Below are 57,671 nucleotides of genomic sequence, written 5' to 3' on the forward strand. Positions count from 1 at the left end.
ACTGACCGCCCGCCCACCGCATTCACCGAGAAGACAAGGAGGCCCCATGGCCCAGAGAATCAGCCTGACCCGCTACCTGGTCGAGAAACAACGCACCGACGGCCACATTCCGGCGCAGCTGCGACTGCTGCTGGAAGTGGTGGCCCGCGCCTGCAAGGGCATCAGCCAGGCCGTCAGCAAGGGCGCGCTCGGCGACGTGCTGGGCACCGCCGGCAGCGAGAACGTGCAAGGCGAGGTGCAGAAGAAGCTCGACATCATCAGCAACGAGGTGCTGATCGAGGCCAACGAGTGGGGCGGCCATCTGGCCGCGATGGCCAGCGAGGAGATGGACAGCATCCACCTGATCCCCAGCCGCTACCCGCAGGGCGAATACCTGCTGCTGTTCGACCCGCTCGACGGCTCCAGCAACATCGACGTGAACGTCAGCATCGGCACCATCTTCAGCGTGCTGAAGAAGCCCGACGACCATCCGGGCGTGCAGGAATCCGACTTCCTGCAGCCCGGCACCCGGCAGGTCGCCGCCGGCTACTGCCTCTACGGACCGCAGACCACGCTGGTGCTGACGCTGGGCAACGGAGTCGCGATGTTCACGCTCGACCGCGAGCAGGGCTCCTTCGTGCTGACGCAGGAAGACGTGCGCATTCCCGCCGACACCAAGGAATTCGCGATCAACATGAGCAACATGCGGCACTGGGACGCGCCGGTGAAGCGCTACATAGACGAATGCCTGCAGGGCAAGGAAGGCCCGCGCGAGAAGGACTTCAACATGCGCTGGATCGCCAGCATGGTCTCGGACGTGCACCGCATCCTCACCCGCGGCGGCATCTTCCTGTATCCCTGGGACAAGCGCGAGCCCGACAAGCCCGGCAAGCTGCGCCTGATGTACGAGGCCAACCCGATGTCGTGGCTGGTCGAGCAGGCCGGCGGCGCCGCCACCGACGGCCGCGAGCGCATCCTGGACATCCAGCCGACCAAGTTGCACCAGCGCGTCGCGGTGATGCTCGGATCGAAAAATGAGGTCGAACGCGTCACGTCCTACCACCGCACGCTATAATCGCGGGCTTCAGCCGGTGTAGCTCAGTCGGTAGAGCAGCTCATTCGTAATGAGAAGGTCGGGTGTTCGATTCATCTCTCCGGCACCACATAAAAAAATCCCGCTGCCTCTCGGCAGCGGGATTTTTTCGTTATAGGCCACCGACCGGGGCCGACTGCCCCGGCCGGCGGCGACCCCGGTCAGCGTGTGCCGGTGCCGGTGCCTGTCGTGGAGCCATCCATCGAACCGGAGCCCGTGGTGCCCGAACTGCTCGGCGTGGTGCGGTGGCTGCCGGCCGGGGCATGTTTCGACATGCCGCCCGGAGCCATCTTGTCGGCGCGGGTGGTACCCATCGTCGAATCGGCGGGGTTGGTACCGCTCGGCGTGGTGGCGGCACCGGGCGCAGTACTCGAAACGGCCGGGCTGCTCATCGCACCTGCGCCGGTGGCACTGCCGGTGCTGCCCGAACCGCCTGCACCGCCGCCGCCTGCACCGCCGGCTCCACCAGCACCGCCCGCGCCTTGCGCGAAGGCAGTCGGGATGCCGGCACCGAATGCGGCCATGGCGACGGCGCAGGCGATCTTGTTGCGGAATTTCATGTGTATCTCCAAAAGGGTGGGGGCAAAACGCCCAGGTCACTCAACTTAATGCCCATCTGCGCGGAGCGTGCCCGCCCATGTCGTCCAGCCGGGTAGGACGACGCCTGCGCTGCGTCAGCGGGTGCCGGCCGTACCGCCCGAATCGCCCTTCGGCTTCGGGGACGGAGCGCCGGCATCGGACGCGTCGTGGCGGCGGCCTCCGGTGCCGAAGGGCGCACGGCCCAGGTCGCCTTCGCGCTTGGGCGCAGCCGCCTTGCGCGGCCTGCCGTCGTGGCCGGCACCGGCGTGCGGGGTGCCCCCGGCGACGGCTGCGGGATGGTCGTGCGCGGACGGCGCCGTCGCGCCCTGCGGGCTGCCGTCGCCGGACGTGCCCTGTGCGGCGGCGCCGGCTGCGAGGAACACCAGGGTCGTCACGGCGACATGCGCTGCGCGGATGCGGATCGTCGGCAGATGGATCATCGTGTCTCCGTCGAGGAATGAATTCCGACTGTGGCACGGCTCGGCATCGAGCGGGTGTTCCCAGGCACGAAACCGGGTGCGGCCAGGGTAAGCACCGACAGGGGCATTACCGATACGACCCGCAATGTGCGGATGGCGACGCACGCCAACGACACGCACTGCCAGCACCCTCCTGCCGCCCGCGGACCGACACTCGACGCTCGACGCTCGACGCTCGACGCTCGACGCTCGACGCTCGACGCTCGACGCTCGACCGGAGAATCTACCCCGGCGAATGCGGATCGTTGTCGTCGATCAGGTCGCGCGCGGCGTAGTGCGCCTTGAGCCACTCCTCCAGCTGCGGGACCGCCATCGGGCGGGCGAAATGGAAGCCCTGCAGTTCGTCGCAGCCCAGCACCTTGAGACGCTGCGCGGCCGCGGCCGACTCGACGCCCTCGGCCACCACGCCCAGGCCCAGGTTATGGCCCAGCGCGATGATGGCGCGCACGATGGCCAGGTCGGTGGCGTCGGACAGCAGGTCCTGTACGAAGGATTTGTCGATTTTCAGCTTGTCGATAGGGAAGCGTTTGAGGTAGGCCAGGCTCGAGTAGCCGGTGCCGAAATCGTCGATCGAAAAGCGCAGGCCCAGCGCCCGCAGCGACGAGAGCGCGGCACCCGAGGCATCGGCGTTCTCCATCAGCTGCGTCTCGGTGATCTCCAGCTCCAGCAGCCGCGGCTCAATGCCGGTGCGAGCGAAGAATTCGCGCAAAAACTCCAGCACGTCCGGATCGCCCAGCTGCACGGTGGAGATGTTGACCGACAGCGCGATCGGCTCGCGCCCCGAGCGTCCCCAGCTCTCCAGCTGGGTGCAGGCCTGCCGCAGCGCCCAGAGGCCGAAGGGGCGGATCAACCCGGTCTCTTCGGCCACCGGAATGAAAACCGCGGGCGACACGCTGCCCAGAACGGGATGACGCCAGCGCATCAGCGCCTCCATCCCCACCACCTGCAGCGTGATCGCATCGACCCGCGGCTGGTAGTGCAGACTCAGCTCGTCGTGCTCCAGCGCGACGCGCAGGTACTGCTCGATGGTGCGTCGCTCGCGTGCCAGCAGGTCCAGCTCCGAAGAGAAGAAACGCACCTGGTCGCGGCCGGCGGCCTTGGCCTCGTACATCGCCGCATCGGCCCGGCGCATCAGCTCGTCGAGGTTGGAGCCGTCCTCGGGGTACACCGCGATGCCGATGCTGCACGACACCCGCAGCTCGTTGCCGTCGCCGTCGTGCGGCGCGCGGATCAGCGGGATCAGCCGCTGCTCGACGATGTCGCGGATCTCCTGCACCGTGTCGACGTTGCGTAGCACCACCACGAACTCGTCGCCGCCGAGCCGGCTGACCGTGTCGTCGCCGCGCACCGCCTGGGCCAACCGGCTGGCGACCGAACGCAGCAGCGCGTCGCCGACATGGTGGCCGAGGGTGTCGTTGACCACCTTGAAGCGGTCGAGGTCGATGAACAGCACCGCCACCCGTTCGCCTGCCACCTCGGCACCGGCCAGGGCATCGGCCAGCCGGGTGAGGCAGAGCGCGCGATTGGGAAGCTCGGTGAGCACGTCGTGCTCGGCCAGGAAGCGCACCCGCGCCTCGGTGCGCTTGCGCTCGGTGATGTCGACCGATATGCCGATGTAGTGCGATATCGGGCCCAGCTGCGCGTTATCGCGCACCGCCGACACGATCAGCCAGGCCGGATAGCTCTCGTTGCCCATGCGGCGGAAGGCGACCTCGCCCTGCCATGCGCCCCGCTCGGCCAGTATCTCGGCCATGCGGCCCACCGCCGCGCCCTGCTGGGGTTCCTCCAGCAGAGTGGAGAAGGTCTGGCCGATGACCTCGTAGGCATCGTACGAGGTGCTGCGGCAGAAGGCTTTGTTGACGCTCAGCACCCGCTGGTGCTCGTCCATGATCACGATGCTTTCGGACGAGGCCTCGAACACCTTGGCCCAGAGTTCCAGCCGGCGCTCCATCTGCTTCTGGATGTTGATCGGCGTAATCGAGGTGAGCACCGCGTCCTGGCCCTGGAACTGCAGCCGGCGCGCCGAGAGCAGCGCCCACGACACCTCGTCACCGTCACGCCAGCACACTTCGAACTCGTCCACCGCGCCCCGGTCTGCCAGTTGCTGGAAGAATCTGGCGCGCACCGCCGGCTCCAGGCTTCGGCCCCACGGGTCTTCCACCATGCCGCCGAGCCATTGCACAGCCGGTGTATTGGCATGCAGCACCGTGTGCCGCGGCACCGAGGTGACGACCATCGCGATCGGCGTCGCCTCGACGATCTCCTGCTGGGCGTGGGCCGCGCGCTCGCGCAGCGCCAGCTCCTGCTGCGTCTCCCGCTCCCGGTCCAGTTGCGCCAGCATGCCGTTGAAGGCCTCTACCAGCTGGCCGATCTCGTCGCGGCTGTTCCAGACGGCGCGGTGGCGGTAATCACCGGTGCGGCGCACCTCGTCGGCCACCCGTGCCAGATGCCGCAGCGGCCGGGCGATCTGCTGCGCGACGGCGTAGACCAGCGTCAGGATGCAGCCGAGCAGCAGCAGTGCCGTACCCAGATGCAGCCACATGCGGGTGAAGAGCGCATGAACCCGCGCATCGAGCATCCGGTCGAGCTCGACGGCGGCGCGCGACCAGGCCTTGTTCAGTTCCTGGAGGGTATCGGCCTGGGCCTGCTGCAGCAAGCCGATGTCGCCGGCCGACGGGCCGTCGGCCATGCGCTGCACCACCGCCAGGAAACGACCCAGGCTCGCGCCGACACCGACCTGCCCCGGCTCCAGGGCGGACCGCAGCGCGGGCGAACCGGCGGCGAACGCCTGCAGGTAGTCGGAGCGGATGCCGAGGCTGGTCGCGTCGATCCGGCCGGCGAGGATCAACAGCTCGGCCCGCCGCTCGCCGCGCTGCATCGACCCGAGCCCCGGCCCGTCCAGTGCCCGCATCGTGTCGTTCACCACGTCGATCAGTTCGGGAAAGCGCAGCACGACCAGCGACATCGCGTAGTAGCTGTCGAGATCCGGGTCCAGGATCAGGTTGGACTGGTTGCCGACAGTGGTGAGCAGCTCGCGCGAGGCCCGCACCAATTCGCGCAGCTCCGACGCGTGCGGCGGCGCACTGTCGTCTTTCGACCGCATCTGTCGGACCTTGTCCCAGGCCTGCATGAACGAAGCGCTCGCCTCGGCCGACCGCAGGGCCGGATCGTGCCGCACCCGCAGGTATTCGAGCCGCTGCCGTGCCTCGGCCGGCGGCACCGCCTGCGGATCGCGCGAAGGCAGGAACGGGATCAGCAGCATGTCGCGCACCGCGGCGCTGTAGACGCTGCCCACGCTTTCCTTGCGGGTGAAGTCGATCGCGAGGAACTTCTCGTGGATCAGGATGCCCGAGACGAAGATCACCGCGCTCAGGTCGAGCAGGTAGATCAGCGTCAGCTTCTTGCCGACCGAAAGGCGGCGCAGCCAACGCGTCAGTACGTGCAGGACCGCAAGCTTGGTGCCGGGGTGTGCGGATACGCCGGACGCTGGACTGGAAATTTGGGTGCTCCTGGATAGACGCGTGCCGCCGTGTTCCTGCATGCCGCGCCGCTCAAGCGGTCGTCGGCACCAGGAATTCTCGGCTGATGTGTGCACCCAGTTCGTTCACGCGGTCCAGGAACTGGGTCAGAAAGGCGTGCAGGCCGGTCGCCAGGATTTCGTCGATCTGGCCGAACTGCAGGTCGGCGCGCAACTTGCCCGCCTTACGCTGGCTCACGCTCACCGAGCCGGGATCGTTCACCACGAAACCCAGGTTGGCGACCACCTCGTTCAGGCTGGAGTGCAGCGAGCGCGGCATGTCGGCCCGCAGGATCAGCAGGTCGGCGACGCGCTCCGGGCGGATCACGTCGCGGTAGACGCGGCGGTAGATCTCGAAGCCCGAGACGCTGCGCAGGATCGCGCTCCAATGGTAGAAGTCGTACTCCTGGCCGCGCTCGCTGGCCGAGCCGTAGAAGTCGTTCTGGATGGCGTGGAACTTGGTGTCGACCAGGCGGGCGGTGTTGTCGGCCCGTTCCAGGAAGGTGCCGATGCGCATGAAGTGCAGGGCCTCGTCCATCAGCATGGTGCCGACCGTCACACCGCGCGAGAGGTGCGAGCGGAACTTGACCCATTCGAAGAACTGGGCCGGGTCGCGCTCGAACTCGCCCTTGCGCAGCATGCGGTTGACCTCCAGCCAGGTCTGGTTCTGGGTTTCCCAGGCCTCGGTGGTCAGCGTGCCGCGCACCGCTCGGGCGTTCTCGCGGGCCGCCTTGAGGCAGGAGACGATCGAGGACGGATTGGCCTCGTCCTTCACCATGAACTCCATCACCTCGCGGGCGGTGATGGTGCCGTGCAGAGCGGTGTAGTGCGGCAGCAGCTCGCTGATGGTGAGCAAACCCTCCCAGCCGGTCGCCGCGGCTTCGGCGGATTGAGGCAACAAGGCGGTCTGGTAGTTCACATCCAGCATGCGGGCGGTGTTCTCGGCCCGCTCCGTGTAGCGGGACATCCAGAACAAATGGTCGGCGGTGCGGCTCAGCATGTCAAACTTCCAGAATCCAGGTGTCCTTGGTGCCACCACCCTGGGACGAATTGACGACCAGCGAGCCTTCCTTCAGCGCCACGCGCGTCAGCCCGCCCGGCACCATCTGCACGTCCTTGCCCGACAGCACGAACGGCCGCAGGTCGATATGGCGCGGCGCGATGCCGCTCTCGACGAAGGTCGGGCAGCTCGACAGGCTCAGCGTGGGCTGGGCGATGTAGCCGTCGGGCCGGGCGATCAGGGCGCGGCGGAAATCCTCGATCTCGGCCTGGGTCGACGCGGGGCCGACCAGCATGCCGTAGCCGCCGGCGCCGTGCACTTCCTTGATGACCAGGTCCTTCATGTTGTCCAGCACGTAGGCCAGGTCGTCCGGGTTGCGGCACATCCGGGTGGGGACGTTCTTGAGGATCGGCTGCTCGCCCAGGTAGAACTCGATCATCTTGGGCACGTAGGGGTAGATCGACTTGTCGTCGGCCACGCCGGTGCCCACCGCATTGCAGATCGCCACGTTGCCGGCGCGGTAGGCCCGCAGCAGCCCGGCACAGCCGAGCGTCGAGCCGGGGCGGAACGCCAGCGGGTCGAGGAAGTCGTCGTCCACCCGGCGGTAGATAACGTCGACCCGCTTCGGGCCGCGGGTGGTGCGCATCCAGACGAAGTCGTCCTTCACGAACAGGTCCTGGCCCTCGACCAGTTCGACGCCCATCTGCTGCGCGAGGAAGGCGTGCTCGAAGTAGGCGCTGTTGTACATGCCGGGCGTGAGCACCACCACCGTCGGCTGCGCGGTGGCCGGCGGGGCCGAGGCGCGCAGGGTTTCCAGCAGCAGATCGGGATAGTGCGCGACCGGGGCCACGCGATGGCGGCTGAACAGGTCGGGGAACAGCCGCATCATCATCTTGCGGTCTTCGAGCATGTAGCTCACGCCGCTGGGCACGCGGAGGTTGTCTTCCAGCACGTAGTACTCGCCGTTGCCCTGGGCATCGGGCGCCCGCACGATGTCGATGCCGGCGATGTGCGAGTAGATGTGGTTGGGTACGTCGACGCCCATCATCTCGGGGCGGAACTGCGCGTTCTGAAGGATCTGCTCGGCCGGGATCACACCGGCGCGGATGATCTCCTGGTCGTGGTAGACATCGTGCAGGAAGCGGTTGAGCGCGGTGACGCGCTGCACCAGGCCCCGCTCCATCGTCGCCCACTCGTGCGCCGGGATGATCCGCGGGATCAGGTCGAACGGGATCAGGCGCTCGGTTCCGGAGCCATCCTCGTCCTTGGCGCCGTAGACGGCGAAGGTAATGCCCACTCTCCGAAAGATCATCTCCGCCTCTTCGCGGCGGACCCGCATGGCATCGACCGATTGGCCGTCGAGCCACTCACCGTACGTGCGGTAGTGGTCTCGCACGTTGCCGGTCTCGGGCGGCAACGCGGTGTACATCTCGTCGAATAGCTGCATAAAGGGGCGATCTCCTGTGGGTGAGGATAGCAATTTCCACGCCCCGTTACGGTGGACCCGGCGGAAGATTTAGCGTCGGATAAAGCCGCGTGCCGCAGCGCCGGGATTGTGTCAGGGCGATGAATTCGCCTGCGGCGCGTGCTGCCAGTAGTGTGGCGCACGCCGGCGCTCGCATTTCATCCGGCCCGGCACGGCACTGTCCCACCGCGCGGCGCCGCAATCCGCGCTGGCGACGACCGGCACTCCGCGGGCGGCATAGCGGGCCATCACATCGGGTGCCGGATGGCCGAAGCGGTTGTGGTAGCCGGCCTGCACGATCGCCCAGCGCGGCGCGACCGCGTCGATGAAAGCGGCGGTGGAAGAGGTGCGGCTGCCGTGGTGCGGCACCAGCAGCACGTCGGCCGGGAGCGGTGCGCCGGCACTGCGCAGCGCGTCCTCCTGCGCCGCCTCGATGTCGCCCACCAGCAGCGCGGTGGCGGAACCGGTCGAGACGCGCAGCACGCAGCTGAGCGCGTTGCTCTTCGCCGAGCCGATGTAGCCGGCCGCCGCGGGATGCAGGAATTCGAAGCGCACGCCGTCCCAGTCCCAGTGCTGGCCCGCGGTGCAGCGGTCTACCGGGCGCAGCGCCCGCAGCGGATGGCCGACCTCGATCGAACTGCGCAGCGTGGCCTGCGGCTGCCGGGCCAGGACCGCCGCAGCGCCGCCGGCGTGGTCGGTGTCGCGGTGGCTGACGACCACCGTGTCGAGCCGCTCGCCCAGCGCCTGCAGCAGCGGCACCCGGTGGCCGGCATCGCTGTCGGCCGAGTAGCGCGGGCCGGTGTCGTAGAGCAGGCTGTGCCCGGCGGTGCGGACCAGTACCGCGTTGCCCTGGCCGATGTCGGCGGCCAGCAGTTCGAACTGGCCCGGCGCCGGGCGCGGCGGCTGCCAGAACAGGGCCGGCAGCAGCGGTGCCAGGCCCAGCAGCCGCAGCGGCACCGGCAGCCGCATGCAGAGCACCACGCCGCCCAGCACCGCGGCCGCGGCGGCCCACGCCGGTGCCGCCGGCCGGGCCACGGTGGCCCACGGCCAGGCGGCCATCGTCGCCAGCACGCCGCCCATCGCCTGCACCGCCCAGGCCGCCGCGTCCCACAGCACCGGCAGCACCACCCCGCCCATCGCCAGCGGCGTGACCAGCAGCGTCATCCACGGGATCGCCCCCAAGTTGGCGACCAGGCCGACGGCCGAGGCCTGGCCGAAAAGCAGCAGGGTCAGCGGCGTCAGCGCCAGCGTCACCACCGCCTGCTCCCGCAGCAGCCGGCCGGCCCAGCGGCCGACATTCGAATGAAAAGTGCCCGCAGCCGGCGCGATACGCCGACCACCCGCTATAGGATCTGTAGCAAACAAAACGCCGACCGCCACGAAGCTCAGCCAGAAGCCCGCCTGCAGCAGCGCCCACGGATCGAGCGCCACCACCGCCGCGCAGGCCGCCAACCACACCTGCGGCCACGGCCAGCGGCGGCCCGACAGCCGCAGCAGCGCCACCACCGCCAGCATGCAGACGGTGCGCTGGGCCGGCAGGCCGCCGCCGCTGAAGAGCGCGTAGCCTGCAGCCAATGCCACGCCGCCCAGCAGCGCCGCATGCTGGGCCGGCACCGCGCGGCAGAGCCTGCCCGACCGGCGCCACAGCCGCCCGATCACCGCGGCCGCCAGCCAGGCGAACATGGTCACGTGCAGGCCCGAGATCGACACCAGGTGGGCGACGCCGGTCGCGCGGAACACATCCCAGTCGGCCCGGTCGATGGCGCGCTGGTCGCCGGTCACCAGGGCCGCCACCACCCCGGCGGCCCGGCGGCGGGCATCGGCCGCTTCGGGCGCGGCACCGCCGGGCGGCGCCAGCCGGGCGTAGATCGCGTCGCGCACCGCCTGCCGGGCCCGCTCGACCGGGTGGTGCCAGGTCGGCCCGATCAGCCGGGGCCGCGGGGCGGAGGCGGCGACCCGCACCGCGCCGGTGGCCTGCACGCCCTGCTCCCAGGCCCACAGCTCGTAGTCGAAGCCGTGCGGGTTGCGGGTGCCGTGCGGCGCCTTCAGCCGCACCGTCCACTGCCAGCGGTCGCCTGCCCGCACGTCGGGCAGCGATGCCTGCACCGCCAGCGGATCGGCACCGGCGAAGGCGCCGGCCCCGTACCAGCCCAGGTCGATCGACGGCGGCACGACGACCGGCGCGCCGTCGAGCATTGCCGTGTCGGGGGCGAACCGCAGGCGCAGGCCGGCCTCGGCGCGCTGGGGCATCGCGACGACGGTGCCGGTCATCGCCAGGTCGCGGCCCTCGAGGGCCGGGTCCAGCGCGTCGGCGGCGAACCACGAGGCCCGCAACCCGGTAGCACCCCAGCCCGCCGCCAGCGTGGCCAGCAGCAGCACGATGCCGCTGGCCCGGAACCCGCCGAACGAGAGCCGCGCCCGCCGCGTACCGCGCAGCAGCAGGACCAGGAGGCCGGCGACCGCCACCGCCGCGTACACGGCGACGGGCGACAGCGCCGATTGCAGCAACTGCAGCCCGGTGCCGCCGATGGCCCCGGCCAGGGCCCAGGCCATATCGGGTCGCTCCGCCGCGGCGGGGCGGGGCATGGGAGGAGCGGCGTGGACGGTCGGCACGGCGGGCATCGGAGGGCGGGGGGGCGAAAACGCAGGGTCGGGGAACCGGCGGCGTCGCCGTCGTAAGCGGTAACGGCGACGGGCTTGTCTCTTGCTAGTATGGTCTGCCCGTTGTCCGCCAGGCCGCGCCCGACCCCGCCTGCCCCCGAAAGCTCCCGCATGTCCATCCACGCCGCCCTGCACCACGTCACGCACTACCGCTACGACCGCCCGATCCTGCTCGGGCCGCAAGTGGTGCGGCTGCGGCCGGCGCCCCACTGCCGCAGCAACGTCATTTCGTACTCGCTGCGGGTGGAGCCGGCCCACCATTTCGAGAACTGGCAGCAGGACCCGTTCGCCAACTACCTCGCCCGGCTGGTGGTGCCCGACCGGACCGCCGAATTCAAGGTGACGGTCGACCTCGTCGTCGAGATGGCGGTCTACAACCCCTTCGATTTCTTCCTGGAGCCCGAGGCGGAAGAGTTCCCCTTCGCCTACCGGCCGCAGCAGCTGCAGGAGCTGGCGCCCTACCTGGCGGTGGAAGCACCGGAGCCGCTGCTGGCCGCCTACCTGCAGAAGATCGACCGCACCGCCAGGCCGACGATCAACTTCCTGGTCGGCATCAACCAGCAGGTGCAGGGCGACGTGCGCTACCTGATCCGCATGGAGCCCGGCGTGCAGACGCCCGAGGAAACGCTGGCCCTGGCCTGCGGTTCCTGCCGCGACTCGACCTGGCTGCTGGTCAACCTGCTGCGCCACTGCGGGCTGGCGGCGCGCTTCGTCTCCGGCTACCTGATCCAGCTGGCGCCCGACGTGAAGGCGCTCGACGGCCCGAGCGGCACCGAGGTCGATTTCACCGACCTGCACGCCTGGTGCGAGGTCTACCTGCCCGGCGCCGGCTGGATCGGGCTCGACCCGACCTCCGGCCTGCTGGCGGGCGAAGGCCACATCCCGCTGGCCGCCACGCCCACCCCCAACAGCGCCGCGCCGATCGAAGGCACGCTGATGGAGCGGGCCGAGGTCGCGTTCAGCCACGAGATGCGCGTCACCCGCATCCACGAATCGTCCCGCGTCACCCACCCCTACACCGACAGCCAGTGGCGGAAGGTGCTGGCCCTGGGCGCCGCGGTCGATGCCGAGCTGGTCGCCGGCGACGTGCGCCTGACGATGGGCGGCGAGCCGACCTTCGTCGCCACCGAGAACCGCGACGCCGCCGAATGGAACACCGCCGCCCTCGGTCCCACCAAGCGCGGCTGCGCGGTGGCGCTGGTCGAACGCCTGCGGGCCGAGTACGCGCCCCGGGGCTTCCTGCACGTGGGCCAGGGCAAGTGGTACCCCGGCGAGCAGCTGCCGCGCTGGGCGATGGGCATCTACTGGCGCACCGACGGCAAGCCCGTCTGGGACAACCAGGCCCTGCTGGCCGACGAGCGCTCGCCCACCCACTACACCACCGCCGACGCGGAGCGCTTCGTGCGCCGACTGGCCGCCGAGCTGGGCGTGGCCGACAGCTTCGTCGAGCCGGGCTACGAGGACACGCTCTACTACCTCTGGCGCGAGCGCAAGCTGCCGGTCAACGTCGACGTGTTCGATTCGAAGCTGGGCGACGTGCAGGAGCGGGCCCGGCTGCGCCGCAGCTTCGACCGCGGCCTGGACGCGGTCACCGGCTACCTGCTGCCGCTGCAGGCCGCGCCGCGCGGCGATTCGCCCCTGCCCGAGGCCGGCACGCCGCCGGTGCCCTCTTCGCTCGACTCCGCCTGGGCCACCGGCCCCTGGTTCCTGCGCGACGACCGGCTGCACCTGATCCCGGGCGATTCGCCGATGGGCTACCGCCTGCCGCTCGATTCGCTGCCGTGGATGCGCGACGAGGACATCCCCTACCTGATCGAGCTGGACCCGACCGCGCCGCGCAACCCGCTGGCCGACAAGCCGCGGAAGACGCCGCTGGCCGCGCTCGCCGCGCCGGTGGCGATCGCCGCGAAGCCAGAGCGCTTCGAAGCCGCCAAGTGGAACAGCCGCACCGCGCTGTGCGTCGAGGTGCGCGACCCGGCGCTGGCCAACGGCCCCGAGGCCGAGATCGAGGCGCTGAAGAAGGCTGCCGCCGAGGGCCGCAAGACCGGCCTGCTGTATGTATTCATGCCGCCGACCGCCTACCTGGAAGACTACCTGTCGCTGGTGGCCGCGGTGGAGCGCACCGCCCAGGGCCTGGGCGTGCAGGTGGTCCTGGAAGGCTATCCGCCGCCGCGCGATCCGCGCCTGCAGCTGCTGCAGGTCACCCCCGATCCGGGCGTGATCGAGGTCAACGTCCAGCCCGCCCGCAACTGGGACGAGCTGGTGCACAGCACCGAGTTCCTGTACGAGGCCGCCTTCCGGTCGCGGCTGTCGGCCGAGAAGTTCATGACCGACGGCCGCCACACCGGCACCGGCGGCGGCAACCACTTCGTGATGGGCGGCGCCACGCCCGACGACAGCCCGTTCCTGCGCAAGCCCGAGCTGCTGGCCAGCCTGGTGCACTACTGGCACAACCACCCGTCGCTCAGCTACGTGTTCAGCGGCATGTTCATCGGCCCGACCAGCCAGGCGCCGCGGGTGGACGAGGCCCGCAACGACCAGGTCTACGAGCTGGAGATCGCGCTGCGGCAGATCGCCCAGGCGCGCGAAGAACATGGTGAGTCGATGCCGCCGTGGATGGTCGACCGCACCCTGCGCAACATCCTGATCGACATCACCGGCAACACCCACCGGGCCGAGTTCTGCATCGACAAGCTGTACTCGCCGGATTCCTCCACCGGCCGTCTGGGCCTGCTGGAGCTGCGCGCCTTCGAAATGCCGCCGCATCCCCGGATGAGCATCGTGCAGCAGCTGCTGCTGCGCGCCCTGGTCGCCCGCTTCTGGAAGAAGCCGTACAAGGCACCGGTCGCCCGCTGGGGCACCACGCTGCACGACCGCTTCATGCTGCCGCGCTACCTGCAGGAAGACTTCGAGGACGTGATCGGCGAGATGGTCGAGGCCGGCTATGCGTTCGACGCCGGCTGGTTCGCGCCGCACTTCGAGTTCCGCTTCCCCCGGGTCGGCAGCGTGCAGGCGATGGGGGTCGAGCTGTCGCTTCGCGCCGCGCTGGAGCCGTGGCACGTCATGGGCGAGGAGACCGCAGGCGGCGGCACGGTGCGCTTCGTCGATTCGTCGATCGAGCGGCTGGAGGTCAAGGTCAACGGCGTCGATGCCGCGCGCCATGCGGTCACCGTCAACGGCCGGCCCCTGCCGCTGCACTCCACCGGCGTCGAGGGCGAGTTCGTCGCCGGCGTGCGCTTCAAGGCCTGGAACCCGTATTCGGCCCTGCACCCGACCATCGGCGTGCATGCGCCGCTGACCTTCGACATCGTCGACACCTCGAGCGGCCGGGCCCTCGGCGGCTGCCGCTACCACGTGGCGCATCCGGGCGGCCGCAACTACACCAGCCTGCCGGTCAATGCCTACGAGGCCGAGAGCCGGCGCCTGGCACGCTTCTTCCAGACCGGGCACACGCCGGGCGAGATCGAACTGCCCGAAGCGCCGATCAGCGGCACCGCCGCGAGCCGCGAGTTCCCGCACACGCTGGACCTGCGCCGCTGATGCCCCGCCGCGGCGCCGCCGGCCTGCCCCCAGGCGCGGCCGGCGGCCCGCGGCGGCCTTTCGTCGTCAATTAGCTACGGGTTGTGCATCCCGCAGTGGGACAATCCGCCGCTCCGTGAACGATCCCCGCCCTGCCCTTTTCCCCGACCCCGAAGACCTGTCCGACGCGTCGCTCGACCGCATGGCCGAGCTACTGGCCGCGCCGGCGGCCGCCGGCCATTTCGACGAGCTGCGCGGCAAGGTGGGCGCGGGCGAAGGCCTTGCGCCGCACTGGCGGCAGTTCTTCGCGCGGCTCGGCCCCGGCGGCTTCCACGACCTGCAGCGGCGCATGGCCAGCCTGCGCCGCCAGCTGCACGACAACGGCGTCACCTACAACGTCTACGCCGACACCGACGCCGGCCTGCAGCGGCCCTGGGCGCTCGACCTGTTCCCCCTGGTGCTGCCGCCGGCCGCCTGGCAGCAGATCGAGACCGGCGTGCTGCAGCGGGTGCGGGTGCTCGACCGGGTGCTGGCCGACGTCTACGGCCCGCAGAAACTGCTGGCCAGCGGCCTGCTACCGGCCGCGCTGGTCCACGGCCACCCCGGCTACCTGCGCGAGATGCACGGCACCGTGCCGGTGGGCGGCACCTTCCTGCACATCGCCGCCTTCGACCTGGCCCGCGGTCCCGACGGCCACTGGTGGGTGGTCTCGCAGCGCACCCAGGCGCCCTCCGGCCTGGGCTACCTGCTGGAGAACCGGCTGGCCATCTCGCGCCAGTTTCCGGAAGCCTTCGAGGCGCTGCAGGTGCAGCGGCTGGCCGCGACCTACGGCGCCTTGGTCGAGGGCCTGAAGCAGATGAGCCCGGCCGGCCCCGACGCGCTGATCGCGCTGCTGACGCCCGGTCCCTACAACGAAACCTACTTCGAGCACGCCTACCTGGCCCGCTACCTGGGCCTGACCCTGGTAGAGGGCAGCGACCTGACGGTGCGCGACGAATGCGTCTACCTCAAGACGCTGCAGGGCCTGAAACGGGTGCACGGCCTGCTCAAGCGGATGGACGACGAATTCCTCGACCCGCTGGAACTGCGGTCGGATTCCACCCTGGGTGTCTCCGGACTGCTGCAGGCGGTGCGGGCCGGCAACGTGCTGGTCGCCAACGCGCCCGGCTCGGCCTTCCTGGAGTCGCCCGCGCTGCTGGGCTTCCTGCCGGCGCTGGCGCGTCACCTGCTGGGCGAGGAACTGGCGCTGCCGGCCCTGCCCACCTGGTGGTGCGGCGAGCGGACGGCGATGGAGTACGTGCTGCCGCAGATGGCCGACTGCGTGATCAAGCCGACCTACGCCGGCTCGACCTACCACGAAGGCTTCGACGCGGTTCTGGGCGATACGCTGTCGCAGCACGGCCGCGACGAATGGACCCGCCGCATCCTGCGCCGCGGAGAAGAGCACACCCTGCAGTCGCAGTTGCCGCTGTCGCAGATGCCCACCTGGCGGCAGGCCCCGCTGTCGGACCTGGGCCGGATCGCACCCAGCTCGGTGATGCTGCGGGTGTTCGCGGTGACCGACGGCCCGGGCAGCTGGCGGGTGTTGCCGGGCGGCATGGCCCGGGTGGCCGGCCCGGGCGCGGCCACCGGCATCGCCTCGATGCAGCGCGGCGGCAGCAGCGCCGACGTCTGGGTGCTCGCCCCCGGCGCGGTCGATCCCACCACGCTGCTGCCGTCCACGCTGTCGGCCACGGCGTTCGCCCAGCGCCGCCATCTGGTCACCAGCCGCGCGGCCGAGGGCCTGTTCTGGCTGGGCCGCTACACCGAGCGGGCCGAGAACACGGTGCGCCTGGCGCGACTGGCGCTGCAGTCGCTCAACGGCGACGACCAGTCCTCGGTGCCGCTGCTGTCGTGGATTTCGGCGGTGGTCGAGGACAACGGCCTGGTGCTGCCGACGGTGCCCGCCGCCACTCAGGCGCGCCGTGTCTTCGAGCGGGCGCTGATCGACGGCCTGGGCCATCTCGAGCGCGGCAGCGTCGGCTTCAACCTGCGGGCGCTGCGCCTGGCCGCGGCCGGCGTGCGCGAGCGCCTGTCGCAGGAGCACTGGGCGACCATCGTGCGGGCCGAGGACGAGTTCCTGCGCCGCAGCGCCGAGTTCGCGGCAGAAGACAAGTACCAGACCTCCGACGCGCTGCGGCTGCTGGAATCGGCCAGCAGCCACCTGGCCGCGATCACCGGCGGCCAGACCGATCGGATGACGCGCGACGACGGCTGGAGGCTGCTCTCGGTCGGCCGGCACATCGAGCGGCTGGCCTTCCACGCCCAGGCGCTCGGCATGGGCTTCCAGACCGGCGCGGTACTCGACGGCGCCGGCTTCGAGGGCGTGCTGGCCCTCTTCGACAGCACCATCACCTTCCACGCCCAGTACCAGCAGACCCGCGACGTGGCCGCCCTGCTCGACCTGCTGGTGACCGACCGCGACAACCCCCGCTCGCTCGGCTGGGTGGCGCAGACGCTGCGTGGCCGGCTGGCCCGGCTGGCCGGGAGCCGGCCGGGCGAGCTGTCGTTCGGGATCCCCGATCCGGCCGAGTGGAGCCTGTCTGAGCTGTGCCCGGTGTCGTACGAGGGCGCGATGCCCGCCTCCCTCGACACGCTGCTGCGCAACTGCGCCGAGGCCTCCTTCGCCTTGTCGGACGCGATCGGGGCGCTGTATTTCACCCATTCCACCAACACCCGCACCAGCTTCGGCGTCTGAGCCCCCGCCCTCGCGATGAAACTCCACGTCGTCCACGACACGCACTACGCGTACACGCCGGCCGTCGAGACGGCTCAGCACATCGTGCACCTGAAGCCGCGCGACACGCCGTCGCAGCGCCTGCTGCGGCACGCGCTGGTGGTCACGCCGGCGGAAGCACACCGCGGCGAGCGGATCGACGTCTACGGCAACACCCGCACCTTCTTCGCGCTGCAGTCGGCCCATGAGGAGCTGCGGGTGGTGGCCGACAGCGTGGTGCTCACCGCGGTGCCGGCGCCCGCGCCGCTCGGCCCCGGCGCCAGCCCGGCCTGGGAGGCGGTGCGCGAGCAGTTCCGCTTCCGGGCCGGCGGCGGGTGGGACGCGGCGACCGAGTTCGTCTTCGCCTCCGAGTACGTGCCGCGGCACGACGACTTCGTCGCCTATGCGCGGCCCAGCTGCCCGCCGGGCCGCACAGTGCTGGACGCGGCGCACGACCTGATGCGCCGCATCCACGCCGAATTCCGCTACGAGAGCGACGCCACCGAGGTCGACACGCCGACGCTGCAGGCCCTGGCACTGCGGCGTGGCGTCTGCCAGGACTTCGCCCACATCATGGTCGCCTGCATGCGCTCGATCGGCATCCCGGCCCGCTACGTGAGCGGCTACCTGCTCACCACCCCGCCGCCGGGCCGGCCCCGGCTGGTGGGCAGCGACGCCTCCCACGCGTGGGTGGAGGTCTATGCGCCGGCGCCGGGCGGCGGCCCCGGCGCCTGGTACGGTTTCGACCCGACCAACGACCGGGCGCCTGGCGAGGACTACATCGTGCTGGCCGTCGGCCGCGATTTCGGCGACGTGTCGCCGATGCGCGGCCTGCTGTTCGGCGGCGGCGAGCACCATCTGGAGGTCGGTGTGACGGTGGAGCCGGTCGCCTGACCGCCCGCCCGTCGTTTTGCTACACAATTCATAGCATATGGCCGGCGTCCGACGCCGGCTGCAGCCCTGTTTTACTTGAAAGGAGTATCCATGAGCGTTTACGACACCCTGCGCGAACTCGACATCGCCCTGCCCCCGGTGGCGGTGCCGGCCGCGGCCTACGTACCCTTCGTGCGCGCCGGCAACCTGGTCTTCCTGTCGGGCCATATCGCCCGCAAGAACGGCAAGCCGTGGGTCGGCCGGCTGGGCGCCGACCTGAGCACCGCCGACGGCAATGCCGCCGCCCGCGCGATCGGGGTCGATCTGCTCGGCACGCTGCAGGCGGCCGTCGGCGACCTCGACCAGATCACCCGCGTCGTGAAGCTGCTCTGCCTCGTCAACTCGGTGCCCACCTACACCGAGCAGCATCTGGTCGCCAACGGTGCCAGCGAGCTGTTCGCCAAGGTCTTCGGCGACAAGGGCGCCCATGCCCGAAGCGCTTTCGGCGTGTCGCAGATCCCGATGGGCGCCTGCGTAGAAATCGAACTGATCGCCGAAATCCGCTGAAAACCGCCCCGCGATGCGCCCGTCGGGCGCACCGCTCCGCGGCCACCCTGCGCACCGGCCGAATACCCCCGGAGACGCAATGTTTCATGAAATGCGACGAATTCGTATTTATACTCGGCCGATTGTTCCACAGCACGCCACTCTGCCTGTTGCCATGATCGTCTGCGTCTGTCACCGTGTCTCCGACCGTGAAATTGCCCGTTCTGCGCGCGCGGGCCTCGATTTCGACGGGATCCAGTTCGAGCTGGGCGTCGCCACCCAGTGCGGCCAGTGCGAGGGCTGTGCCCGCGACATCGTCGCCCAGTGCAGTGCGTCGCACAAGGTGGCCGCGTTGCACCGCGACACGCCGGCCCAGGTGGTCCAGATCGCCAGCGCGATCCAGGACAGCAAGGCGTGGAAGGGCTCCCGGACGCTGGCTCCGGCCTGATTCCGGTCGGGCCGGCCTGCCGCCGGATCTTTTGCACGTAGAAATTTTCGCGCGCATCCGCCCCGGCGGCCGCGTGACCGCTCCATGAACGCAAGCCGCCGCTACGCCAACCCGCCGAACCGCACCAGCCGCCATGTCGTCATCGCCGGCGGCGTGCTGGCCCTCCATGCCGCCGTGCTCTGGGCGATCCAGTCGGGGCTGGTCCATCGGGTGGCGGAGGTGGTGACGCCGGTGGTCATGATCAGCGAAATCGTCACGCCGCCGGAGCCCAAGGCGCCTCCACCGCCGCCCTCGCCACCGCCGCCCGCTCCCAAGCCGCCCGCCCCGGCGCCCAAGCCCAGGGCCCCCACTCCGCCGCCGGCCCCGCGCCCGGTCGCGATCCCCGAGCCGACGCCCGCGCCGTCCGCCCCCGTCGGCGTGACCGCGCCGCAGCCGCCGACACCGCCGGTCGCCGCGCCGGTGGCGGCGCCCGAGGCCCCGCCGCCGGCACCGCCCGCGCCGCCGGCCCCGGCCAAGATCGAGCTGCCCTCGACCGATGCCGACTACCTCGACAGCGCCCGCCTCAACTACCCGCCGATCAGCCGGCGTCTGGGCGAGCAGGGCAAGGTGCTGGTGCGCGTGACCATCGGCCCCGACGGCAGCGCCCAGCACGCCGAGATCGCCAAGTCGAGCGGCTTCGAGCGGCTCGACAAGGCCGCCCTGGAGTACGTGCTCAAGCGCCGCTACGTGCCCGGCAAGGTCAACGGCGTGCCGCAGAGCATGGCCTACACCGCGCCCGTCAATTTCATCCTCGAATAATTCTCTGGAGTATCTGCACTATGGATTCGCAATTCGGCCTTTCGCACGTCTGGAGCCAGGGCGACTTCGTCATCCGCGGCGTCGCCGTCCTGCTGCTGGTGATGTCGCTCGCCTCGTGGCTCGTCATCCTGACCAAGGCGGTAGACATCGTCCGCTCGAAGAAATTCGCTCGCCGGGCCGACGACTTCTGGCACAGCGAGGACTTCGCCACCGGCCTGGCCAAGCTGGGCGAGAACGACGACAACCCGTTCCGCAACCTGGCGCTCGACGGCCGTGAAGCCGCCGCCCACCACCGCAACACCAAGGCCCACCTGCACGACAGCCTGGACGCGAGCGACTGGATCACCCGCTCGCTGCGCAACGGCATCGACGAGACCACCGCGCGCCTGCAGTCGGGCCTGGCGATCCTGGCCTCGGTCGGGTCCACCGCACCCTTCATCGGCCTCTTCGGCACGGTCTGGGGCATCTACCACGCGCTGATGAGCATCGGCACCGCCGGCCAGGCGACGATCGACAAGGTGGCCGGCCCGATCGGCGAGGCGCTGATCATGACCGCGCTCGGCCTGGCCGTCGCCATTCCCGCAGTTCTGGGCTACAACGCCCTGGTGCGCGGCAACAAGTCGGTGCTCAACAAGCTCAACAGCTTCGCCCACGATCTGCACGCCTACTTCGTCACCGGTGCCCGCATCAGCGTCGGCACGCCGTCCACCGTGCTGCCGCTCAAGAAGGGCGGTTGAGCATGGCCTTCGGTACCCAGGACGAATCCGACGAGGTGATGAACGAGATCAACATGACGCCGCTGGTCGACGTCATGCTGGTCCTGCTCATCGTCTTCATCATCACCGTGCCGGTGATGAAGAACGCGGTCAACATCGAACTGCCCCGCGCCAGCAGCCAGGCCGAGGACGTCAAGCCCGAGACGATCCGCCTGAGCGTGGACGCGAGCGGCGCCTTCTTCTGGAACGAGAGCCGTATCGAAGAGGCCGACCTGGAGCCGCGGCTGCGGGCCGCCGCCGCCAAGGACCCGCAGCCCGAATTGCACATCCGCGGCGACAAAGACGTGCGCTACGAGCGCGTCGCCATCGCGATGGCCGCCGCCCGCCAGGCCGGCGTGAAGAAGATCGGCTTCATCACCGAGCCGAAGACGAACTGATGCGGTTCGGCCGCCGGACCCCCCAGCGGCGTACCACGGCCGGTCGCGATAAAAATAATTCTCATTGGGTGTTGCGTCAATCCTGAGAATAGTTATCATTAATGCATCGCGACACATTCTTGCCCGCCCATGTACGCCACGCTCTCCGCCCCACCTGTCACCGCCCGTTCGCACCCTGCCCTGAACAGCCTGCCTGCGGATGACACGACGGCGCAGGGCTTCGACCACCGCACGACGGTAGAGAGCGAAGACCTGCTGCGCGGCGGCAAGTCGGTCGAGATCAGCCACAACGGCTCCGTCTACCGACTGCAGGCCACCCGCCTGGGCAAGCTGATCCTGACGAAATAAGTTTCATCGTGGGGCGACCCCGGGACTGGCTTGCAGTCCTGCAGGGTCGTTTTTGCCAGCCAACGGGTCCCCCCGTCCAGCCACGCATTTTTTCCCACCGTTTAACGACAAACGCCGACCGCATGGTCGGCGTTTTGCTTGGTGCCGGCACCAGGGGCCGGCGTGGCCCCTGTGCCTCAGAGGCCGATGGCCGCGATGCCGGCGCGGCCGATCTGCACGTCCTCGGACGACTTCACGCCGCTTACGCCGACCGCGCCGATGCAGTGGCCGTCCTTCATGATCGGCACGCCGCCTTCGAGCAGGCCTTCGAGGCCGGGCGCCGACAGGAAGGAGAAGCGGCCGCCGTTGATCATGTCCTCGTAGCTCTTGCTCTCGCGGCGGCCGGTGGCGGCGGTGCGCGCCTTGGCCGGTGCGATCTGGGCCGAGATAGGCGCGGCGCCGTCCAGGCGCTGGAGCCACAGCAGATGGCCGCCGTCGTCGACGATGGCGATAGTCACCGCCCAATCGTGCTTCAGCGCCTCGGCTTCGGCCGCGGCGGCGATGGTCTTCAGGTCGGCGAGTTCGAGGGTGGCTTTGGTCTGCATGGTGCTCCGCGATTGGGGGGTGTGGCGAATGAAGCGCACGAGCATAACGGCTGCGCCGCGTGTGGAAACCGCGCACCGGTCACAACAGACCCGGCACCGGTGGGAACGTCCGCGACAGGGTCTTGCCGCTGCGCCGCGGTACGCGGCCCCTAGAATCTCATCGCCCGGATCGCGGGCGACCCGTCTGCAGCCCGCAGCCCCCCCCTGGAGCCCGATATGACCTCCCCACTGCACACCGCCGGCCATGCCGACTACGGCATCGACGTCACCCTGGAGCGGCGCCACCGGGTGCTGCGCAACACCTACTGGCTGCTGGCGCTGAGCCTGCTGCCCACGGTGCTGGGCGCCTGGATCGGCGTGCAGACCGGCATCACCCAGGCTCTGCGCGGCGGGCTGGGCCTGATGGTGTTCATGGGCGGCGCCTTCGCCTTCATCTACGCCATCGAGAAGACCAAGAACTCGGCCGCCGGCGTGCCGGCGCTGCTGGGCTTCACTTTCTTCATGGGCCTGATGCTGTCGCGGCTGATCGCGGCGGTGCTGGGCTTGAAGAACGGCACCGAGCTGGTGATGACCGCCTTCGGCGGCACGGCCGGCGTGTTCTTCGTGATGGCGAGCCTGGCGACGGTGGTCAAGCGCGACATGGCGGGCCTGGGCAAGTGGCTCTTCGTCGGTGCGCTGGTGCTGATGGCGGGCGCGGTGGTCAACGTGTTCGTCGGCTCCACCGCCGGCATGCTGGCGATCTCGGTAGCCGCCATCGGCATCTTCAGCGCCTACATGCTCTACGACCTGAAGCAGATCCTCGACGGCGGCGAAACCAACTACATCAGTGCGACGCTGGCGCTGTACCTGGACCTGTTCAACGTGTTCCAGAGCCTGCTGGCGCTGCTGGGCATCATGGGTGGCGAAAGGGAATGATTCACCACTCACCCAGGCTTGCGCACTGCGTGTCGCAGCGCCCACCCCCTCGCCGGGGGCGACACCGGTGGGCCGGCGGAGCCGGACCCACGGTGTCCCTGGATCGGTCAGTGCCCGTCTTGGCCGCGGCGCCAATGCGTCGCAGTGCTGCGGTTCATCCCGACCTCGCGCTATGTTTTTGCTAGCGCTTGGCGCTGCGGGCTTCAGGAACGCCGGGTGCTGCCGATAACCTATCAAGCCGACCCGCCCGCAACACCATCCTCCACCATGACCTACGCACCCCGACTGTTCCAGCGCCTGAGCTGCGTCGCCGCGGTGGCCTTGCTGGCGGGCTGCGACATCCCGGGAATGGGACCCGATCCCAAGATCGCGCAGCGGGAGGCCGATGCACGCGCCGTGGGCGGTGCCTGTCGGCATGCGCTGCGGGGGATCGAGGACTGCTACTCGCTCAACCCCAAGGCGCCCAAGGCGCCGGTGTTCGCGGGCTGGAAGGACATGGACCAGTACATGCGCGAGAACAAGATCGAAGGCCGCGCATCGGTGATCGGCCAGGCGCCGGCCGCGGTGGTCGACGAGGCGGGCATCGACAAGGCCACCGAGAAGGTGATGGCGTCGCCGCCACCGGCCCGCAACCGGGGTGCCGGGCGCTCGCTCTAGAGCGTGTCGTGCACTTCGACGTACCCGCGACAGCCGGGCCTCTCCCCGACTTTCCCGAAGGGTGGGTCCCGCAGGCAGGCGCTCACGGCGTTGCGGACCTTGCCAAGGCTTTCAATCCACCACGACCCGATCGAACACCGCCATGCTTTCGACGTGTGCGGTGTGCGGGAACATGTTGATCGCGCCCGCCGCGCTGCAGCGGTAGCCGCCGTGGTTCACCAGCAGCCCGGCGTCGCGCGCCAGGGTGGCCGGGTTGCAGCTGACGTAGACGATGCGCCGGGGCGGGCGCCAGGCGGCCACCGCCGCCGCGTCGGGCAGGTCGAGGGCGGCCGCCGCCGCGGCGTCTCCGCCTTCGGCCGCGGCCATCACCGGCAGGCCCTGCTGCAGGCGGTGCAGGTCCACCACCGCCTTGGCCAGCGCGAAAGCGCCCTCGCGCGGCGGATCGACCAGCCACTTCTCGGCGATGCCGTCCTGCAGCAGCAGGCCAGGCGTCATGTCGAAAAGGTTGCGCGCTACGAAATCCGTAGCACATAGCCGGCCCGCAGCGCCGGCCGGACGCTGGTTCTTCTCGTAGTTTTCGCGCGAGCGGGCCACCAGGGCCTCGCTGCCCTCGATGCCGCGCACCGCGCTGGCCTGGGTGGCCAGCGGCAGGGTGAAATTGCCCAGGCCGCAGAACCAGTCGATCACCCGCTCGTCGCGCTGCACGTCCAGCAGCCGCAGCGCCCGTCGCACCAGCACCCGGTTGATGTGCGGGTTGACCTGGGTGAAGTCGGTCGGCCGGAACGGCATGACGATGCCGTAGTCCGGCAGGGCGTAGTCGAGCGCCGGGTCGCCCTCGTCCAGTAGCTTGACCGTGTCGGGGCCCTTGGACTGCAACCACCACTGCACGCCGTGTTGGTCGGCGAAGGCACGCAGCCGCCCCAGGTCGGCCTCCGACAGCGGCTCCAGGTGGCGCAGGACCATCGCGGTGACCGCGTCGCCGCAGGCCAGTTCGATCTGCGGCAGCGTGTCGCGGGCGTCCATGCCGCCGATCAGCGCGCGCAGCGGCATCAGCATCGCGCTCACATGCGGCGGCAGTACCGGGCAGACCTGCATGTCGGCCAGGTAGCGGCTCTTGCGCTCGTGGAAGCCGATCAGCACCGTGCCTTTCTTGGCCACGTAGCGCACCGACAGCCGCGCGCGGTAGCGGTAGCCCCAGGCCGGTCCCTCGATCGGCCGCAGGACGGTCTCGGACTTCAGCTTGCCCAGGTGCCAGAGGTTGTCCTCCAGCACCCGCTGCTTGACCGCCACCTGCGCCATCGGGTGCAGGTGCTGCATCTTGCAGCCGCCGCAGGCACCGGGATGCAGCCCGAAGTGCGGGCAGCCCGGCCGCACCCGCTGCGACGACTCGCGGTGGATCTCGGCGAGCGTGGCCTGCTCCCAGTGGTTCTTGCGCTTGAAGGTGCTGGCGCTCACCCATTCGGTGGGCAGCGCACCTTCGACGAACACCACCTTGCCGTCGGCGCGGCGGGCGACGCCCTGCGCTTCCAGGTCGAGCGAATCGATTTCCAGCGCACCGGCCGGCATGCGGGGATCGGGGATGCGGGAGGCGAGGGCCTGGGCGACGGGCGCTTCGGCCGTGGCGGTGGGGGACAGTTCGGCGGTCATGTTCTCGCGCTCGTCGGCGCTTTCAAGGCGGGGTGGCGGGCCGGGTCTGGAGCCCGGTTACCGGTGGCAACGTGTGGGCTCGAAACTCGATGCAAAGCCGGGCCACGGCGGTTTCCCCTGCGGTGTCTGGCTGCGCCGGGGCTATTCGCCCGATGCATCGAACCTTATCGGCGGGAGGATCGCAGGCGGTCTCGGCGAACGGTTCCCGCCTGCCGAGCAGACCCGGCGTGTCCGGGCGTGGTGGATGTTCGGCAGCGCGCTCGGGCCTCGCCGCCGGCGCCAACTAAGGCTTAACGCGCAGCCAGGTAGCGGGACGGATCGACCGGCTTGCCCTGGCGGCGGATCTCGAAGTGCAGCTTGACGCGGTCTGCGTCGCTGTTGCCCATCTCGGCGATCTTCTGGCCCTTGCGCACCGTCTGGTCTTCCTTGACCATCAGCGACTGGTTGTGGGCGTAGGCGGTCAGATAGGTGTTGTTGTGCTTCAGAATCACCAGGTTACCGTAGCCGCGCAGGCCGGCGCCGGCGTACACTACCCGCCCGTCGGCCGCGGCCAGCACCGGGTCGCCGGCCTTGCCGCCGATGTCGTAGCCCTTGTTCTTGGCCTCGTCGAAGCTGGCGAGCAGCGTGCCGCTGGCGGGCCAGATGAAGGCGACCTCGTCCTCGCCGCTCGGGCCGGGCGGCGGCACCACCGGAGCCACCACGCCGCTCGGCGGGCCGGCCGGCTTGGCGGCGGCGACGGCCACCGGCGGCAGCGCGCCGGCGACGACCGGGTCGCCCGACGGCGTGGCCGCCGCCGGTGGCACGGCGGGCGGCGCATGGGCCACCGCGCTCGGCGAGATGCGCAGCACCTGGCCGACTTCGATCAGGTCGGGGTTGTCCAGATTGTTCAGGCGGACGATGTCGCGCCAGTTGACGCCGTTTTCGCTGCCGATCTTGCGAATCGTGTCGCCGGGCTTGACCGTGTAGAAGCCGGGCCGGCCGGCGTTCTCGATGCCGGGCAGCGGCTTAGCGGCAGGCACCACAGGTGCCGGCGGGGCCGCGACCGGCGCGGTGACGAAAGCGCCTGCGCCCAGGCCGCGGTCTTCCACCGGCGGCGCGCGCCGGGGCTGGTCGGCAGAGCAGCCTGCGAACATCGACACCACCGCCAGCGCCGCCGCCCCGAGCCACAACCGTCCACGCAATCCCAACATGAGCAAATCCTCTTAAGCAATCCCCGATTTTAGGGGGACAAAGCGAACGTCTTCCAGAATGCTGTGCGCGAAGCCCTGCCTTTGGCGCTCGACCATCACCAGGGCCTGCCGGCCGTCGCCGGTTGCCATCGGAGCGATCAGCCGGCCGCCGACCGCAAGCTGGGCCGTCCAGGCGTCGGGCAGCGCCTCGCCGCCGGCCGCCGCGATGATGCCGGCATAGGGCGCGCCCTTGGCATAGCCGGCCATGCCGTCGCCGAAGAGCAAGTGCACGTTGGCCAGGCGGAACGGCCGCAGGTTCTCGCGCGCCTTCTCGTGCAGGCCGCGCAGCCGCTCCATGCTGTAGACCTCGCGCGCCACGCAGGCCAGCACCGCGGCCTGGTAGCCGCAGCCGGTGCCGATCTCCAGCACCCGGCCCAGCCGGCCGTCCTGCACGCCCTCGGCGCCCAGCAGCAGCTCGACCATCCGCGCCACCACGCCGGGCTTGGAGATGGTCTGGCCCAGGCCGATCGGCAGGCTGGTGTCTTCGTACGCCTGGGCGCCGAGCGCAGAATCGACGAAGCGGTGCCGCTCGACCGTGCCCATCGCCTCCAGCACCGCGGCGGAGCGCACGCCCTGCTCGGCCAGCTTCTGCACCAGGCGGGCCCGCATCGCCGGCGAATCCTGCGCGGCACGGACATCGGCTTCTTTTCTCGAATCGAAAAGGGCTGTAGCCGTCGCCGCAGGCCGACCACCAGCTACATCTTTGATAGCAACCTGCCGAGCGGCGAGCCGGGCGGGGAAACGGGGGCGCGACGTCACCGGACGGCCCCGGGGCCGCGCGGGCCAGTGCCGATCGCCAGCCTGGCGCTCATGCCGGTGCGCGAACGATGCCGGCATCGGGGTCGCGGTCGGCCTGCGGCGCCAGGCCGCCGCCCAGGCGCGCGGCCGTCTCGATCCAGTAGCCCAGGTTGTCGTGGTCGGTCAGGTCGACCTTCAGCGGGGTCATGGCGACATGGCCTTGCGCGGTGGCGTGGAAGTCGGTGCCCTCGGCATCGTCCTTGGCCAGGCCGGCGTTGCCGATCCAGTACATCGTCTCGCCGCGCGGGCTGTCCTGGGTGATGACCCGCTCGGCCGCATGGCGCCGCCCCAGGCGACAGAGGCGCACCGGCTTCAGCTCGGCCAGCGGCAGGTTGGGGATGTTGACGTTGAGCAACCAGGGCGTGGCGCCCACCAGCTGCTGCGCGATCATCTCGCCGACGATCTCGCGCACCTTCTGCGCCGCATCCTCCAGGTGGCCCCAGCCCTTCTCGACCTGCGAGAAGGCGATGGCCGGCACGCCGAAGAGGAAGCCCTCCATCGCGGCGCCCACGGTGCCCGAGTAGATGGTGTCGTCGCCCATGTTGGCGCCGTTGTTGATGCCCGAGACCACCAGGTCGGGCCGGTAGCCGAGCAGGCCGGTCAACGCGATGTGCATGCAGTCGGCCGGCGTGCCGTTGATGTAGCGAAAGCCGTTGGCCGCGGTGTTGACGTAGAGCGGCGCATGCAGCGTCAGCGCGTTGGACTTGGCGCTGTTGTTGTGCTCGGGGGCCACCACTTCCACCTGGGCGAGGTCCTGCAGCGCCGCGTGCAGCGCGACGATGCCGGGCGCCTGGAAACCGTCGTCGTTGGAGATCAGAATTTTCATGGGGTCCGCGAAGTGCAGGCGGATTGTAGGTGGCGCGATCCGTACCGCCCGGCGGCACGGCCCGGCCGTCAGAGGGACAAAACTTGCGCCCTGCCGGCACCCACGACGGCGCCCGCCCCGGGGCAGGCGCGCCGCCCGTGCACGGACGGACCGATCTCGACGCTGTCGAAGGTCATCCGCCGTGCGCCGGTCCGGCATCGACCGGCGCATCGTCCCCACTCGGAGAGACTCAGGCGCGCGCTGCCGCCGGGTGCCCTGGCGCAGCGATGGCTTGGAAGAATTCGCGGTCGAGCACCAGCCAGGCGACCACCGGCGACAGTGTCGGCAGCACCAGCACGCCGAACTGGTAGCCGTAGGCTATGCCCTCCAGCTGCCATTGCGAAACGCCCAGCGTCCCCGGGGTACCGGCGGCAGCCATCGCCATCTGCTTGAGCAGGTCGAAGCCCAGGCTGAACGCCTGGAACGGCAGCAGCAGCAAGTACCCGAGCAGCGCCCGGCGCACCAGCGACCGGCTGCGCGCGGCCAGCAACAGTGCCAAAAACACCGGCAGGCCGTAGGCGTAATGCGCGGGCTGGGCGCTGACGTCGATCTCACCCCGCATCTTGCCGGCCGGGCCTTGGGTGACCACCTCCAGCCGGGTTTCCACGTCGATGCGGGTGGGGTTGAGCCGCACCTTTCGAATCCAGTACGGTGCCCCGGCCTCCAGACCCATGCGGGCCAGCACCGCCGACGGATACGAGGTCCAGGGCGACACGGCGATCCACCCCGCCGTCAGCACCACCAGCCAGACCAGCCCCAGCAGGAAGAATCTGCGCAGGGACGGTGCCGGCCGCGGCGGCGATGCGACCGCGAGCGCGGTGGCGTTCATGCTGCCTTCGCCGTCGCCGTCGCCGTCGCCGTCGCGTCGGGGGTGGCGGGCGCGGCCGCGCGGAGGCCCTTGACCCACCAGAGCCAGACCACCAGCACGTCGAGCATGATCAGCGCCTGCCACAGGTATTCGTGGGCGAAGCGGAATGCGGTGTCGTTCCACTGCCCCAAGTAGAACAGGCTGATCACCCGCACCACGTTGAGCGCCTGCACCGCCACCAGGCCGACCGCCAGGCCGCGCAGCTTGTGCCGCCAGCCCGCCGGAAACGCCACGATGGCCGCGGCCAGCACGATGCAGGCCTCGATGCCGTTGCAGCCCGGCTCGATCGACACACCGAAGCCGGTGACGGTATCGAACAGCACCTTGCCGGTGGCGGCGGTGGTCGCATCGAACGCCGTGACCAGCCAGGCGCACACATGGGCCAGCGCTGCCGTCCACGGCAGCACCGCGTGCTGCTGGACCGGGTTCAGCATGTAGATGCCGAACAGCGAGGCCTGAATGCCCAGGAAGATCAAAAAGAAGCGAAGCATGGTCTGCGCAACATACCGCAACAAGTCGTTCGTACGCATGCTTCAGGTGTCGCGCTTACAAAATCATCCGTCGCCGGGCAGGTGCCACCCATCGCCGAAAGAGCGATTGTCAGGCACCAGCGAAAACGGCCTCCGCGAGGGAGGCCGTTTTCACTGAATACTGGGGTGGCTGATGGGGCTCGAACCCACGACAACAGGAATCACAATCCTGGACTCTACCAACTGAGCTACAACCACCGCAAGACGCGAATTATAGCGCGGCGCGAGGCGCTTGAAGAATTTCTGCGCGCCGATCCGGGCTCAGCCCTCGACGGTCGAGGCAGCCGGGCGATCGGCCTTGATCCGAACCTTCATCTTTTCCTTAAGCAGCTCGTAGTAGGCGGCACCTTCGGCCGAACTCCACCACTGCACCACCTGCGCGCGTTCGCGTGCCTGGTTGTCGCCGGTGGCGGGCTGGCGGGCCTCGACCTTGTTGACGCGCACGACGGCATAACCTTCGCCGCCCAGGTCGACGCCCAGGTCGACGCCCTCGAAGCCGGGCAGCGGTGCGGCGGCGACGCGCATCGCGGCATCGACCACGGCGCGCGGCTGCTGCTGGGGATCGCCGCGCGAGACGGTCACCGCGGCCGGCAGGTTGGCCTTCGCCGGATCGGCTTTCCAGGCGGCCAGCCTGGCTTCGCCGTCCTTGCGCGCCAGTTCGGCAGCGCGCTGGGCGGTGGCCAGTTCACGCACCCGTGCCTGCACCGCCTCGAAAGCCGGCGTCTGGGCCGGCGTGTGGCGCACGATGCGGGCGGCAGCCAGCTGGTTCGGACCGATCTCGATCGCCTCGGTGTTGCGCTTTTTCTCGATCGCGTCGGCGGAGAACAGGGCTTCGAGCAGACGGGGACTGGCCAGCGCACCTGCCGCGCCGGGCGCCGGCGCGCGCGTCACCTGGGTGGCGGTACGCACCGTCAGCTTCAAACGTTCGGCGGCGGGCTGCAGGCTTTCGGCCTGCTCGTAGACCGCGTTGGTAAAGGTCTCGGCGGCTTCGGAGAACTTGGCCTGGGCCCGCTGCTGTCGGTACTCGGCTTCCAGCTCGGGCCGCAACTCGGCGAAGGTGCGCACCTTGGGTGCCTTGATGTCGGTCAGCATGATGATGTGGTAGCCGAAGTCGGAGGCGACCACATCGCTGATCTCGCCCTTCTTCAACGCGAAGGCAGCATCCTCGAAAGGCTTGACCATCGCGCCGCGGGCGAAGAAATCCAGGTCGCCACCGTTGGCGGCGGAGCCCGGATCCTGCGAGTTCTTGCGGGCGAGTTCTGCGAACTGCGCCGGGTTCTTGCGTGCGGCGGCGAGCAGTTCGTCGGCCTTGGCCTTCGCCTTGTCGCGTTCGGCGGCGGGCGCGTCCTTCGCCACGGTCAGCAGGATGTGGCTCGCGCGGCGCTCCTCCTGGCCGGCCAGCTTGGCCTGGTTCCGCTCGTAGTAGGTGCGCAGCTCCTGTTCGGTCGGCACGATGGTCTTCTTGATGCTGTCGAGGTCGAGCACGAGGTATTCGACGTCGGCCTGTTCCTGCACCCGGAACTGCTGCTGGTGCTGCTGGTGGTAGGCCTGCAGATCGGCATCGGTCAGCGCCACCTTGGCGGTGAAATCCTGCGGCTTGAATTGCGCGACCTGGATCGTGCGCTTCTCGAAGAACGGATCGAGCGCGGCGTTGGCCTGGCCGGTGGAGGCGAAGGCGGTGGCCTGCACCGAGTCGATGATCTGGCGCAATGCCAGTTCGGCGCGCACGCTGGACTCGTACATCTCCGGGGTCATGCCCTGGCGCTGCAGCGCCTCGCGATACTGGGCCATGTCGAGCTTGCCGTCGGGGCCGCGCAGTGCCGCGACGCCCGGGTCGTCGTGCAGGATACGGGCCAGGCGGGCATCGCTCGGTAGGATGCGCTTCTGCTCGGCTGCCGTGCGCAGCACCCGCTCGCGTACCAGGCGTTCAAGCGACGCGTAGCGGGCCTCGGGCGAATCGAGCAGGCGGGTGTCGACGTTGGGCGACTGGGCGCGCATGCGTTCGATGTTCTGGCGGTGGGCGGCGTCCCAGTCGCCCTGCGTGATGTCGTGTCCGTCGACCGTGGCCACGGTGGCGCTGGACGACATCGACTGCCGGTAGCCATCCACGCCGAACAGTACGAAGGACGGGATGATCAGCAAGAACAGCACGATCATCACGATCTTCGAGTGCTTGCGGATGGACTCAAACATGGGGGATCTTTCAACGACGACGCGGAGCGGAAAAGGAAAAGGCGAACCTGGGTTCGCCTTTTGCCGTGTCGGTGGTGGTGGGTGCTGAGGGGCTCGAACCCCCGACCTACGCCTTGTAAGGGCGCCGCTCTACCAACTGAGCTAAGCACCCCACGCGACAGGAATCAGTTCAACGCATCTTTCAATGCCTTGCCCGGACGAAACTTCGGTACTTTAGCAGCCTTGATCTTGATGGTGTCGCCGGTGCGGGGATTGCGGCCGGTGCGCGCGGCGCGCTTGCCCACCGCGAATGTGCCGAAACCGACGAGCGACACGGTACCACCCTTCTTCAGCGTGGTCCTGACGGCGCCGATGGTGGACTCCAGCGCGCGGGTGGCGGCGGCCTTGGAGATGTCGGCGTTCTTGGCGATGTGCTCGATCAGTTCGGTTTTGTTCACGGGATCCCCTCGAAGAGATAGGTGTTGACCGGAGTCGGGTAGGTGGTATCTGGTTCTTCCCTTGCTCGCGGCCGTGTTGCGCGGGCTGCAGTCGAGTGGGCGGAAGAAGACCGGCGCGATGCGCAGTGCGTCAGATTAGAGCTACGGACAAAGGTGGTGTCAACAGGAAGAAGTCTGCCGTCTCGCGACGGCGCGGAGCCGGAATTCTAGACGGTTTTACCCCTGGTGCAGGGCCCTGTGCGCTGACGTTTCCACCCATGGTGACCCGGGTTTGCAACACCCGCCGGAGGCCCGCCCGAAGACACTTGCGGCCTGCGGCTTTTTCAACGCACGCGCGCCCGTATTTCGGGCAATGCCTTCTGCAGGTAGTACACCATCGACCAGATGGTGAGCACCGCCGCGATCCAGATCAGCACGATGCCCCAGAGGCCGGTATCGACCACGCCGAAGAGCGTGCCCTGGTAGAGCAAAAACGGGATCGCGACCATCTGCACCATGGTCTTGACCTTGCCCAGCATGTGCACCGCGACGCTGCCCGACGCACCGATCTTGGCCATCCATTCGCGCAGCGCCGATATCGCGATCTCGCGTCCTACGATGATCAGCGCGACGAAGACGTCGGCCCGGTGCAGATGCACCAGCACCAGCAGCGATGCGCAGACCAGGAACTTGTCGGCCACCGGATCCAGGAAGGCGCCGAAGGACGAGGTCTGGTTGAGCTTGCGGGCCAGGTAGCCGTCGAGCCAGTCGGTCGCGGCGAAAACCACGAACATGACGGTGGCCAGCAGGTTGCGCATCGGCTCGGCCATCGGCAGGTAGAACACACCCACGATCAGCGGAATCGCGATGATCCGCGTCCAGGTCATGATGGTGGGGATGGTCCAGAACATGGAACGATTGTGCCACCCGGCCTTCGGGCAGAACGCGTGCAGATGTACCGGGCGCCGAAGGCGCGCACAGCCGCTCAGTGCAGCGCGCGGTAGATATCTTCTGCCAGCTCGTGCGAGATGCCCTCGACCCGCGCGATGTCCTCCACGCTGGCCGCCGCCACGCCGCGCACGCCGCCGAAACGCTGCAGCAGCCGCGCCCGCTTCTTGGCGCCGATGCCCGGGATGTCCTCCAGCTGGCTGCCGCCCACCCGGATCTTGGCGCGCTTGGCGCGCATGCCTGTGATGGCGAAGCGGTGCGCCTCGTCGCGTATCTGGGCCACCAGCATGAGCGCTGCCGAGTCGCGGCCCAGGTAGACCTTCTCGCGGCCGTCGGCGAAGACCAGTTCCTCCAGGCCCACCTTGCGGCCCTCGCCCTTCTCCACGCCGATGATCAGCGCCAGGTCGAGGCCCAACTGCTCGAACACCTCGCGCGCCATCGACACCTGGCCCTTGCCGCCGTCGACCAGCACCAGGTCGGGCATGCGCGCCGTCTTGGTGGCGGGATGGTCGGGGTCGGCAGATTCGCGCGCCGCCTCGGCCAGCTTGGTGTAGCGGCGGGTCAGCACCTGGCGCATGGCGGCGTAGTCGTCGCCGGCGGTGATGCCTTCGATGTTGTAGCGCCGGTACTCGGCGTTCTGCATCTTGTGGTGCTGGAACACGACGCACGAGGCCTGCGTCGCCTCGCCCGCGGTGTGCGAGATGTCGAAGCACTCGATGCGCAGCGCGTCCAGGTCGTCGGGCGCCAGGTCGAGCGCGTCGGCCAGCGCGCGGGTGCGCGCCTGCTGCGATCCCTCTTCGGCCAGCAGCCGTGCCAGCTGCAGCTCGACGTTCTTCTGCGCCATCTCCAGCCAGATGCGGCGCTGTTCCCGGGGGTTGTGCACCGCAGACACCTTGTTGCCGCTCTGCAGCGTCAGCGCCTCCACCAGCATGCGGTTCACCGGATGGCTGGTGATGAGCGCAGACGGCACCGGCACGCCCAGGTAGTGCTGGGCGATGAAGGCTTCGAGCACCTGCACCTCGACCGGCTGGCGCGCGGGGGCCGGGGCAGGAGCCGACGCGGTGGCACCGGCCTCGCCGTCCACGCCAGCGCCGTCCTCGGCCTCCGCGGCGTCGGCGGCCTCCTCCGCTTCCATCAGCGCCGCGGCATCCTCCACGTGCACCGGGAAATACGGCCGGTCGCCCAGGTGCCGGCCGCCGCGCACCATCGCCAGGTTGACGCAGGCGCGGCCGCCGTGGACCTTCACCGCGAGGATGTCCGCGTCCTTGTCGGTATCGGTCTCGACCGACTGCTGGTGCAGCACCCGCGACAGCGCGGTCATCTGATTGCGCAGCTCGGCCGCCTGCTCGAACTCGAGCCGCTCGGCATGGCCCATCATCCGCGTCTCCAGCGCGCCGATGACCTGCTGGGTGTCGCCGCGCAGGAAGCTCTCGGCATGCGCCACGTCGACCCGGTAGGCCTCGGGCGAGATCAGGTCGACGCAGGGGCCCGAGCAGCGCTTGATCTGGTAGAGCAGGCAGGGCCGGGTGCGGTTGGCGAAGACCGTGTCCTCACAGGTCCGCAGCCGGAACACCTTCTGCAGCAGCTGGATCGATTCCTTCACCGCCCAGGCGCTGGGAAACGGCCCGAAGTAGCGGTGCCGCTTCTCGACCGCGCCGCGGTAGTACGCCACCCGCGGAAAGGTGGTACCGGGCGAGGCGGCCACCGCGCCCCGCTGCTCCGGGTTGCCGGTGATCTTCAGGTACGGATAGCTCTTGTCGTCCCGGAACAAGATGTTGTAGCGCGGGTTCTGCGTCTTGATCAGGTTGTTTTCGAGCAGCAGCGCCTCGGCCTCCGAGCGCACCACCGTCGTCTCCATCCGCACGATCTTGCTGATCATGTGGCCGATGCGGGTGCCGCCGTGGCTCTTTTGAAAATAGTTGGCGACGCGCCGCTTCAGGTTGCGCGCCTTGCCCACGTAGAGCAGGCCGCCGGCGGCGTCGAAATAGCGGTAGACGCCCGGCAGCGCGGGCAGCGCCGCGACCTCGCTGAGCAGTTGATCGGAGTGCACGTCGGACATGGCCTATTGTGGCCGCGGCACGGGCCGGGATCGCCGCCGTGCGGTCAGTTCCCCGTGGCGTTGCAGGTCGATACCGCGCCGTCGCCGCGCTGCCAGCACGGCGTGGCCGCGTCGCGCACCGGATGCGGCACGCCGTCGCGGTCGAGCCGCACCGGATCGGTCCGCAGGCTGCGCACGCCGCGGCGGTCCAGTTCCAGCCGCAGCACCCAGCCCCGGGTCTGCGCCGGGTTGTCGAGCGCGTCGATCATGAAGTTGCCGACGCTGTAGACGACGGGCACGCCGCGGCGCACCTCCGCCTCCTGCGTCACATGCGGATGGCCGCCGATCACCGCGTCGGCGCCCGCCGCGACCATGCGCTGCGCCAGGTCGCGCTGCCGGGCGGTGGCGACGCGGTCGTTCTCCCAACCCCAGTGCATCACCGGAATCACCAGGTCGGCGCGGTGCACCGTGCGCGCGGCCCGGATGTCGTCCTCCACCTGCTCGTCCTCGCTCCAGGCGATGCCGGGCGCCCGGGCCTCGGCCTCGAAGCTGCGCGGCATGAACTCGTTGTAGCCCAGCAGCGCGATGCGCAGGCCCTTGCGCTCGACGACCAGCGGCGCATGCGCCTCGCGCAGGTCGCGCCCGCCGCCGAAGCGGCCGATGCCGCTGCGGTCGAGCAGCGCCAGCATCTCGGTGAACGCCGCCCGGCCGAAGTCGCCCGAATGGTTGTTGGCGATGGAGACGGCATCGACGTGCCGACGCAGCACCGCCAGCGTCCGCGGATGCGCACGGAAGTTGTAGATCTTGTAGGCGGCGCTACCCTGCGTGGCCACCACGCATTCGAGGTTGGCCAGGCGGATGTCGGCCCGCAGCAGATGCGCGGTGGCGGCGAAGGGGTCGCGCCCCCGCGCGATGGCGCGGCCAGGCCGGCCGTCCAGCACGATGTCGCCGGCGAAAACCAGGCTGACGGTCGCGTCGCCATTCGATGCGGCCGGCGCGGCGGCGGGACCGGACGCTTGCGCAGCCCCGGCCCACGCAACGCCGACCTGCACCACGCCCGCAGCGCCGGCCTGCAGCATCCGCCGTCGGGAGACGGAAAGCGACCACGTCATGGCAGGGTGCAGGCGTAGTGCAGCTGCCGCTCCAGCGGCGGCGCGATCACCGTGTGCTCGCCGGTGAAGCCGCCCGGCAGCGGCGCGCGGGAGAACGGCGGCAGGTACCGCGCTTCGTGCAGCAGCACCGGCTGGCGCGGCGTCTCCAGATAAACATAGACCTTGACCGCCTCGATCCGCGGCGTCTGGCCGCGCACTACCGCCTTGAACCGGAAACGCTCGTCGATATCGACCGCCTCGGCCGCATAGGGATCAGTATGGGGCGCGACCGCGATGGTGTGCACCGTGCCGCCATACGACACCGCACACCGCACGGCCGGGCCGGCCGCCGCATCGAGTGCCGCCGGCGGGCTCTGCGCTGCCGCGGGCCTCACGCCCAGCCCCAGGGGCGACAGGAGCAGTGCGATCCCAATGCCGCTCGCAGCGCGCAAGCTGCCAAGTCGCAGCCGGCGGTGGAGATCGGTGATAGGCGTCATGGCGGGGCGCGCTGCATCGCTGGCGATACGGCCCGGATCAGACCGCGGCAGCCGGCGCAGCAGCACCGTAATGCGCGCGGTACGCATGCGCCACCTGCACCAGCTCGTCGAAGCCGATCCGCAGCGCGCCGGCCGGGATCGCCACCGGGCTGCCGCACAGGCGGTGGTCGGCCTCGGCCAGCGTGCGCCCCAGGGCCGGCGCCCGGTCGAGCAGGCCCTGCGCGTCGGCCACCTGCACCACCAGCGTGAACTGGTGGCGCACCTTCAGCACCGCCAGGCCGGTGATGCTCGACCAGGCGATGCGCCCGGCCTGCACGCTGCTGATCCGGTCCACGATGCCGTCGGCGTCGAAAGTGAGGCCCGGCGTCCGGTCGGCCCAGCCGCGCCAGCCGAGGCGCAGGCACAGAGCCGCACCCACCCAGGCCAGCGCACCCAGTGCCCGCACCGGCAGCAGGCTCTCGAAACGGCTCTGGCCGGCCAGCCAGGCGGCGTCGCGCAGCAGCAGCCACAGCCCGGCAGCGCCCAGCGTGGCGGCCGCGGTCAGCAGCAGGAGCGCTTTGGCGCGGCTTCGTTCGATGGCGAGCGAGGGAGCGATGTGCATGGCGGGATTATCGACAGACCGCATCGCCCTTGCGCTGCCGCCGCCGACAATGCGCGGACAAGGACACGCACGCATGCAATGGGACCTCTTCTGCCGGGTGATCGACAACTACGGCGACATCGGCGTCTGCTGGCGGCTGGCCGCCGACTTGGCCGGCCGCGGCGAGCGGGTGCGGCTGTGGATCGACGACCCGGCACCGCTCGCCTGGATGGCGCCGGGCGGCGCGCCGGGAGTGGAGGTGCTGCCCTGGCAGCCGGGCCGCATCGCGGACCTGTCGCCGCCCTCCGAGGTGCTGGTGGAGGCCTTCGGCTGCGATCCCGACCCGGCCTTCCTGGCCATGGCGGCCACCCAGCCCCAACCGCCCGTCTGGATCAACCTGGAGTACCTCTCGGCCGAGGCCTACGTCGAGCGCTGCCACGCCCTGCCCTCGCCGGTGATGCGGGGGCCGCTGGCGGGCGCGACCAAGTGGTTCTTCTACCCCGGCTTCACCACCCCGACCGGCGGCTTGCTGCGCGAGCCGGGACTGGCCGCGCGGCAGGCAGGCTTCGACATGGCGGCCGCCCGGCACGCGGCCGGCGCGGCGCCCGGCGACCTGCTGGTGCAGCTCTTCTGCTACGAGCCGGCCGCCTTGGACGAACTGCTCGCCCGGCTGGCCCACGGACCGCAGCCGGCGCGCCTGCTGGTGGCCGCCGGACGGCCCGCGCGGGCCGTCCAGGCCGCGATTGCAGGCGAAAAGTGGTTGCAGCCGGCGTCCGGCGCCGACCACCTGCTATCGATTTCGAAGTGCCCGCCGGTACCGCAGCCCGCCTTCGACGAGCGCCTGTGGGCGGCCGACCTGAACTTCGTGCGCGGCGAGGATTCGTTGGTGCGGGCGCTATGGGCCGGCAGGCCCTTCGTCTGGCAGATTTATCCGCAGGACGACGGCGCCCATGCCGGCAAGCTAGACGCCTTCCTCGACCGGTTGGAAGCACCCGCCGGCCTGCGCCGGTTCCACCACGTCTGGAATGGCATTGCGCCCGGGCCGCTGCCGCCCTTCGACCTGCCGGCCTGGCAGGCCTGCGCCACCGCCGCGCGGGCCCGGCTGCAGGCGCAGGACGACCTGGCGACGCGGCTGTGCCGGCTGGCGACGCAAAAACGCTAAAATCCGAGGCTTTGCGCAATACGGGCAGCGACTGCCTGGTGGCGCCCCGCCGGCTGCCTCCCTGGGCCGTAGCCGGCCTGCAACCCAGCCCCAACAGGCCTCCAACCTATGAAAATAGCTCAAGAAATCCGCGCCGGCAACGTCATCATGCACGGCAAGGACCCGATGGTCGTCCTCAAGACCGAATACAGCCGCGGCGGCCGCAACTCGGCCACGGTCCGCATGAAGCTGAAGAGCCTGATCGCCAACTTCAACACCGAAGTGGTCTTCAAGGCCGACGACAAGATCGACCAGATCGTGCTCGACAAGAAGGAGTGCACCTACTCCTACTTCGCCGACCCGATGTACGTCTGCATGGACAACGAGTACAACCAGTACGAGGTCGAAGCCGAGAACATGGGCGACGCGCTCAACTACCTCGAAGACGGCATGCCGGTAGAAGTGGTGTTCTACGACGGCAAGGCCATCTCGGTCGAGCTGCCGACCAGTGTCGAGCGCGAAGTCACCTGGACCGAGCCCGCCGTCAAGGGCGACACGTCCGGCAAGGTGCTGAAGCCCGCCAAGATCGCCACCGGCTTCGAAGTGCCGGTGCCGCTGTTCGTCTCGCAAGGCGACAAGATCGAAATCGACACCCGCACCGGCGAATACCGCAAGCGCGTCTGAACGGCGCTTCCCGCATACGGCGCGTTCGGCATCACCCCGCAAAGGCTCCTCCGGGAGCCTTTGCCCTTTCGGCGGGCGCCACCGCCAGGTAATAAACCCAGCCGCGGTGGCCGTCGTAGCCGACGACCATCGCGCTGCCGACGATGGTGCCGGCCTGCTCCGCCACGAGGAACATCCCCGGCTGCACCACCTGCTTGCGGGCGATGTACTTTGACCGGATATTTCCAGGGCCGCACCAGGCCGCAGGCCTGTCACAGCGCCACCACGGCGGATGTATCCGCCGCCGCGAAGGCATGCAGGTGAACTGCGGGCCGGAGTGTCCGCCCCCACTGCGCTCAGGACGTCTTCAGCAGCGTCTTCAGCACATTCTGCAGACGGCGGGCGTTCTGCGCCTCGCTGGGGCTGGCCAGCACCTTGGCCACGTCTTCGCCCCAGGTCTGGGTCGGGGCCGGATCGTTGCGGCGGGTCAGCAGCTGCAGCTGCAGCAGGCGACGGGCGCTCATGTGCTCGGCCGGCGTGGGTGCTTCCGCGGCGATCTCGAGCCGCAGCAGCGCTTCCGCCGCATCGCCCTTCGTCGCGCCGCCGAGGGCCTGCGACCAGGCGGAGCGCACGGCCGGTGCCACCCGCGGGCCCAGCTCCTGGGTGCCCGGGATCGCGGCCGGATCGCGCTTCTCCCACGCTTCCATCAGGTGGCTCAATGCCTCGCCGTGGGCCTGGGCCGCCAGCTTGCGCAGCGTGGCCTGGGCATGTTCGAGGGCTTCGCGCTGGGCGCGGAAGGCGGCATCGCCCAGGCGCGGGCCGCGGTCTTCGTAGGCCGGACGGTCGCCGAAGCGGCCGCCCGCACCCGGGCCACCGGCACCGGAGCCGCGCGGGCCGCGGTCGTCCGGACGGCCGGGACGGCCAGGGCCGCCCGGACCCCGCGCACCCGGACCACCGGCGCGGTCGCCGAACTTGCCGCCGCGGCCCGGCACCACCGGCTCCGACTTGCGCATGCCGGGACGGTCGTCGCCCCGCACCGCCACGACCGGCTTGGGGGCCGGCTTCGGCGGCGCGGCCGTTTCCGCGGGCGCAGCGGCCTCGGCCGGCGCGTCGCCTTCGGCAGCCGGCTCGGCCGGCGCATCGCCTGCAGCGGCCGGCGCGGCCGCATCGCCACCCTCGGCGTTTGCTATGTTTTCAGTAGCAGAAGGTCCGGACGCAGCGCCGGCTGGCGCCCCGTTCGGTGCAGGGCCGGCCGCCGATGCGGCCGCGGCCGCATCGGCCTGGCCGCGCAGCGCGGCGTCGAGCGCCGACATCGCGGCGCGGATGCGCTGCGCGTCGCCGCTGGCGTTGGCGGCTTCCAGGGCCCTGGAGGCGTCGAGCACCACCCGGTCGTGGTGGCTCACGGCCGATGCGGCCTTCTCGCGCTCGGCCGTCTTGCGGTTGAACGCATCGTCGATCGGCTTGCGGAACGCGTCCCACAGCTTCTGCTCGTGCTTGCGGTCGAGCGGCACGGTCTGCGCCTCGGCCTGCCAGCGCTGCTGCAGCGCCTTGACCGCGTCGATCCGCAGCATCGGCGCGGCGCCCAGGGCGACGGCCTCGTCGATCATCGCGTGGCGGCGGGCCAGGCTGTCCTTCTGGGCCGCCTCCATCGGCGCGGCGGCGACGGCGAAGGCCTCCTTCCACTGCGGCTGGATCTCGGCGAAGGCCTTGTCGCCCAGGTGGCCGGCGTCGCGCCAGCGGTCGGCGAACTGGTGCAGGCCGCGGTTGAGCGCCTTCAGGTCCTTACCGCCGGCATGCGCCTGGCCGAAGGCCTTCAGTTCCTCGATCAGCGCCAGGCGCTGGCCGCGGTGCTCGGCGGCGTCGGCCTTGACTTTGTCCAGCCATGCCTCGACGACCTTGTGGGCCTCGTTGCAGGCTTCGTCGAAGCGCTTCCACAGCGCATGGTTGGACGGACCGCCCTGGTCGGTCAGCTTCCATTCCTCGCGCAGGCGGCGCAGGGTTTCCTGCATCTTGCGGCCGCCGAGGGCCTGGCCTTCGGGGCGCTTGGTCAGGCCTTCCGCCTGGGCGACCAGCTCTTCGCGCAGCTGGTCGGCACGCCAGCGCTGCCAACCTTCGAGTTCGCCGGCGGCCGACAGGGCCGCGTGGACCTTGGCTTCCAGCGCCGGGTCGATGTGGCGGCCGTGATCCTTGAGCACGTTGCGCAGCGCTGTGGCGGCACCGGCGCTGGCCTTGCCGTGGCCTTCGGCGGTTTCCTGCTCCAGCTTGCCGACGGCCTCGGCCACCGCCTTTCGGGCCTTGTCGCGCACGGCCGGATCGACCATCTTGCCGCGCGGCGCGCGGAGTGCGGCACCGGCGGTCGGGGCAACGCCGTCTTCGGCGGCGGCCACGCGGGCCGTGCCGCCCCGGGCGACAGTCAGCTCTTCCGCCCACACCGGCACCGGCGGCAGCGGCGCGGCGGCGTCGGCCGCGGCCGCCACGGCCTGGGCCACGGCGGCCTGGAAGGCCTCCCACACCACCAACAGCTGGGCCTTGGAGGCATCGAGCTGCGGCGGAAACTTGGCCTCGACGCTCGGCCAGGCAGTGTCGCCGACCAGCGCGGCGGCCTGATCCTGCCAATGCCGCACGTCGCTGCGCAGGGTGTCGACCGCGCCCTCCGCATCGCGCCACGGCTTGGTGGAGAGCACCTCGATCCGCTGGGCCAGCAGCACCGCGGCCTCGCGCTGCACCTGCACCCGGTGCTGCAGGTCTTCGATGACCTTGACCCGGTCGGCTACCTGCACCTTGAGCAGCGACAGCGGCGCGCGAGAGAGCGGCGCGCCGGCCTTGGCGGCATCGCGCTGCCAGGCCAGCGCATCGGCGATGTTGAGCTTGGACGCGGCCAGCAGCGCCTGGGCCTTCTCGGCCCATTCGGCGGCGATCGCCTCCTGGCCCTTGGCGCGCTTCAATTCGTCCAGGCGCTCGCGCAGCGGACGGGCGGCACCCTTGTCGCGCACGCTCAGCTCCTTGAAGACTTCCTGGATCTGCTCGGCGGAGGGTTGGCGGGCCAGCCAGTCGCGCACGCGCGAGGCGCGCTCGCCCGACGTGGCGGCCGAAAAAGCGCCGCCCGTCAGCGCATCCAGCGGATGCGCTTCGGAGGCCTTGGCTGGGATCGGGTTCACGTCGTTGGCGTCGGGCATTGTCTTGGGGTTGCGGGAAGGGAATGGGAACATGGGGCGGATGGAGCGGATCGGAAGCCCTGGCGCAGCCTTTTTGCGTGCGCGCAGCGCCGGGCGGCTTTTGCCGGGCCGGCCGCCGCAGGACACGGCGAGGCGAAGGCGCTATTTTCACCGCCTTTTCGGGCGGCGCACTTCGGATGATGACAGGCCGGTCTTTCGGCGGGTCAAAGCCACGGCCCGCAGCGGCCGGCAGATGCTGCCCGTCGCCCGGTTTTCCGCGCCTGGGAGGAACACGGCAGCCTTCTATATACAGACTGTCGAAAGCGCTGCCGATGCCCCCTCAGCGTGCCGACAGATCCAGCTCCGCATGCGGCGTCCAGCCCGCGCGGGCATCCGCATCGGACACGCGCCGCGCAGCGCCCACGAACAGCCGGTCGCCCGCGACACCGTGCGCCGCCAGGTAGTCGCGTACCGCGGTGCCGCGGCGCACCGCCAGCGACCGCACCGTGTCGTCGGTCACGTCGATCTGCTCCATCAGCAGCTTCTCCATCTCGCCGGCCGGCAGCGTCCGGGCCAGGCCGATCGCGTTGCGGGGCTTGGGCATGTCGGTGCGGTCGTAGAGGCTGGCGAGCAGTGCAGGCCGCTCCTGCGGCGCCACCTGCATCTCGGCCAGGGCCGGCCTCGGCGCATCGCCCTGGGCGTCGGCCGGCAGGCTGCGGCGCTTCTCGATGCGCAGCAGCTGGTCGAGCCGTTCGCGGCGCAGGCCGTCGGCCTCGGTTTCGCGGTGGGCCATGCCGACCACCGTCATCCGCAGGGCCGGCCGCTCGACCAGCGCCTGCGCCACCTTGGCGAGCGACGCCTCGGCCGCGCCGGCGATCTCCGCGCTGCCCGGCGCGAAGGTGACGGTCGCCGCCTCCGACGCATTGCCGCCCAGCGCATTGCTCAGCAGCGAGAACGGGGAGGTGATCGCCCGGGCCACCAGGTTGACCAGGGCCTTGCCGATCACCGGCGCCAGGCTGAACTGCGGGTCGTTGAGCGAGCCCTGGATCGGCAGGTCGAGGTCGATCACGCCGTTGCGGTCGGCCAGCAGCGCCGTCGCCAGCTTGACCGGCAGGCTCGTTTTTGCATCGCCCTGCTGCTCGCCGAAGACCAGCTGGCGCAGCACCAGCGCGTTGGTGGCCGTGAGCAGGCCGTCTGGCTGCACCTTGTAGGCCACGTCGACGTCGAGCTTGCCGCGCTCGATGCCGTGGCCGACGTACTTGATCGCGTAGGGCGACAGCGGCGGCAGCTCCAGGTCGCGCACCTTGCCCTCGATGTCGAGCACCAGCGGCTGGACCAGCGGATTGAGCTTGCCCCTGACTTCGAGCGACGCGGTGCCCTCGACCTTGCCGCGCAGGCCAAGGTCGGCCATCGCCGGGCCGGCGCCTTCGGCCGCGGCGGCCGGCGCCGAGGTGAAGCCCCCGAGCTGGCCGGTCAGCTCGCTCAGGTTGGCCTCGTACGAGGGCCGGATGAACCGGTCGGAGAACAGCACCCGGCCGTTGACGAAGCGCACCGGGCCGACCCGCACCACCGGGGCCGGTTTCTGCGCATCTTTCGGTGCCGTAGCCGGCGCGGTGTCTCGACCTCCTGCTATCTTTTCAGGAGCATCCGCCGCCGGCTTCTTCACCAGGTCGAGCAGGTTGCTGCGGCCGTCGGGGTCGATCGCGATGCGGGCGAAGAAGTCGCTCCAGACCGTGTCGTTCACCGAGACGCGCAGCGCGCTGCCGGGAACCGACGCGACCGACAGGCCGCGCAGCTCCAGGTTGCCCCAGCCGAGCAGAGAGGTGGCGCCGCGCGAGAAGGCGCCGACCGAGAGCGCACCGCCCCGCCGCGACGGCGCGGCCGTCGCCACCCGCGCTTGCGACACCGGCGCGGTGGCCGGCGCGTCGGGCGCGGCGCTCAGGATGCGAACGTTCTCGACGGTGCCGTCGCCGTCGAGCTGCCACTGGGCGCCGGGCGGCGTGGCGGCGAACTTCACCTCGCCGGTGTAGCCCACCTCGGCCCGGGCCACCTGCACGTTGAGCAGGTCGTCGAAGTACGGCTCGAAGGCCTGCAGCGGCACCCGCCGCGCCTCCAGCCGGCCGGCCACGACCAGCGGCGACGGCGCGACGGTGCCGCGGAACCGGGTGCGCCCGTCGGCCGCGGCGGTTCCCCGGCCCCGGTCGGCGGGCGCGGTCTCCTGCGCCTCGCCGATGCGGGCGGAGAGATCGACCGCGACCGGCGCCTCGCCCGGCACCAGCGGCCACCGCAGGCGGCCGGTGCCCAGCTGCAGTTCCGACACGTCGACGGCCACCGACGGGGAGCGGCCCGCGTCGCGGAACTGCAGGGCGCCCTCGTCCAGCGCCAGCTGACCGACGGCGACCGACCAGGGCGTGGCGCTGGCAGCGGACGAGGATGCCGCCGCGCCGGTGCCGCGCACCTCCTTCTCCACCCCGGCCGGGTCGCCCGCCGGCGTGCCGGCCCGGCCCGTATCGGCCGCCACGCGCCAGTCCTCGAACATCCAGTGGCCCCGGGCGTCGCGCGCCAAGCGCAGTCGCGGCGCCGACATGCCGACCTGCGGCAGCGACACGCTGCGCCGCGCGGTGTCGATCCGGGCACCGTCGAGCGTCAGGCGGCGCACGCCGGCCAGCCCCTCGCCGGCGCGTCCGACCAAGGCCAGGTCGGCGATCCGCAGGTTCTTCGCCTCGACCACGGTGCCGGCGGGCGACCACTGCAGCGCCGCCCGGGTGGTGACCGTGCCGGCCACCGTCGGCGCCAGCACGCCGCTCAGGTAGGGGGCGGCCCAGGCGAGCGGGATCGCGCCGCTGTCGATGTCGAGCGCCACCGCGTCGGGGGTCAGCGTCCCGTGCACCGACAGGCGCGCAACGGAGGCGGTGCCTTCGCCGGCACCGGTTGTCCGACCCGAAGCGATGCCCGTCGCGTCGGCCGATGCGGTCAGGCGCGCAGGCTGTTTCATCGGCCAGGCGGCGCCTTGCAGGTCGAGGGCCAGGCCGGTCAGCGCCAGCGCGGCGGCCGGGTCGGTCGTCGCGTCGTGCCAGTCGATGCGGCCCTGCGCGATCCTGAAGTGGGACACGGTGGCGGTCCACGGCGGGGGCGCCGTCCTGCCGATGGACGCGGCCGGGGTTGCGGCTTGTGCGGGCGCGGTCCTGCGGTCGGCGGCGGATGCAGTCGCCGTGGCGGCTCGGCCCGTCCCTGCGATCCGGCCGTCGCTGCCGCAGCGCAGCGTGGCCTGCAGCGCCTGCAGCGTCACCTGTCCGATCGCGACCTCGCGGGCGAAGGGCCGCAGACGGGCGACCTCCACCGCCAGCCGCTCGACCCGCAGCACCTCTTGCCCGTCGGCATCCTGCAGCACCGGGCGGTGCGCGGTGAGTTGGCCACGGATCTCGAGGTTGGCCGGCGTCGGCGCCTCGGCCTGCCGAAAGGAGGCGTGCAGCTCGGCGTCCAGCGTGCCGCCGGCCAGTCGCACCGGCAAGCCGGCGGGCCAGTAGGACAGATAGGGCGCCAGGTCCAGGCCTTCGAATCGCAATGTCGCCTCGCCTTCGCGGGTGGAGGCGAAGGGCGTCGCCTGGGCGGAGCTGTCGAAGCGGCTGCCGTCGAGTGTGAAGGCCAGGCGGGGCTCGGCCGCCGTCTCGCGCTGGGCGGCCAGGCTGCTGAGCAGCGGCAGGCGCAGGCTCAGCTCGCGCACCGCATGGGCGCGGCCGCGGTCGTCGAAATCGATCTCGCCGCCGCGCAGGTCCAGGTCGTGCAGCGAGAAGCGCACCGGCGGCGCGGCCGGGTCGCGCGGTGCGCGTTCCAGCCGCGCTAGGATGTCGTCGATGTCGAAGCCGCCCTCGCCCTTGTGCGCGATGCGCAGCCGGGGCTGCTCGATCCGCAGCGTGCGCACCACCGGTGCCAGATAGCGCACCGACGACCACGCCAGCCGCAGCCGCACCCCGTCGATCCGCAGTTGCGGTGTCACACCGGGTGCCGCCCCCGCCACCGCCAGGTCGTGCATCCGCAGCTCCAGCCGCCAGGGCCGGAAGTCGATCCGGCCGGCCGTCACCGCCCGGCCGAGCCGCTCCGATGCCCGGTGCTCCAACTGGTGGCGCAGCAGGTGCGGCACGCCCCACCAGGCCAGGACCACGAGCAAAGCGAAGGCGGACAGCAGGATGCCGAAAGCGCGCAGATAGCGCAGCGCGCGGTGCGCGGGAGGGATACGGTCTGCGGTCATCGCGGGAGGTCCACGCGGCGGGAATGGATCGGCATCGGGCGAGTGTCGGTCATGCGTAAGAGCGTGCGCGACGCCCGCGGCCTCGGGTTTTCGAGAGGCGCGGGTACCGTTTCGGACGACTCGCGTACCGCGCCACAGGCATCCGGGCCGATCCGCCGCCCGTTGCCCCGGGGCCGTAGGACAAAACCCGGCTTTCATCCGGAAACACTCTTTTCGCCGAGGAAGGTAATGTGTCACCCGCTCACACCCGTTTTCAACAGACATACATAGAATGTAAAACACGTTCTTTATAGTTGACTCGATATATGCAAGGCTCCTAGAATCCGCCCGTTTCCGAAATCGGAACTTCGACCCCGCTGCCGATCCACCGGCTAAGTCGATTCGTTGCCTCACCCTTCCTGCCCCATCGCGGCGGACCTGCACGAATCCGATGGCGACCCAATCCAAACGAGCGACCGTTCTCCTGCGAGACATGCCTGGCATGTGGCGCGCAGGCCGGCCCCCTCGTGTAGAAAGGAAAAGCTAATGACAGCGTCAGGAAAAATAGCCCAGGCCGCGCGGACTTTCGCCGCAGACGTCGCCGAGGGATTTTTCGAAATCACGCACAACGGTTTTGCCCTGATCGGCCTCTTGGTGGCCTTCGCCGCCCTGACGCTGTTCCTTCGGGGAGACCTGCGCCAATCCGGCGAAGCGCAACTGATGGGCTTGCTGCAGGCCCGCCTGGTCGAGCAGGTCGGCCTGCCGATCCAGCGCGATGCGGTTGAACGTGCCACCGCGACCAACCCGCAGGAACTGCCCAAGGCCCAGGCCGCGGTCGCGTTCTGGCTGAGCAAGAAATACCGGGTGGCGCCCGAGCCGATCGGCGCGCTGGTGGCGGAAGCCTTCGAGACCGGTGCCCGCACCAAGCTCGACCCGACGCTGATCCTCGCGATCATGGCCGTGGAATCGGGCTTCAACCCGTTCGCCCAGAGCCCGGTGGGCGCGCAGGGCCTGATGCAGGTCATGACCCGGGTGCACACCGACAAGTACCAGCACTTCGGCGGCCAGCTGGCGGCGTTCGATCCGGTGACCAACCTCCGGGTGGGCGTGAAGGTGCTGCAGGAATGCATCGCCCGTGCCGGCTCGCTGGAGGCCGGCCTGCGCTACTACGTGGGTGCCGCCAACATGGAAGACGACGGCGGCTACGCCGCCAAGGTGCTGGCGGAGCACGGCCGGCTCCACTCGGTGGCGCTGGGCAAGAACGTGCCGGTGACGCCGCCCGCGATCGTGGTGCCGCCGCCGGCCGCCGCGCCCGCCCAGCCGGTCAAGGTCGAGGCCCCGGCCCATGCGCCCGCGGCCCCGGCCGCGGTGCCGAAGCTGGTCGCGCTGGCGACCGACGGGATCGAAACCGTCGACGCCCGTTGATACGGCAGGGTCACCGCCGCGCCACCCCGGCAAGTCCGGTGCGCTAAAATTCGTGGGTACGCGACTGGCGATAGGCGCGGCCCCCGCATGGCGGACAGGCTGCCGCTGACGTGGAATCACCGAAGGGCACGCGCCCTCGACAACCACTGGGAAGCGTACCGCCCCGGATGCCGCAGGCACCTGGGCGTTTCAGCCGTTCGCCTGGGCAGCCCTTCCTGGAACCGTGCACCGCGCACCGCCCAAAGGGACCACGTCTGTCAGGACTGCCACCATGTACCACCGCAACCTGCTCGTCGAGCAAGCCGACCCTGAACTGTTCGCGGCCATCCAGGCCGAGAACGCCCGCCAGGAGCACCACATCGAACTGATCGCCAGCGAGAACTACGCATCTCCGGCGGTGATGTGGGCCCAGGGCACCCAGCTCACCAACAAGTACGCCGAGGGCTATCCCGGCAAGCGCTATTACGGCGGCTGCGAGCATGTCGACGTGGCCGAGCAGCTGGCCATCGACCGGGTCAAGCGGATCTTCGGCGCCGACGCCGCCAACGTACAGCCGCATTGCGGTGCCTCGGCCAACGAAGCCGTCTTCCTCGCCTTCCTGAAGCCGGGCGACACGCTCCTGGGCATGTCGCTGGCCGAGGGCGGCCACCTGACCCACGGCATGCCGCTCAACATGAGCGGCAAGTGGTTCGACGCCGTCTCCTACGGGCTGAACGAAAAGGAAGAGATCGACTACGACGCGATGGAGCGCAAGGCCCACGAGACCAAGCCCAAGCTGATCGTGGCCGGCGCCTCCGCCTACAGCCTGCGCATCGATTTCGCGCGTTTCGCCAAGGTGGCCAAGGACGTCGGCGCGATCTTCATGGTCGACATGGCCCACTACGCCGGCCTGATCGCCGCGGGCGAATACCCCAACCCGGTGCCGCATGCCGACGTGGTGACCTCCACCACCCACAAGAGCCTGCGCGGTCCGCGCGGCGGCATCATCCTGATGAAGGCGCAGCACGAGAAGGCGATCAACAGCGCCATCTTCCCCGGCCTGCAGGGCGGCCCTCTGATGCACGTGATCGCGGCCAAGGCCGTGGCCTTCAAGGAAGCGCTGCAGCCCGAGTTCAAAACCTACCAGCAGCAGGTGGCAAAGAACGCCCGCATCGTCGCCGACACCTTGACCGAGCGCGGCCTGCGCATCGTGAGCGGCCGTACCGAGAGCCACGTGATGCTGGTCGACCTGCGCGCCAAGGGCATCACCGGCAAGGAAGCCGAAGCGGTGCTGGGCAGCGCGCACATGACGATCAACAAGAACGCGATCCCGAACGACCCCGAGAAGCCGATGGTGACCAGCGGCGTGCGCATCGGCACGCCGGCGATGACCACCCGCGGCTTCAAGGACGACGAGGCCCGCGCCACCGCCCACCTGATCGCCGACGTGCTGGACAACCCGCGCGACCCGGCCAACATCGACGCGGTGCGCGCCAAGGTGCACGCCCTGACGAGCCGCTTCCCGGTCTACGGTTGAAGCCTGTTCGCTGCCATCGCCGCCTGCGCGCCGCCCTGCCGTGAAGTGCCCCTTCTGCAACCACCCCGACACCCAGGTGGTGGAGACGCGGGTGGCCGAGGACGGCACCTCGGTGCGGCGGCGGCGCCGGTGCGGCGACTGCGACAAGCGCTTCACCACCTACGAGCGGCCGGACGTCAGCCTGCCGGCACTCGTCAAGAAGGACGGCCGGCGGGTCGACTACCGGCGCGAGAAGCTGCGCGCGTCGATGAACCTGGCGCTGCGCAAGCGCCCGATCGGCGTCGAGCAGGTCGATGCCGCGGTCGAGCGGATCGAGGAAACGCTGCTGGCGCTGGGCCTGCGCGAGCTGCCCTCCAACCGCATCGGCGAACTGGTGATGCGCGAGCTGAAACGGCTCGACAAGGTGGCCTACGTCCGCTTCGCGAGCGTCTACCGCAGCTTCGAGGACATCGACGAGTTCAAGACGCTGGTGGACGAGGTCCGCACCTGAGGCCACCGGCGATGCGCCCGGTCGTCCGTCTGCCGGACTCCGAGACTGGCGCGCTTCCTGCGTCGTACCTCGAATGAATCTCACCACCGTCCGGCACGGGTTGCGGCGCCTCTGGGCGCAGGACACCTTCGTCTACAGCCTGCGTGTGGCCCTGGCGCTCGGCAGCGTGATGGCCGTCTGCCGGAGCGTCGGCCGGATGGATCTGGTGATGCCGGTGCTGCTGGGCGTGATCGCCTGCGCGCTGGCCGAGACCGACGACAGCCTGCGCGGCCGCCTGCGGGCGCTGCTGGTCACGATGGGCTGCTTCGTCGCGGTGGCCTTCGCCGTGCAGGCGCTGGCGGCGCATGTGGTGCTGTTCGGCCTGGCGCTGCCGGCGGCGGCCTTCGTCCTCACCTTGCTGGGCGCGGTGGGCGAACGCTACCGGGCGATCGGCTATGCGACGCTGATCGTGGTGCTCTACACCGCCATCGGCCTGGAGCACTTGGCGGCCAGCGGTATCAGCTTCTGGCACAGGCCGCTGCCGCTGCTGGCGGGCGCCGCCTGGTACGGCGCGATCTCGCTCGTCTGGGCCGGCCTCTTCACGCACCAGCCGGTGCAGCAGAACCTGGCCCTGCTCTTCGACGAACTGGCCGAAGCGCTCTGGATCAAGTCGTCGATGTTCGAGCCGGTGCGCGGCATCGACGTTGTCCGCCGCCGCATCGCGCTGGCGCGCCACAACGGCCGGGTGGTACAGGCGCTCAATACCGCCAAGGAAAGCCTGTTTCGCCGCATCGGCACCGGCGCGGTGGCCGGCGGTCGCATGCGCCGCTACCTGGGCCTGTACTTCATCGCGCAGGACGTGCACGAGCGGGCCAGCTCCTCCCACTACGCCTACGATGAGCTGACAGACACCTTCTTCCACAGCGACGTGATGTTCCGAGGCCAGCGGCTGCTGGCGCTGCAGGGCCGGGCCTGCCTGGAGTTAGCCCGCGCGATCCGGATGCGCGAGCCGTTCGAGAAGCGCCCCGACAGCCTGCAGGCGATGGCCGACCTGCGCGCCGCGATCGACCACCTGCGCCACCGCCCGCCCGTCGACCGGCCCGAGACTCCCGGGCGCACCGCCCGGCTGCTGCGCTCCCTGCAGGCGCTGGCCGACAACCTCGCCGCGCTGGATGCGACGCTCACCAGCGCCGGCCACCCGCCCGCCGAGCACGACGCGCAGCGCGACAGCAGCCTCTTCGACCGCTCGCCCCGCACCGCGCGCGATGCGATCGGCCGGGTGCGCCAGCAGCTGGGCCTGGCGTCGCCGCTGTTCCGGCATGCGGTGCGCCTCTCGCTGGCGCTGGGCGCGGGCTACGCCGCAATGCAGGCGATGCATGTGCAGGAGGGCTGGTGGGTGGTGCTGACCACGCTCTTCGTCTGCCAGCCCGGCTACGGTGCCACACGGCGGCGGATGCTGCAACGGGTGGCCGGCACCTTCGGCGGGCTGGTGGTCGGGTGGATGCTGTTCGGCCTGTTTCACCAGCCACTGGTGCAGGCCATGCTGGCCGTCGTGGCGGGCATCGTCTTCTTCGCCGCGCGGCGCAACCGCTACGCACTGGCCACCGGCGCGATCACCCTGCTGGTGCTGCTCTGCTTCAACCAGATCGGCAACGGCTACGACCTGATCGTGCCGCGTATGGTCGATACCGTCGCTGGTGCGCTGATCGCCGGCGCCGCGGTGTTTCTGGTGCTGCCCGACTGGCAGGGCCGCCGGCTGGAAGCCACCGCGGCCCGCGCGATCGGCTCCAGCGCCCGGTACCTGCAGGCGATTCTGCAGCAGTATGTGGACGGCAAACAGGACGACCTGGCCTACCGGCTGGCGCGCCGCAATGCGCACAATGCCGATGCCGCGCTCTCGTCTGCCCTGGTGCAGATGCTGCAGGAGCCAGGATTCCTGCACCGCAACGGCGAGGCGGCGATCCGCTTCATGGTGCTGTCGCACACGCTGCTGAACTACCTGTCGGCGCTGGGGGCGCACCGCGGCGCGGTGTCGGCCCACGGCCGCGATCCGTTGCTGGAACAGGCAGGAGCCTATCTATTGCAGACGCTGGAAGAGGTGGCGTCGCAATTGCTCGCACACCGCGCGCCCGAGGCGGTGTCCCCCGAGGCACTGGCGATGGCCGCCGCGCTGGAAGCGCAGGACGGCGTCCATGGCGTGGGCGTGCAGCAGATACAGATGGCCTTGATCGTCCGCATGGTGGAGCCTCTGCGGGCGGGCGCGGCCCGCCTGATCGAGCGCCCCGCGGCGGTCGGAGACGCGCCCCATGCCGTCCTGCCAGCGCACGCGGACGGGGAATCGAACCGGTTTCGAAAAACCACGCCGTGAGCGCCGGCTCCGCGCAGCCCCGCTGCGCTCGATGGTGCACGGCATGACACGAGTCGGCGTCTGCGCCGCGCATGCCCGCTTGACCGGATCGAGGTTCGTCCCAGGAGGCGCATGGGCGTACGATTCCTGACCGACGCGCCGCCGTGAAACGCAGGCATTGCTGCGGTCGGCACGGTCCGGGACACTTGGTACCTCGGTGCCTCCTACTGAAAACTGCGACTCCATGAATCTTCGGTTTGTAGAAGCCTTCCACTGGGCCGTGACGTTGAAAAGCGTAACGGGTGCGGCCGAGAAACTCCACCTGACGCAGTCGGCCATATCCAGTCGCATCTCCGCGCTGGAGCACGAACTCAACGTGCTGCTGCTCGACCGCAGCAACAAGCATTTCCGCCTGACCGCCGCAGGTCAGCGCTTTCACTTGCACGCTAAGAATTTGCTGGAAATGCACATGCATATCCGGGCCGACATGGGGCAGGATCCGACGCACAAGGCCGTGCTTAGGGTGGGAGCGATCGAATCCGTAGTCCATAGCTGGCTCACGGACTGGGTGGAGCACATGCGACTGACCCATCCGGACTTCGCACTCGAACTCACGGTCGAAACCAGCCCGGTGTTGATCGAGAGGCTGCAGCGCGGCAAACAGGACATGGTGTTCGCCGCACTGCCCGCCATCGGGCACGGCATGCGTTCGAAGGCGGTGGCGGCCATGCCGATCTGCTTCGTCGGCCACAAGGATCTGCACCTGCGGCAAAACTATCGCCTGCAGGATTTGCTCGCACTCGACCTGATGACCTTCCAGCGCGGCTCACAGCCCTACCTGACGCTGACCGAGCTTTTCCGGAAAGCGGGCGGTCCCTTGCCGCGGGTGCACGCCATTTCGTCCATCTCGGCGATGGTGCAACTCGTAGAGGCGGGTTTCGGTGTGGCCATGCTGCCGCAGCAGGTCGTCGAGTCACTGGCTGGTCGATTTCCCATCCGCTCACTCCCTTGCGATGTTCTGGTCGAGCCCCTGCAGATCCACGCGAGTTATTGCGAAGACCCCTCGTCGTCCTTGCCCGAAGCGGCATTGAAGTCCGCATTGGTGCATGCGATGCACGCACCGCGTGCATCGAAAAAATCGATGTCTTGAACAAGAAATTTTGCGTTGGCCTGATGAGTCACAGAATTTTCACAATACGGGCTCTCACCCACCACCATGTCCACTGGCATCGGAAACGCCGAAGCCCCCCCACCCCACCGCCACCATCCAAGTCCGGGATCGTATGGCGCCCCTGGTGCGACGCCCTCGACCGATCCGATGCGACACCGGTTCGCCACTTCCGAGCCCCGCCCCACAACCATTCACACCAAGACTAAAGACATGCCTTCGACGATCGTCAAACCCTCCTCCCCCGCAGCCGGTGGTGCTCCGGCCGCAAGCCACTGGATCAGCACACTCAACACCAACGAGAAGCGCACGCTGACGGCATCGTTCACCGGCTACGCGGTCGACTCCTTCGACTACTACACACTGCCGCTGGTCACGCCGATCCTGTTGTCGCTGTGGGGCATGAGCAAGACCGAGGTGGGCCTGATCGGCACGTCCACCCTGGTGGCATCCGCGCTCGGCGGATGGGCGGCGGGCGTGCTGGCCGACAGGTACGGTCGCGTGCGGATACTGCAGTTCACCATCCTGATCTTCACGGTCTTCACCTTCATGTGCGGGTTGGCGCAAACCCCTGAACAACTGCTGATCGGGCGCACACTGCAAGGTCTGGGTTTCGGCGGCGAATGGGCCGTGGGATCCGTGCTCATCGCCGAGACGATCCGACCGGCGCACCGCGGCAAGGCGGTAGGGCTGGTGCAAAGCAGTTGGGCCGTGGGCTGGGGTGCTGCGGTGCTGATGTCCGTCCTGCTATTCACCCATATTCCGCCGGAGTATTCGTGGCGCGCGATGTTCATGCTGGGATTGCTGCCGGCACTGCTGATCATCTTCATCCGCCGCTCGCTCCGCGAGCCTGACATCTACCTGCGCAGCCGTGCAGCCGTGGCACGGGGAGAACGCAGCGGCAACTTTCTTGCGATCTTCAAACCCGGCGTGCTGCGTGTCACGGTGCTGGCCAGCTTGCTGTTCACCGGTATGCAAGGCGGCTATTACGCCATCGGCGTGTGGCTGCCCACTTTTCTGAAGAACGAGCGCCATCTGACAGTACTGGGTTCGGGTGGCTACCAGTTCATGTTCATCGTCGGCTCCTTCATGGGCTACCTCTGCGGTGCCTACCTCTCGGACGCGTTGGGCCGACGTCGCACCTTCATGTTGTTTGCCGCCTGTGCCGGCGTACTCGTGTATGCGTACACGCTTCTACCGATCACCGACAGCGTGATGCTGATACTGGGCTTTCCGCTGGGCTTTTTCATGTCCGGAATGTTCAGCGGAGCGGGTGCTTTCCTGTCCGAACTGTTTTCCAACGAACTGCGCGGCTCCGGACAAGGTTTTTGCTACAACTTCGGCCGCGGGATCGGAGCCACTTTTCCTACCTTGGTGGGCGTGTTGAGCGACCACATGCATCTGTCGCTGGGCACCTCCATCGGTATCTGCGCAGCAACGGCCTACGCTATCGTGGTGGTGGTGGCCATGTGCCTGCCGGAGACGCGCGGACGTGACCTGAACCGCAACTGAAAACCGAACCGCAGGTCCGGTTCCCTCTATCGCCCGTCAGATGAAATCCGGCGACCGTTCGGTGTAGGTGTACTGCCCGTTGTGCGTCGCGCCCAACTGGCCATTGACCCCCAGCGTCATACCGACGCTCCGGGTGTTGAGGGCAATAACGTAGCGGGATTCCTGATTGCCAGGTTCGCGCAATAGCTGGTCCGCTTCGGCACGCGCTGCCGCGGCTTGCACGGCATCACCACGCGCACCATCGAGATGGGCCTGGGCCCGTAACGCGGTGTCGCTATCGTCGTAGTCGCCAAGCTCGTACCAATCGGCGAATTTCATCGTCATATCCTGGCGCGTCGCGTGCCGTCCGACGAACTGACCGAGCGCGGCCATCTGCTTGCCGCGTTCGCGCGCCGCATCCTCCGCATGCCTGCCGGGATAGAACTTCTTGTTCATGTCCTCGACGTTGCTTTCCAGCCGCGCACCGTAGGCTTTGTAGAAATCGTTCGGTCGGTCGTAGCTGGTCGAAAGGTAGCTCGTGGGCAGAGTCTTGTGATTGCGCGAGATGCGCACCGTCGCTTCGGCGACCCCCTTGCGCCGAACGTCGACCGCACCTTGCGCCAGCGGCGAGACGCTGACGACGGCATCCAGCGTCCCCACGCTGCCGGCCTGCTCCCAGTCGTTGGCCTGGCCAAGCAGCATAGCCAATGCACCCGTGGCACGGTCCACGACGTGCTCGTGTCGTGTTTCCCTGTCCACCCGATACGAGCCGGTGAGGTCTTTCTGATGCATCACGCTGGTCCGGACATCGTGAAAGAGCTTCGTCGGTGCGAGGCCGACAACCACGGGCCCCTTGCTTACGCCGGCGCCGGCGGCAACCTCCAAGGTCGGCCCCATCTCGAGCGACTGCTCGACTTTATAGCGGTTGATCGACAGCGAAGGACCGAATTCCTGAAGTGCAAGATTGATAAGATCCGGAAGACCGCCCGTGCTGCGGTCTTCCGGGTTGCCCGGCAACCTGTAGGGGCCGCCTTGCGGATCGGCAACACCATTTAGCAGCAGAAACAGGCGCGCCTTCTTGTCGGCAAGCTGCTGGTCGTTGGCAAGTCCGCCCGACCGGTCGCGTGGAAAGTTCCAGTTCACGCCTTCTTCAGAGGCCAGCTTCCACACATGCGATGCGCTGACACCCACGGCCACCGAACCTCCGACGGGACCAGCGCTGCCCTTTATGCCCGCCAAACCGCCAGCGCCCAGACTCATGCGCACGAAGGTCTGCACACGCATCACGATGCCGCTTCGCTCCGCCGCGTTTCTGGATTCGAAGCTCACGCGGCGCGTGTGCTGGACACCCGCATCCACATGACAACGGAAGAATCCGAGCAGGACGCCACAGATTCTCTGCATGACGCTACCGGTGTTGAAGCCCGAATTGCCACCATGCTCCAGCGTGAAACTCGATGCGAGCTCTTCGCCGCTGTTGTCGCCCGCATGCTTGCCGCGGATCATTTCGGCGATAACGAGGCAGGCATCTTTGTGCGACTTGCCTTCCAGCGAAACGATCTCCGGCTCGGGTGCCTCGTTCCTCGCCACACGGGCATAGCTGCTCGCGAACCGCGCCCAATCGGGTTCGCCGAACGCGGCTTCGCCCGGCTCCAGCTCCATAGCCGCTGCTTCGTCGCGCGGCCCCCCGACGTCGGCGGCCCAGTCCAGCAGACATTGCGGCGTCAGTGGCCTGTTCTGCGCAGTGCCGGTCCAGCTCGCTTCGCCGCCTTCCTCGACGTCCGACGCGTCGGGGGGCGCGGACCCGGCGTCGGCCAGCAGGGCATCGACGGCGGCCGTGATGTCTTGCGGCCAGCGCGGCGGGGAGCCCGCCGCCCCGTCGGCAGGCCGAATGCAGTCCAGCACGGCGGCACGGGCGGCGTCGATCCTATCAGGGGGTATCGCGCGCGAAAGGTTATAGCGTGTGAACAGCGGACCGACCTCCCCCCTGGCCTCGGAGAGCAAGGACCTGCGGACAAGATTACGCAAGGTCGTCAAGCCCTCCACCTCATCAGGACGGACTGCCGATGCAGGGATCGGATGCTTCCGCGTCGGCAAGGGCGAACCTCCCGGTCCGCCCCGCTGGTCGAGTGCCTGCTCGAGCGTACCGATCATGTCCTTCATGGCGCGGCCGTGGTGGATGCCGTTGTTGTGCGACAGGGTCATCCTCGCATCCATGCCCTGCGGCGACACCACCTTGTTGACGACCAGATACGGGCTCTTGCCCCTGTGGGTCAAAGCGAGTTTGAACGCGGCGCGCCGGCCCCGGGGTGCCCGGGCCCGGTCCATCCATGTGCGACCTTTGCGGGTACGCGCCATGATGTAATGCTCGTCGCTCTGAGAGCCGTCTGCATTGGTCGCCTGCCCGCTGGCCAGACCGTTGAGCACGCGGTAGGCGGCGAACGCGCATCCGTGCACTTCGGTGACTGCCGGATCGAGCATGTCGTGTACCGCGAGCAACGCCTTCTCGTACAGGTTCAGACGCACGGCAGAACTTCCGCCCGCGTCCTCGTGCAGCGGCAGGGCGGCACCGGCCCGTCCCGGCCACACATCTTTCTTTCGCGCTACCGCACCGTCGCGATGCGCTTGCCTGCGCGATTCGTCGATGCATGCGGCAAGCCGCTCCATCGCGTAGATGCTGTGCGGATCGACCGCCGTACCGCCGATCTCCCGGGCCGCGATCAGGTAGCAGAGCACGCCGTCGCGCTGCTGGGCATTCCATGGCGCACGGCGCGCACCGCCCTCACCCGCATTGCCGTTCAAGGCGCCGTCCGTGACCTTGTCGAGCAGGTCGATGGCCTTGCCCGGGACGAGTGCGACGAGCGCTGCGGCGAACGCCCACGCCAGCCGCGCCTCGTCCGTCGGCGGCGACGACGACGGGTGCGCCAGCGCTTCCACCAGCCGCAGCTCGCACAAGCCGGCGAGGCAGGCCGCGGCCTCGGACATGTCCAGAGGATGCG

The 57,671-nt window shown here is 69.6% G+C and carries 45 protein-coding genes, 3 tRNA genes and 1 riboswitch (2 of these 49 running past the window's edge); of the genes, 22 read left to right on the forward strand and 26 right to left on the reverse strand.

The features are described from left to right. From pepN to DFQ15_RS08295, 3 genes are all read left to right on the forward strand, one after another. Positions 1 to 5, forward strand: partial view of an aminopeptidase N gene (gene pepN / locus DFQ15_RS08285; RefSeq protein ID WP_110465591.1) — the final stretch only. It extends 2,725 nt beyond the left edge of the window; 5 of the gene's 2,730 nt are visible here — the last part of the coding sequence; its start codon lies beyond the left edge, outside the window; its stop codon occupies positions 3 to 5. Positions 6 to 46: 41 nt separating this feature from the next. Then, entirely contained in the window at positions 47 to 1,054 is a 1,008-nt protein-coding gene (locus DFQ15_RS08290) for a class 1 fructose-bisphosphatase (protein ID WP_110465527.1), read from the forward strand. Positions 1,055 to 1,066: 12 nt separating this feature from the next. Then, positions 1,067 to 1,142, forward strand: a tRNA-Thr gene (locus DFQ15_RS08295). Between the two features lie 91 nt (positions 1,143 to 1,233). Here the strand turns inward: DFQ15_RS08295 and DFQ15_RS17080 are convergent. From DFQ15_RS17080 to DFQ15_RS08325, 6 genes are all read right to left on the reverse strand, one after another. Next, on the reverse strand, positions 1,234 to 1,632 hold the full coding sequence (locus DFQ15_RS17080) for a hypothetical protein (RefSeq protein WP_146228688.1): 399 nt from the start codon (positions 1,630 to 1,632) through the stop codon (positions 1,234 to 1,236). A gap of 114 nt (positions 1,633 to 1,746) precedes the next feature. Continuing rightward, entirely contained in the window at positions 1,747 to 2,091 is a 345-nt protein-coding gene (locus DFQ15_RS08305) for a hypothetical protein (protein ID WP_110465529.1), read from the reverse strand. A gap of 262 nt (positions 2,092 to 2,353) precedes the next feature. Next, the gene (locus DFQ15_RS08310; protein WP_110465530.1) at positions 2,354 to 5,671 is read right to left on the reverse strand and encodes a bifunctional diguanylate cyclase/phosphodiesterase; all 3,318 of its coding nucleotides are present in this window, start codon (positions 5,669 to 5,671) and stop codon (positions 2,354 to 2,356) included. 10 nt (positions 5,672 to 5,681) lie between these two features. Next, positions 5,682 to 6,647, reverse strand: coding sequence for an alpha-E domain-containing protein (locus DFQ15_RS08315; RefSeq protein ID WP_110465531.1), 966 nt, complete (start codon positions 6,645 to 6,647; stop codon positions 5,682 to 5,684). Position 6,648: 1 nt separating this feature from the next. Then, on the reverse strand, positions 6,649 to 8,094 hold the full coding sequence (locus DFQ15_RS08320) for a circularly permuted type 2 ATP-grasp protein (RefSeq protein ID WP_110465532.1): 1,446 nt from the start codon (positions 8,092 to 8,094) through the stop codon (positions 6,649 to 6,651). 111 nt (positions 8,095 to 8,205) lie between these two features. Next, a complete protein-coding gene (locus DFQ15_RS08325; protein WP_233504351.1) occupies positions 8,206 to 10,698 on the reverse strand; it encodes a DNA internalization-related competence protein ComEC/Rec2 in 2,493 nt (830 codons plus the stop codon). Between the two features lie 186 nt (positions 10,699 to 10,884). Between DFQ15_RS08325 and DFQ15_RS08330 the strand changes: the two genes are divergently transcribed. The 9 genes from DFQ15_RS08330 to hemP all read left to right on the forward strand — a co-directional run bounded on the left by DFQ15_RS08330 (position 10,885) and on the right by hemP (position 21,213). Beyond that, positions 10,885 to 14,313: a transglutaminase family protein gene (locus DFQ15_RS08330; protein ID WP_110465534.1), complete on the forward strand. Its 3,429-nt coding sequence runs from the start codon at positions 10,885 to 10,887 to the stop codon at positions 14,311 to 14,313. A 181-nt stretch (positions 14,314 to 14,494) separates the two neighbouring features. Beyond that, a complete protein-coding gene (locus DFQ15_RS08335; RefSeq protein ID WP_110465592.1) occupies positions 14,495 to 17,029 on the forward strand; it encodes a circularly permuted type 2 ATP-grasp protein in 2,535 nt (844 codons plus the stop codon). Between the two features lie 15 nt (positions 17,030 to 17,044). Beyond that, positions 17,045 to 17,941, forward strand: coding sequence for a transglutaminase family protein (locus tag DFQ15_RS08340; RefSeq protein ID WP_110465535.1), 897 nt, complete (start codon positions 17,045 to 17,047; stop codon positions 17,939 to 17,941). A 90-nt stretch (positions 17,942 to 18,031) separates the two neighbouring features. Continuing rightward, entirely contained in the window at positions 18,032 to 18,487 is a 456-nt protein-coding gene (locus tag DFQ15_RS08345) for a RidA family protein (RefSeq protein ID WP_110465536.1), read from the forward strand. A 154-nt stretch (positions 18,488 to 18,641) separates the two neighbouring features. Then, positions 18,642 to 18,914: a (2Fe-2S)-binding protein gene (locus DFQ15_RS08350; protein ID WP_110465537.1), complete on the forward strand. Its 273-nt coding sequence runs from the start codon at positions 18,642 to 18,644 to the stop codon at positions 18,912 to 18,914. Positions 18,915 to 18,998: 84 nt separating this feature from the next. Beyond that, positions 18,999 to 19,712: an energy transducer TonB gene (locus tag DFQ15_RS08355; RefSeq protein WP_110465538.1), complete on the forward strand. Its 714-nt coding sequence runs from the start codon at positions 18,999 to 19,001 to the stop codon at positions 19,710 to 19,712. Between the two features lie 20 nt (positions 19,713 to 19,732). Further along, positions 19,733 to 20,449, forward strand: a complete 717-nt coding sequence (locus tag DFQ15_RS08360; protein WP_110465539.1) for a MotA/TolQ/ExbB proton channel family protein — start codon at positions 19,733 to 19,735, stop codon at positions 20,447 to 20,449. A 2-nt stretch (positions 20,450 to 20,451) separates the two neighbouring features. Continuing rightward, positions 20,452 to 20,865 (forward strand): ExbD/TolR family protein, encoded by a 414-nt coding sequence (locus DFQ15_RS08365; RefSeq protein WP_110465540.1) that lies wholly within the window; start codon positions 20,452 to 20,454, stop codon positions 20,863 to 20,865. 129 nt (positions 20,866 to 20,994) lie between these two features. After that, positions 20,995 to 21,213 carry a hemin uptake protein HemP gene (gene hemP, locus DFQ15_RS08370; protein ID WP_110465541.1) on the forward strand — a complete coding sequence of 73 codons (219 nt, stop codon included), beginning with the start codon at positions 20,995 to 20,997 and terminating at the stop codon, positions 21,211 to 21,213. A 176-nt stretch (positions 21,214 to 21,389) separates the two neighbouring features. Here the strand turns inward: hemP and DFQ15_RS08375 are convergent, their stop codons facing one another. Further along, positions 21,390 to 21,797: a GlcG/HbpS family heme-binding protein gene (locus DFQ15_RS08375; protein WP_110465593.1), complete on the reverse strand. Its 408-nt coding sequence runs from the start codon at positions 21,795 to 21,797 to the stop codon at positions 21,390 to 21,392. A gap of 216 nt (positions 21,798 to 22,013) precedes the next feature. On the opposite strand from DFQ15_RS08375, the gene DFQ15_RS08380 reads away from it, so the two are divergent. Both DFQ15_RS08380 and DFQ15_RS08385 read left to right on the forward strand, forming a co-directional pair. Further along, positions 22,014 to 22,712 carry a Bax inhibitor-1/YccA family protein gene (locus DFQ15_RS08380; protein WP_110465542.1) on the forward strand — a complete coding sequence of 233 codons (699 nt, stop codon included), beginning with the start codon at positions 22,014 to 22,016 and terminating at the stop codon, positions 22,710 to 22,712. Between the two features lie 267 nt (positions 22,713 to 22,979). Further along, on the forward strand, positions 22,980 to 23,369 hold the full coding sequence (locus tag DFQ15_RS08385; protein ID WP_233504352.1) for a hypothetical protein: 390 nt from the start codon (positions 22,980 to 22,982) through the stop codon (positions 23,367 to 23,369). A 111-nt stretch (positions 23,370 to 23,480) separates the two neighbouring features. On the opposite strand, the gene rlmD is transcribed toward DFQ15_RS08385, so the two are convergent. From rlmD to DFQ15_RS08460, 15 genes are all read right to left on the reverse strand, one after another. After that, positions 23,481 to 24,935 carry a 23S rRNA (uracil(1939)-C(5))-methyltransferase RlmD gene (gene rlmD, locus DFQ15_RS08390; RefSeq protein ID WP_233504356.1) on the reverse strand — a complete coding sequence of 485 codons (1,455 nt, stop codon included), beginning with the start codon at positions 24,933 to 24,935 and terminating at the stop codon, positions 23,481 to 23,483. A 371-nt stretch (positions 24,936 to 25,306) separates the two neighbouring features. Next, positions 25,307 to 26,206: a peptidoglycan DD-metalloendopeptidase family protein gene (locus DFQ15_RS08395; RefSeq protein ID WP_110465544.1), complete on the reverse strand. Its 900-nt coding sequence runs from the start codon at positions 26,204 to 26,206 to the stop codon at positions 25,307 to 25,309. Between the two features lie 12 nt (positions 26,207 to 26,218). Next, positions 26,219 to 27,004 (reverse strand): protein-L-isoaspartate(D-aspartate) O-methyltransferase, encoded by a 786-nt coding sequence (locus DFQ15_RS08400; RefSeq protein ID WP_374941015.1) that lies wholly within the window; start codon positions 27,002 to 27,004, stop codon positions 26,219 to 26,221. Between the two features lie 49 nt (positions 27,005 to 27,053). Further along, on the reverse strand, positions 27,054 to 27,869 hold the full coding sequence (gene surE / locus DFQ15_RS08405; protein ID WP_110465546.1) for a 5'/3'-nucleotidase SurE: 816 nt from the start codon (positions 27,867 to 27,869) through the stop codon (positions 27,054 to 27,056). A 229-nt stretch (positions 27,870 to 28,098) separates the two neighbouring features. Then, positions 28,099 to 28,737, reverse strand: coding sequence for an exosortase H-associated membrane protein (locus DFQ15_RS08410; protein WP_146228689.1), 639 nt, complete (start codon positions 28,735 to 28,737; stop codon positions 28,099 to 28,101). After that, on the reverse strand, positions 28,734 to 29,267 hold the full coding sequence (xrtH, locus tag DFQ15_RS08415; RefSeq protein ID WP_110465594.1) for an exosortase H: 534 nt from the start codon (positions 29,265 to 29,267) through the stop codon (positions 28,734 to 28,736). Before xrtH ends, DFQ15_RS08410 begins: the two co-directional genes overlap by 4 nt. Positions 29,268 to 29,428: 161 nt before the next feature. After that, positions 29,429 to 29,504: transfer RNA gene (locus DFQ15_RS08420), tRNA-His, on the reverse strand. 63 nt (positions 29,505 to 29,567) lie between these two features. Next, positions 29,568 to 31,499: a SurA N-terminal domain-containing protein gene (locus tag DFQ15_RS08425; RefSeq protein WP_110465548.1), complete on the reverse strand. Its 1,932-nt coding sequence runs from the start codon at positions 31,497 to 31,499 to the stop codon at positions 29,568 to 29,570. Positions 31,500 to 31,574: 75 nt separating this feature from the next. Further along, positions 31,575 to 31,650, reverse strand: a tRNA-Val gene (locus DFQ15_RS08430). A 13-nt stretch (positions 31,651 to 31,663) separates the two neighbouring features. After that, on the reverse strand, positions 31,664 to 31,936 hold the full coding sequence (locus tag DFQ15_RS08435; protein WP_110465549.1) for an HU family DNA-binding protein: 273 nt from the start codon (positions 31,934 to 31,936) through the stop codon (positions 31,664 to 31,666). A 323-nt stretch (positions 31,937 to 32,259) separates the two neighbouring features. Then, positions 32,260 to 32,826: a CDP-diacylglycerol--glycerol-3-phosphate 3-phosphatidyltransferase gene (pgsA, locus tag DFQ15_RS08440; protein WP_110465550.1), complete on the reverse strand. Its 567-nt coding sequence runs from the start codon at positions 32,824 to 32,826 to the stop codon at positions 32,260 to 32,262. A gap of 74 nt (positions 32,827 to 32,900) precedes the next feature. After that, positions 32,901 to 34,922 (reverse strand): excinuclease ABC subunit UvrC, encoded by a 2,022-nt coding sequence (gene uvrC, locus DFQ15_RS08445; RefSeq protein ID WP_110465551.1) that lies wholly within the window; start codon positions 34,920 to 34,922, stop codon positions 32,901 to 32,903. A 44-nt stretch (positions 34,923 to 34,966) separates the two neighbouring features. Then, positions 34,967 to 36,013: a CapA family protein gene (locus DFQ15_RS08450; protein ID WP_233504353.1), complete on the reverse strand. Its 1,047-nt coding sequence runs from the start codon at positions 36,011 to 36,013 to the stop codon at positions 34,967 to 34,969. Then, positions 36,010 to 36,489, reverse strand: a complete 480-nt coding sequence (locus DFQ15_RS08455) for a hypothetical protein (RefSeq protein WP_233504354.1) — start codon at positions 36,487 to 36,489, stop codon at positions 36,010 to 36,012. Before DFQ15_RS08455 ends, DFQ15_RS08450 begins: the two co-directional genes overlap by 4 nt. A 37-nt stretch (positions 36,490 to 36,526) precedes the next feature. Then, positions 36,527 to 37,090, reverse strand: coding sequence for an STM3941 family protein (locus DFQ15_RS08460; RefSeq protein WP_110465553.1), 564 nt, complete (start codon positions 37,088 to 37,090; stop codon positions 36,527 to 36,529). A gap of 73 nt (positions 37,091 to 37,163) precedes the next feature. On the opposite strand from DFQ15_RS08460, the gene earP reads away from it, so the two are divergent. Both earP and efp read left to right on the forward strand, forming a co-directional pair. Continuing rightward, entirely contained in the window at positions 37,164 to 38,231 is a 1,068-nt protein-coding gene (gene earP, locus DFQ15_RS08465) for an elongation factor P maturation arginine rhamnosyltransferase EarP (RefSeq protein WP_110465554.1), read from the forward strand. 108 nt (positions 38,232 to 38,339) lie between these two features. Then, complete coding sequence (efp, locus tag DFQ15_RS08470; protein ID WP_110465555.1) at positions 38,340 to 38,894, forward strand: elongation factor P; 555 nt, start codon at positions 38,340 to 38,342, stop codon at positions 38,892 to 38,894. Between the two features lie 31 nt (positions 38,895 to 38,925). On the opposite strand, the gene DFQ15_RS18195 is transcribed toward efp, so the two are convergent. The 3 genes from DFQ15_RS18195 to DFQ15_RS08480 form a co-directional block, all read right to left on the reverse strand. Continuing rightward, positions 38,926 to 39,189 (reverse strand): GNAT family N-acetyltransferase, encoded by a 264-nt coding sequence (locus DFQ15_RS18195; protein WP_374941014.1) that lies wholly within the window; start codon positions 39,187 to 39,189, stop codon positions 38,926 to 38,928. Positions 39,190 to 39,229: 40 nt separating this feature from the next. After that, entirely contained in the window at positions 39,230 to 42,082 is a 2,853-nt protein-coding gene (locus DFQ15_RS08475; RefSeq protein WP_110465556.1) for a DUF349 domain-containing protein, read from the reverse strand. A 286-nt stretch (positions 42,083 to 42,368) separates the two neighbouring features. Next, positions 42,369 to 46,277, reverse strand: a complete 3,909-nt coding sequence (locus DFQ15_RS08480; protein WP_158529028.1) for a DUF748 domain-containing protein — start codon at positions 46,275 to 46,277, stop codon at positions 42,369 to 42,371. 525 nt (positions 46,278 to 46,802) lie between these two features. Between DFQ15_RS08480 and DFQ15_RS08485 the strand changes: the two genes are divergently transcribed. The 6 genes from DFQ15_RS08485 (at position 46,803) to DFQ15_RS08510 (ending at position 54,693) form a co-directional block, all read left to right on the forward strand. Continuing rightward, entirely contained in the window at positions 46,803 to 47,681 is an 879-nt protein-coding gene (locus DFQ15_RS08485; RefSeq protein WP_110465558.1) for a lytic transglycosylase domain-containing protein, read from the forward strand. A gap of 50 nt (positions 47,682 to 47,731) precedes the next feature. Next, positions 47,732 to 47,895: riboswitch (ZMP/ZTP riboswitch) on the forward strand. A 57-nt stretch (positions 47,896 to 47,952) separates the two neighbouring features. Continuing rightward, complete coding sequence (gene glyA, locus DFQ15_RS08490; RefSeq protein WP_110465559.1) at positions 47,953 to 49,197, forward strand: serine hydroxymethyltransferase; 1,245 nt, start codon at positions 47,953 to 47,955, stop codon at positions 49,195 to 49,197. 40 nt (positions 49,198 to 49,237) lie between these two features. Continuing rightward, positions 49,238 to 49,687: a transcriptional regulator NrdR gene (gene nrdR / locus DFQ15_RS08495; RefSeq protein ID WP_110465560.1), complete on the forward strand. Its 450-nt coding sequence runs from the start codon at positions 49,238 to 49,240 to the stop codon at positions 49,685 to 49,687. Positions 49,688 to 49,760: 73 nt separating this feature from the next. Next, positions 49,761 to 52,034: a YccS family putative transporter gene (gene yccS, locus DFQ15_RS08500; RefSeq protein WP_110465561.1), complete on the forward strand. Its 2,274-nt coding sequence runs from the start codon at positions 49,761 to 49,763 to the stop codon at positions 52,032 to 52,034. A gap of 223 nt (positions 52,035 to 52,257) precedes the next feature. After that, positions 52,258 to 53,163, forward strand: a complete 906-nt coding sequence (locus DFQ15_RS08505) for a LysR family transcriptional regulator (RefSeq protein ID WP_110465562.1) — start codon at positions 52,258 to 52,260, stop codon at positions 53,161 to 53,163. A 231-nt stretch (positions 53,164 to 53,394) separates the two neighbouring features. Further along, on the forward strand, positions 53,395 to 54,693 hold the full coding sequence (locus DFQ15_RS08510; protein WP_110465563.1) for an MFS transporter: 1,299 nt from the start codon (positions 53,395 to 53,397) through the stop codon (positions 54,691 to 54,693). 36 nt (positions 54,694 to 54,729) lie between these two features. On the opposite strand, the gene DFQ15_RS08515 is transcribed toward DFQ15_RS08510, so the two are convergent. After that, on the reverse strand, positions 54,730 to 57,671 hold the 3' portion of the coding sequence (locus DFQ15_RS08515) for a hypothetical protein (RefSeq protein WP_110465564.1). Its footprint extends 421 nt past the window's final position; the window shows 2,942 of its 3,363 coding nt (coding positions 422-3,363); its start codon lies off the right edge, out of view — the gene reads right to left on this strand; it ends in the stop codon at positions 54,730 to 54,732.

The organism is Xylophilus ampelinus (assembly GCF_003217575.1).
Lineage (GTDB): Bacteria > Pseudomonadota > Gammaproteobacteria > Burkholderiales > Burkholderiaceae_C > Xylophilus > Xylophilus ampelinus.

Coding starts and splice junctions, on each gene's coding strand:
- DFQ15_RS08340 (WP_110465535.1), top strand. CDS start 17,045: ATGAAACTCCACGTCGTCCACGACACGCACTACGCGTACACGCCGGCC.
- DFQ15_RS08355 (WP_110465538.1), top strand. CDS start 18,999: ATGAACGCAAGCCGCCGCTACGCCAACCCGCCGAACCGCACCAGCCGC.
- DFQ15_RS08475 (WP_110465556.1), bottom strand. CDS start 42,082: ATGTTCCCATTCCCTTCCCGCAACCCCAAGACAATGCCCGACGCCAAC.
- DFQ15_RS08320 (WP_110465532.1), bottom strand. CDS start 8,094: ATGCAGCTATTCGACGAGATGTACACCGCGTTGCCGCCCGAGACCGGC.
- efp (WP_110465555.1), top strand. CDS start 38,340: ATGAAAATAGCTCAAGAAATCCGCGCCGGCAACGTCATCATGCACGGC.
- DFQ15_RS08425 (WP_110465548.1), bottom strand. CDS start 31,499: ATGTTTGAGTCCATCCGCAAGCACTCGAAGATCGTGATGATCGTGCTG.
- DFQ15_RS08350 (WP_110465537.1), top strand. CDS start 18,642: ATGATCGTCTGCGTCTGTCACCGTGTCTCCGACCGTGAAATTGCCCGT.
- DFQ15_RS08455 (WP_233504354.1), bottom strand. CDS start 36,489: ATGACGCCTATCACCGATCTCCACCGCCGGCTGCGACTTGGCAGCTTG.
- hemP (WP_110465541.1), top strand. CDS start 20,995: ATGTACGCCACGCTCTCCGCCCCACCTGTCACCGCCCGTTCGCACCCT.
- DFQ15_RS08305 (WP_110465529.1), bottom strand. CDS start 2,091: ATGATCCATCTGCCGACGATCCGCATCCGCGCAGCGCATGTCGCCGTG.
- DFQ15_RS08375 (WP_110465593.1), bottom strand. CDS start 21,797: ATGCAGACCAAAGCCACCCTCGAACTCGCCGACCTGAAGACCATCGCC.
- DFQ15_RS08360 (WP_110465539.1), top strand. CDS start 19,733: ATGGATTCGCAATTCGGCCTTTCGCACGTCTGGAGCCAGGGCGACTTC.
- DFQ15_RS08310 (WP_110465530.1), bottom strand. CDS start 5,671: ATGCAGGAACACGGCGGCACGCGTCTATCCAGGAGCACCCAAATTTCC.
- DFQ15_RS08510 (WP_110465563.1), top strand. CDS start 53,395: ATGCCTTCGACGATCGTCAAACCCTCCTCCCCCGCAGCCGGTGGTGCT.
- DFQ15_RS08385 (WP_233504352.1), top strand. CDS start 22,980: ATGACCTACGCACCCCGACTGTTCCAGCGCCTGAGCTGCGTCGCCGCG.
- DFQ15_RS08330 (WP_110465534.1), top strand. CDS start 10,885: ATGTCCATCCACGCCGCCCTGCACCACGTCACGCACTACCGCTACGAC.
- DFQ15_RS08505 (WP_110465562.1), top strand. CDS start 52,258: ATGAATCTTCGGTTTGTAGAAGCCTTCCACTGGGCCGTGACGTTGAAA.
- xrtH (WP_110465594.1), bottom strand. CDS start 29,267: ATGCTTCGCTTCTTTTTGATCTTCCTGGGCATTCAGGCCTCGCTGTTC.
- DFQ15_RS08395 (WP_110465544.1), bottom strand. CDS start 26,206: ATGTTGGGATTGCGTGGACGGTTGTGGCTCGGGGCGGCGGCGCTGGCG.
- DFQ15_RS08380 (WP_110465542.1), top strand. CDS start 22,014: ATGACCTCCCCACTGCACACCGCCGGCCATGCCGACTACGGCATCGAC.
- uvrC (WP_110465551.1), bottom strand. CDS start 34,922: ATGTCCGACGTGCACTCCGATCAACTGCTCAGCGAGGTCGCGGCGCTG.
- DFQ15_RS08450 (WP_233504353.1), bottom strand. CDS start 36,013: ATGACGTGGTCGCTTTCCGTCTCCCGACGGCGGATGCTGCAGGCCGGC.
- DFQ15_RS08335 (WP_110465592.1), top strand. CDS start 14,495: ATGGCCGAGCTACTGGCCGCGCCGGCGGCCGCCGGCCATTTCGACGAG.
- surE (WP_110465546.1), bottom strand. CDS start 27,869: ATGAAAATTCTGATCTCCAACGACGACGGTTTCCAGGCGCCCGGCATC.
- pgsA (WP_110465550.1), bottom strand. CDS start 32,826: ATGTTCTGGACCATCCCCACCATCATGACCTGGACGCGGATCATCGCG.
- DFQ15_RS08325 (WP_233504351.1), bottom strand. CDS start 10,698: ATGCCCCGCCCCGCCGCGGCGGAGCGACCCGATATGGCCTGGGCCCTG.
- DFQ15_RS08290 (WP_110465527.1), top strand. CDS start 47: ATGGCCCAGAGAATCAGCCTGACCCGCTACCTGGTCGAGAAACAACGC.
- rlmD (WP_233504356.1), bottom strand. CDS start 24,935: ATGCCGGCCGGTGCGCTGGAAATCGATTCGCTCGACCTGGAAGCGCAG.
- DFQ15_RS08365 (WP_110465540.1), top strand. CDS start 20,452: ATGGCCTTCGGTACCCAGGACGAATCCGACGAGGTGATGAACGAGATC.
- earP (WP_110465554.1), top strand. CDS start 37,164: ATGCAATGGGACCTCTTCTGCCGGGTGATCGACAACTACGGCGACATC.
- DFQ15_RS08480 (WP_158529028.1), bottom strand. CDS start 46,277: ATGACCGCAGACCGTATCCCTCCCGCGCACCGCGCGCTGCGCTATCTG.
- DFQ15_RS08315 (WP_110465531.1), bottom strand. CDS start 6,647: ATGCTGAGCCGCACCGCCGACCATTTGTTCTGGATGTCCCGCTACACG.
- yccS (WP_110465561.1), top strand. CDS start 49,761: ATGAATCTCACCACCGTCCGGCACGGGTTGCGGCGCCTCTGGGCGCAG.
- DFQ15_RS18195 (WP_374941014.1), bottom strand. CDS start 39,189: ATGCCTTCGCGGCGGCGGATACATCCGCCGTGGTGGCGCTGTGACAGG.
- glyA (WP_110465559.1), top strand. CDS start 47,953: ATGTACCACCGCAACCTGCTCGTCGAGCAAGCCGACCCTGAACTGTTC.
- DFQ15_RS08345 (WP_110465536.1), top strand. CDS start 18,032: ATGAGCGTTTACGACACCCTGCGCGAACTCGACATCGCCCTGCCCCCG.
- DFQ15_RS08460 (WP_110465553.1), bottom strand. CDS start 37,090: ATGCACATCGCTCCCTCGCTCGCCATCGAACGAAGCCGCGCCAAAGCG.
- DFQ15_RS08485 (WP_110465558.1), top strand. CDS start 46,803: ATGACAGCGTCAGGAAAAATAGCCCAGGCCGCGCGGACTTTCGCCGCA.
- DFQ15_RS08410 (WP_146228689.1), bottom strand. CDS start 28,737: ATGAACGCCACCGCGCTCGCGGTCGCATCGCCGCCGCGGCCGGCACCG.
- DFQ15_RS17080 (WP_146228688.1), bottom strand. CDS start 1,632: ATGAAATTCCGCAACAAGATCGCCTGCGCCGTCGCCATGGCCGCATTC.